The organism is Klebsiella sp. CTHL.F3a, from assembly GCF_019890895.1.
GTDB classification, from domain to species: domain Bacteria; phylum Pseudomonadota; class Gammaproteobacteria; order Enterobacterales; family Enterobacteriaceae; genus Klebsiella; species Klebsiella grimontii.
The window spans coordinates 5,854,443-5,912,113 of sequence record NZ_CP082360.1; the positions used below are offsets into that span (position 1 = coordinate 5,854,443).

Annotated in this window: 54 protein-coding genes and 3 pseudogenes (2 of these 57 cut by a window edge); 30 read left to right on the plus strand and 27 right to left on the minus strand. The window is 54.9% G+C overall.

Annotated features, from left to right (window positions below):
* The 8 genes from rhaA to rhaM form a co-directional block, all read left to right on the plus strand.
* On the plus strand, positions 1–881 hold the 3' portion of the coding sequence (gene rhaA / locus K7H21_RS27395; RefSeq protein ID WP_087828801.1) for an L-rhamnose isomerase. The gene continues 379 nt to the left of window position 1, outside the view; the window shows 881 of its 1,260 coding nt (coding positions 380–1,260); its start codon lies beyond the left edge, outside the window; its stop codon occupies positions 879–881.
* Between the two features lie 136 nt (positions 882–1,017).
* Positions 1,018–1,845 (plus strand): rhamnulose-1-phosphate aldolase, encoded by an 828-nt coding sequence (rhaD, locus tag K7H21_RS27400; protein WP_087828800.1) that lies wholly within the window; start codon positions 1,018–1,020, stop codon positions 1,843–1,845.
* 88 nt (positions 1,846–1,933) lie between these two features.
* Positions 1,934–2,920, plus strand: a complete 987-nt coding sequence (gene rhaS / locus K7H21_RS27405; RefSeq protein WP_142468861.1) for a rhamnose ABC transporter substrate-binding protein — start codon at positions 1,934–1,936, stop codon at positions 2,918–2,920.
* A gap of 96 nt (positions 2,921–3,016) precedes the next feature.
* The gene (locus tag K7H21_RS27410; RefSeq protein ID WP_004127195.1) at positions 3,017–4,528 is read left to right on the plus strand and encodes a sugar ABC transporter ATP-binding protein; all 1,512 of its coding nucleotides are present in this window, start codon (positions 3,017–3,019) and stop codon (positions 4,526–4,528) included.
* The gene (locus K7H21_RS27415; protein WP_004127193.1) at positions 4,528–5,532 is read left to right on the plus strand and encodes an ABC transporter permease; all 1,005 of its coding nucleotides are present in this window, start codon (positions 4,528–4,530) and stop codon (positions 5,530–5,532) included. Before K7H21_RS27410 ends, K7H21_RS27415 begins: the two co-directional genes overlap by 1 nt.
* Positions 5,529–6,533, plus strand: coding sequence for an ABC transporter permease (locus tag K7H21_RS27420; RefSeq protein WP_004127192.1), 1,005 nt, complete (start codon positions 5,529–5,531; stop codon positions 6,531–6,533). The genes K7H21_RS27415 and K7H21_RS27420 overlap by 4 nt, the downstream gene beginning before the upstream one ends.
* A 115-nt stretch (positions 6,534–6,648) precedes the next feature.
* Positions 6,649–7,797 carry a lactaldehyde reductase gene (gene fucO, locus K7H21_RS27425; RefSeq protein ID WP_004127190.1) on the plus strand — a complete coding sequence of 383 codons (1,149 nt, stop codon included), beginning with the start codon at positions 6,649–6,651 and terminating at the stop codon, positions 7,795–7,797.
* Positions 7,794–8,108, plus strand: a complete 315-nt coding sequence (gene rhaM / locus K7H21_RS27430; RefSeq protein ID WP_142447086.1) for an L-rhamnose mutarotase — start codon at positions 7,794–7,796, stop codon at positions 8,106–8,108. The genes fucO and rhaM overlap by 4 nt, the downstream gene beginning before the upstream one ends.
* A 54-nt stretch (positions 8,109–8,162) precedes the next feature.
* On the opposite strand, the gene K7H21_RS27435 is transcribed toward rhaM, so the two are convergent.
* The 11 genes and pseudogenes from K7H21_RS27435 to K7H21_RS27480 form a co-directional block, all read right to left on the minus strand.
* Positions 8,163–9,527: a NosD domain-containing protein gene (locus tag K7H21_RS27435; protein WP_112167258.1), complete on the minus strand. Its 1,365-nt coding sequence runs from the start codon at positions 9,525–9,527 to the stop codon at positions 8,163–8,165.
* A gap of 97 nt (positions 9,528–9,624) precedes the next feature.
* Complete coding sequence (locus tag K7H21_RS27440) at positions 9,625–11,013, minus strand: glycoside-pentoside-hexuronide (GPH):cation symporter (protein WP_004127186.1); 1,389 nt, start codon at positions 11,011–11,013, stop codon at positions 9,625–9,627.
* Positions 11,014–11,082: 69 nt separating this feature from the next.
* Positions 11,083–12,093 carry a LacI family DNA-binding transcriptional regulator gene (locus K7H21_RS27445; RefSeq protein WP_223035485.1) on the minus strand — a complete coding sequence of 337 codons (1,011 nt, stop codon included), beginning with the start codon at positions 12,091–12,093 and terminating at the stop codon, positions 11,083–11,085.
* A 471-nt stretch (positions 12,094–12,564) separates the two neighbouring features.
* Positions 12,565–13,350: pseudogene (locus tag K7H21_RS27450) on the minus strand (carbohydrate porin); the annotation flags it as partial.
* A 94-nt stretch (positions 13,351–13,444) separates the two neighbouring features.
* Positions 13,445–14,035, minus strand: a complete 591-nt coding sequence (locus K7H21_RS27455; RefSeq protein ID WP_004127181.1) for a DapH/DapD/GlmU-related protein — start codon at positions 14,033–14,035, stop codon at positions 13,445–13,447.
* A gap of 55 nt (positions 14,036–14,090) precedes the next feature.
* Complete coding sequence (locus K7H21_RS27460; RefSeq protein ID WP_139529967.1) at positions 14,091–15,356, minus strand: MFS transporter; 1,266 nt, start codon at positions 15,354–15,356, stop codon at positions 14,091–14,093.
* A 41-nt stretch (positions 15,357–15,397) separates the two neighbouring features.
* Positions 15,398–17,521: an alpha-galactosidase gene (locus tag K7H21_RS27465; protein WP_004127175.1), complete on the minus strand. Its 2,124-nt coding sequence runs from the start codon at positions 17,519–17,521 to the stop codon at positions 15,398–15,400.
* A gap of 114 nt (positions 17,522–17,635) precedes the next feature.
* Positions 17,636–18,631, minus strand: a complete 996-nt coding sequence (locus tag K7H21_RS27470) for a substrate-binding domain-containing protein (RefSeq protein WP_004127172.1) — start codon at positions 18,629–18,631, stop codon at positions 17,636–17,638.
* Positions 18,622–18,837, minus strand: a pseudogene (locus K7H21_RS29115) (hypothetical protein); the annotation flags it as partial. The gene K7H21_RS27470 and the pseudogene K7H21_RS29115, both read right to left, overlap by 10 nt.
* Positions 18,833–19,246, minus strand: a pseudogene (locus K7H21_RS27475) (DeoR family transcriptional regulator); the annotation flags it as partial. The pseudogenes K7H21_RS27475 and K7H21_RS29115, both read right to left, overlap by 5 nt.
* Before the next feature lie 229 nt (positions 19,247–19,475).
* Positions 19,476–20,024 carry a helix-turn-helix domain-containing protein gene (locus K7H21_RS27480; RefSeq protein WP_004127167.1) on the minus strand — a complete coding sequence of 183 codons (549 nt, stop codon included), beginning with the start codon at positions 20,022–20,024 and terminating at the stop codon, positions 19,476–19,478.
* Positions 20,025–20,124: 100 nt separating this feature from the next.
* Between K7H21_RS27480 and K7H21_RS27485 the strand changes: the two genes are divergently transcribed.
* Positions 20,125–20,784 carry an AzlC family ABC transporter permease gene (locus tag K7H21_RS27485; protein WP_004127164.1) on the plus strand — a complete coding sequence of 220 codons (660 nt, stop codon included), beginning with the start codon at positions 20,125–20,127 and terminating at the stop codon, positions 20,782–20,784.
* The gene (locus K7H21_RS27490) at positions 20,784–21,107 is read left to right on the plus strand and encodes an AzlD domain-containing protein (RefSeq protein WP_223035486.1); all 324 of its coding nucleotides are present in this window, start codon (positions 20,784–20,786) and stop codon (positions 21,105–21,107) included. Before K7H21_RS27485 ends, K7H21_RS27490 begins: the two co-directional genes overlap by 1 nt.
* Positions 21,108–21,197: 90 nt before the next feature.
* On the opposite strand, the gene K7H21_RS27495 is transcribed toward K7H21_RS27490, so the two are convergent.
* From K7H21_RS27495 to K7H21_RS27525, 7 genes are read right to left on the minus strand one after another with little or no spacing between them, the layout of a single operon-like run.
* Positions 21,198–21,752 (minus strand): P-loop nucleotide/nucleoside kinase family protein, encoded by a 555-nt coding sequence (locus K7H21_RS27495; protein WP_004127162.1) that lies wholly within the window; start codon positions 21,750–21,752, stop codon positions 21,198–21,200.
* Positions 21,749–22,186, minus strand: a complete 438-nt coding sequence (locus tag K7H21_RS27500; protein ID WP_004127161.1) for a PTS sugar transporter subunit IIA — start codon at positions 22,184–22,186, stop codon at positions 21,749–21,751. The genes K7H21_RS27495 and K7H21_RS27500 overlap by 4 nt, the downstream gene beginning before the upstream one ends.
* A 9-nt stretch (positions 22,187–22,195) precedes the next feature.
* Positions 22,196–22,465 carry a hypothetical protein gene (locus K7H21_RS27505; protein ID WP_004127160.1) on the minus strand — a complete coding sequence of 90 codons (270 nt, stop codon included), beginning with the start codon at positions 22,463–22,465 and terminating at the stop codon, positions 22,196–22,198.
* Between the two features lie 56 nt (positions 22,466–22,521).
* A complete protein-coding gene (locus K7H21_RS27510) occupies positions 22,522–23,364 on the minus strand; it encodes a class II fructose-bisphosphate aldolase (RefSeq protein WP_032741988.1) in 843 nt (280 codons plus the stop codon).
* A complete protein-coding gene (locus K7H21_RS27515) occupies positions 23,351–24,718 on the minus strand; it encodes a PTS sugar transporter subunit IIC (RefSeq protein WP_004127157.1) in 1,368 nt (455 codons plus the stop codon). Before K7H21_RS27515 ends, K7H21_RS27510 begins: the two co-directional genes overlap by 14 nt.
* Positions 24,711–25,025 (minus strand): PTS sugar transporter subunit IIB, encoded by a 315-nt coding sequence (locus K7H21_RS27520; RefSeq protein ID WP_004127154.1) that lies wholly within the window; start codon positions 25,023–25,025, stop codon positions 24,711–24,713. Before K7H21_RS27520 ends, K7H21_RS27515 begins: the two co-directional genes overlap by 8 nt.
* Before the next feature lie 11 nt (positions 25,026–25,036).
* On the minus strand, positions 25,037–26,017 hold the full coding sequence (locus K7H21_RS27525) for a 6-phosphofructokinase (protein WP_049113461.1): 981 nt from the start codon (positions 26,015–26,017) through the stop codon (positions 25,037–25,039).
* Positions 26,018–26,565: 548 nt separating this feature from the next.
* Between K7H21_RS27525 and K7H21_RS27530 the strand changes: the two genes are divergently transcribed.
* From K7H21_RS27530 to K7H21_RS27565, 8 genes are all read left to right on the plus strand, one after another.
* On the plus strand, positions 26,566–29,169 hold the full coding sequence (locus K7H21_RS27530) for a sigma 54-interacting transcriptional regulator (protein WP_195729362.1): 2,604 nt from the start codon (positions 26,566–26,568) through the stop codon (positions 29,167–29,169).
* A 173-nt stretch (positions 29,170–29,342) separates the two neighbouring features.
* Positions 29,343–29,825, plus strand: coding sequence for a PTS sugar transporter subunit IIA (locus K7H21_RS27535; protein ID WP_004127145.1), 483 nt, complete (start codon positions 29,343–29,345; stop codon positions 29,823–29,825).
* Positions 29,822–31,000 carry a glycoside hydrolase family 88 protein gene (locus K7H21_RS27540; protein WP_142481251.1) on the plus strand — a complete coding sequence of 393 codons (1,179 nt, stop codon included), beginning with the start codon at positions 29,822–29,824 and terminating at the stop codon, positions 30,998–31,000. The genes K7H21_RS27535 and K7H21_RS27540 overlap by 4 nt, the downstream gene beginning before the upstream one ends.
* Before the next feature lie 13 nt (positions 31,001–31,013).
* Positions 31,014–31,511 (plus strand): PTS sugar transporter subunit IIB, encoded by a 498-nt coding sequence (locus K7H21_RS27545; RefSeq protein WP_004127139.1) that lies wholly within the window; start codon positions 31,014–31,016, stop codon positions 31,509–31,511.
* Positions 31,512–31,522: 11 nt separating this feature from the next.
* Entirely contained in the window at positions 31,523–32,326 is an 804-nt protein-coding gene (locus K7H21_RS27550) for a PTS mannose/fructose/sorbose/N-acetylgalactosamine transporter subunit IIC (RefSeq protein ID WP_004127136.1), read from the plus strand.
* On the plus strand, positions 32,319–33,161 hold the full coding sequence (locus tag K7H21_RS27555; RefSeq protein WP_223035487.1) for a PTS system mannose/fructose/sorbose family transporter subunit IID: 843 nt from the start codon (positions 32,319–32,321) through the stop codon (positions 33,159–33,161). Before K7H21_RS27550 ends, K7H21_RS27555 begins: the two co-directional genes overlap by 8 nt.
* A gap of 52 nt (positions 33,162–33,213) precedes the next feature.
* Positions 33,214–34,179 carry a hydroxyacid dehydrogenase gene (locus tag K7H21_RS27560; RefSeq protein WP_004127131.1) on the plus strand — a complete coding sequence of 322 codons (966 nt, stop codon included), beginning with the start codon at positions 33,214–33,216 and terminating at the stop codon, positions 34,177–34,179.
* 197 nt (positions 34,180–34,376) lie between these two features.
* Positions 34,377–35,075 (plus strand): oligogalacturonate-specific porin KdgM family protein, encoded by a 699-nt coding sequence (locus K7H21_RS27565; protein ID WP_049114737.1) that lies wholly within the window; start codon positions 34,377–34,379, stop codon positions 35,073–35,075.
* Between the two features lie 48 nt (positions 35,076–35,123).
* On the opposite strand, the gene K7H21_RS27570 is transcribed toward K7H21_RS27565, so the two are convergent.
* The 3 genes from K7H21_RS27570 to fdhD all read right to left on the minus strand — a co-directional run bounded on the left by K7H21_RS27570 (position 35,124) and on the right by fdhD (position 37,957).
* The gene (locus tag K7H21_RS27570; protein WP_004127127.1) at positions 35,124–36,635 is read right to left on the minus strand and encodes a glycoside hydrolase family 43 protein; all 1,512 of its coding nucleotides are present in this window, start codon (positions 36,633–36,635) and stop codon (positions 35,124–35,126) included.
* A 144-nt stretch (positions 36,636–36,779) separates the two neighbouring features.
* Positions 36,780–36,992, minus strand: a complete 213-nt coding sequence (locus tag K7H21_RS27575) for a YdgH/BhsA/McbA-like domain containing protein (RefSeq protein WP_004127125.1) — start codon at positions 36,990–36,992, stop codon at positions 36,780–36,782.
* 128 nt (positions 36,993–37,120) lie between these two features.
* Positions 37,121–37,957 carry a formate dehydrogenase accessory sulfurtransferase FdhD gene (gene fdhD, locus K7H21_RS27580; RefSeq protein WP_004127123.1) on the minus strand — a complete coding sequence of 279 codons (837 nt, stop codon included), beginning with the start codon at positions 37,955–37,957 and terminating at the stop codon, positions 37,121–37,123.
* Positions 37,958–38,113: 156 nt separating this feature from the next.
* Here fdhD and fdnG point away from each other — a divergent pair, with 156 nt between their 5' ends.
* The 5 genes from fdnG (at position 38,114) to K7H21_RS27605 (ending at position 45,096) form a co-directional block, all read left to right on the plus strand.
* Positions 38,114–41,164: a formate dehydrogenase-N subunit alpha gene (gene fdnG, locus K7H21_RS27585; protein WP_120787575.1), complete on the plus strand. Its 3,051-nt coding sequence runs from the start codon at positions 38,114–38,116 to the stop codon at positions 41,162–41,164.
* A 12-nt stretch (positions 41,165–41,176) separates the two neighbouring features.
* A complete protein-coding gene (gene fdxH / locus K7H21_RS27590) occupies positions 41,177–42,079 on the plus strand; it encodes a formate dehydrogenase subunit beta (RefSeq protein WP_004122548.1) in 903 nt (300 codons plus the stop codon).
* Entirely contained in the window at positions 42,076–42,711 is a 636-nt protein-coding gene (gene fdoI, locus K7H21_RS27595; RefSeq protein WP_004127119.1) for a formate dehydrogenase cytochrome b556 subunit, read from the plus strand. The genes fdxH and fdoI overlap by 4 nt, the downstream gene beginning before the upstream one ends.
* Before the next feature lie 342 nt (positions 42,712–43,053).
* The gene (gene fdhE / locus K7H21_RS27600; RefSeq protein WP_004127117.1) at positions 43,054–43,983 is read left to right on the plus strand and encodes a formate dehydrogenase accessory protein FdhE; all 930 of its coding nucleotides are present in this window, start codon (positions 43,054–43,056) and stop codon (positions 43,981–43,983) included.
* 195 nt (positions 43,984–44,178) lie between these two features.
* A complete protein-coding gene (locus K7H21_RS27605; RefSeq protein ID WP_223035488.1) occupies positions 44,179–45,096 on the plus strand; it encodes an alpha/beta hydrolase in 918 nt (305 codons plus the stop codon).
* Between the two features lie 17 nt (positions 45,097–45,113).
* On the opposite strand, the gene fabY is transcribed toward K7H21_RS27605, so the two are convergent.
* The 6 genes from fabY to K7H21_RS27635 form a co-directional block, all read right to left on the minus strand.
* Positions 45,114–46,055 carry a fatty acid biosynthesis protein FabY gene (gene fabY / locus K7H21_RS27610; protein ID WP_004127112.1) on the minus strand — a complete coding sequence of 314 codons (942 nt, stop codon included), beginning with the start codon at positions 46,053–46,055 and terminating at the stop codon, positions 45,114–45,116.
* A gap of 44 nt (positions 46,056–46,099) precedes the next feature.
* Positions 46,100–46,537, minus strand: coding sequence for a D-aminoacyl-tRNA deacylase (gene dtd, locus K7H21_RS27615; protein ID WP_004127110.1), 438 nt, complete (start codon positions 46,535–46,537; stop codon positions 46,100–46,102).
* Entirely contained in the window at positions 46,534–47,394 is an 861-nt protein-coding gene (locus K7H21_RS27620) for a virulence factor BrkB family protein (RefSeq protein ID WP_004127107.1), read from the minus strand. The genes dtd and K7H21_RS27620 overlap by 4 nt, the downstream gene beginning before the upstream one ends.
* A complete protein-coding gene (yihX, locus tag K7H21_RS27625; protein ID WP_004127106.1) occupies positions 47,388–47,987 on the minus strand; it encodes a glucose-1-phosphatase in 600 nt (199 codons plus the stop codon). Before yihX ends, K7H21_RS27620 begins: the two co-directional genes overlap by 7 nt.
* A gap of 129 nt (positions 47,988–48,116) precedes the next feature.
* Entirely contained in the window at positions 48,117–48,902 is a 786-nt protein-coding gene (locus tag K7H21_RS27630) for a DeoR/GlpR family DNA-binding transcription regulator (RefSeq protein WP_004855858.1), read from the minus strand.
* A 33-nt stretch (positions 48,903–48,935) separates the two neighbouring features.
* The gene (locus K7H21_RS27635) at positions 48,936–49,832 is read right to left on the minus strand and encodes a sugar kinase (RefSeq protein ID WP_223035489.1); all 897 of its coding nucleotides are present in this window, start codon (positions 49,830–49,832) and stop codon (positions 48,936–48,938) included.
* A 165-nt stretch (positions 49,833–49,997) separates the two neighbouring features.
* On the opposite strand from K7H21_RS27635, the gene yihU reads away from it, so the two are divergent.
* The 7 genes in view from yihU to K7H21_RS27670 are tightly spaced (at most 52 nt apart) and all read left to right on the plus strand, a layout consistent with a single transcriptional unit that may run on beyond the window.
* The gene (yihU, locus tag K7H21_RS27640) at positions 49,998–50,888 is read left to right on the plus strand and encodes a sulfolactaldehyde 3-reductase (protein WP_223035490.1); all 891 of its coding nucleotides are present in this window, start codon (positions 49,998–50,000) and stop codon (positions 50,886–50,888) included.
* 19 nt (positions 50,889–50,907) lie between these two features.
* Positions 50,908–51,786, plus strand: a complete 879-nt coding sequence (yihT, locus tag K7H21_RS27645; protein WP_004855851.1) for a sulfofructosephosphate aldolase — start codon at positions 50,908–50,910, stop codon at positions 51,784–51,786.
* 15 nt (positions 51,787–51,801) lie between these two features.
* The gene (yihS, locus tag K7H21_RS27650) at positions 51,802–53,043 is read left to right on the plus strand and encodes a sulfoquinovose isomerase (RefSeq protein WP_223035491.1); all 1,242 of its coding nucleotides are present in this window, start codon (positions 51,802–51,804) and stop codon (positions 53,041–53,043) included.
* 3 nt (positions 53,044–53,046) lie between these two features.
* Entirely contained in the window at positions 53,047–53,937 is an 891-nt protein-coding gene (locus tag K7H21_RS27655) for an aldose-1-epimerase (RefSeq protein WP_370512283.1), read from the plus strand.
* Between the two features lie 52 nt (positions 53,938–53,989).
* The gene (locus K7H21_RS27660) at positions 53,990–56,023 is read left to right on the plus strand and encodes an alpha-glucosidase (RefSeq protein ID WP_223035492.1); all 2,034 of its coding nucleotides are present in this window, start codon (positions 53,990–53,992) and stop codon (positions 56,021–56,023) included.
* A 45-nt stretch (positions 56,024–56,068) separates the two neighbouring features.
* Positions 56,069–57,451 carry an MFS transporter gene (locus K7H21_RS27665; RefSeq protein ID WP_142983293.1) on the plus strand — a complete coding sequence of 461 codons (1,383 nt, stop codon included), beginning with the start codon at positions 56,069–56,071 and terminating at the stop codon, positions 57,449–57,451.
* 43 nt (positions 57,452–57,494) lie between these two features.
* A protein-coding gene (locus K7H21_RS27670; protein ID WP_142481703.1) for an MFS transporter crosses the window boundary here: on the plus strand, positions 57,495–57,671 show its 5' end (the start). 1,215 nt of this gene lie beyond the right edge of the window; the window shows 177 of its 1,392 coding nt (coding positions 1–177); the start codon lies at positions 57,495–57,497; the stop codon falls past the right edge of the window.

Here is a 57,671-nt window from a genome sequence, read left to right on the forward strand (position 1 = left end):
TGGGGCTGGATTTTAACCCCTCCTGCTTCTCGCATCCGCTGAGCGCCGACGGCTTTACGCTGTCGCACGCCAACGATGAAATCCGTCAGTTCTGGATCGATCACTGCAAGGCCAGCCGCCGTATTTCCGCTTACTTCGGCGAGCAGCTGGGCACGCCGTCAGTGATGAATATTTGGATCCCGGACGGCATGAAGGATATTACCGTCGACCGCTTCGCGCCGCGCCAGCGTCTGCTGAACGCGCTCGATGAAGTGATTAGCGAAAAGCTCGACCCGGCGCACCACATTGACGCCGTGGAGAGCAAGCTGTTCGGTATCGGCGCGGAAAGCTACACCGTCGGCTCCAACGAGTTCTACATGGGTTACGCCACCAGCCGCCAGACCGCCCTGTGCCTGGATGCAGGCCACTTCCATCCGACGGAGGTCATCTCCGACAAGATCTCCGCCGCGATGCTCTATATCCCGCGCCTGCTGCTGCACGTTAGCCGCCCGGTACGCTGGGACAGCGACCACGTGGTACTGCTGGATGACGAAACCCAGGCCATCGCCAGCGAAATCATCCGTCACGATCTGTTCGACCGCGTGCATATCGGCCTCGATTTCTTCGACGCTTCGATTAACCGCATCGCGGCGTGGGTGATTGGCACGCGCAATATGAAAAAAGCGCTGCTGCGCGCCCTGCTGGAACCGACCGCCCAGCTGCGTCAGCTGGAAGTCGACGGCGACTACACCGCCCGTCTGGCGCTGCTGGAAGAGCAGAAGTGCCTGCCGTGGCAGGCCATCTGGGAGATGTACTGTCAGCGTCACGATACGCCGGCGGGCAGCCAGTGGCTGGATAACGTACGCGCTTATGAAAATGCGGTTCTGAGCCAGCGCGGGTAATGCCTGGACGTTCCCCGGGTCGCGGCCGGGCTACGAACCGGTAGCCCGGAGAAGCCGTTTACGGCGCAATCCGGGGCTCGCACATATTCAGGGCGAGGGGCCAACCCCGCGCCGAATCAACAGGAAAGACAAGACTATGCAGACCATTATCGACGCCTGGTTCGTCCAGGGCATGATTAAAGCCACTTCCGACGCCTGGCTGAAAGGCTGGGACGAACGCAACGGCGGTAACCTGACGCTGCGCCTGGACGAAGCGGATATTGAACCCTACGCCGCGGATTTTCACGCCAAACCGCGCTATATCGCCCTGAGCCAGCCGATGCCGACGCTGGCCAACCAGCCGTTTATCGTTACCGGTTCCGGTAAATTCTTCCGAAACGTCCAGCTCGACCCGGCGGCTAACCTCGGGGTGGTGAAAGTCGACAGCGACGGCGCGGGATACCATATTCTTTGGGGCCTGACCAACGACGCGGTGCCCACTTCCGAGCTGCCGGCGCACTTCCTGTCGCACAGCGAGCGCATCCGGCTGACCAACGGCAAAGACCGGGTGATCATGCACTGTCACGCCACCAACCTGATCGCCCTGACCTACGTGCTGGAGAACAGCAGCGATCTGTTCACCCGCAAGCTGTGGGAAGGAAGTACCGAATGTCTGGTGGTCTTCCCGGACGGCGTCGGCATCCTGCCGTGGATGGTGCCGGGTACCGACGAAATCGGCCAGGCCACCGCCGAGGCGATGCAGAAACATTCGCTGGTGCTGTGGCCGTTCCACGGCGTTTTCGGCAGCGGCCCCAATCTGGACGAAACCTTCGGCCTGATCGATACCGCCGAGAAATCCGCTGAGGTGCTGGTGAAAGTCTATTCAATGGGCGGGATGAAACAAACTATCACCCGCGAAGAGCTGATAGCCCTTGGCAAACGCTTCAACGTTCAACCCCTGCAGTCCGCATTAGACCTTTATTAATAACAACATCGCGCCCCGCTCACCGAGACGGGGCGAAAAAAACACCTGCAAACCCTACAAACTAACTCGATTATGTGGAGTAAAAGCAATGAAAACAAACACAAGCTTGATCCTCACCGTTGCCATCCTGGCGTTGTCCGGTTCCGCTTTAGCCGAAGTCAAAATCGCCCTCGTGGCGAAATCATTGGGAAATGGATTCTTCGAAGCAGCGAACGTCGGCGCGCAGGAAGCGGCCAAAGAGTTAGGCGATGTCAAAGTGATCTATACCGGCCCGACCACCACCACCGCCGAAGCGCAGATCGAAGTGCTGAATGGTTTGATCGCCCAGGGGGTGGATGCGATCGCCATTTCCGCTAACGATCCCGACGCCGTGGTGCCGGTGCTGAAAAAAGCGATGCAGCGCGGTATTAAGGTGGTCTCCTGGGACTCCGGCGTCGCGCCGGCGGGCCGCCAGATCCATCTTAATCCGTCCAATAACGCGCTGATTGGCGAAACCAACGTTAAGCTCGCCGCCGATGCGCTGAAGGCGCTGAACGTGGAAAAAGGCGATGTGGCGATTTTAAGCGCCACCCCAACCTCCACCAACCAGAACATCTGGATTGAGGAGATGAAAAAGGTGCTGCCGCAGTACCCGTCCGTCAATCTGGTGACCGTCGCCTACGGGGACGATCTGTCGGATAAAAGCTACCGCGAAGCGGTGGGCCTACTGAAGTCACACCCTGACCTGAAAGTGATTGTTTCGCCTTCGTCGGTGGGGATCGTGGCCGCCGCGCAAGCGGTAAAAGATCAGGGCAAAATCGGCAAGGTCTACGTTACCGGGCTGGGGCTACCGTCGGAAATGGCTGGGGCGATTAAATCCGGCGCCAGCAAAAGCTTCGCCATCTGGAACCCGATTGACCTCGGCTACGCCGCCACGTATCTGGCCGACGATTTAGTCAAAGGCACGGCGACCAAAACCGAAGCCAATATGGGCAAACTGGGCAAAGTGAAGCTGGACGCCGACGGTAGCGGCGCGATGGCCGAACCGTTCGTCTACGATGCGAGCAACATCGATAAGTTCTCAAAAATCTTCTAATCCCCCTTACCCGACCCTCTCTCCTCAAGGGAGAGGGAACAAACCACTCTCTCGCTCTTTGGGGGAGGGTAAAGGGTAATTTGACGGAGAACTATCATGTCAGCATCCACCCCACTGCTGTCGCTGAAGGGCATCACCAAGGTTTTTCCCGGTGTCCGCGCCCTTGAAAACGTGCAGCTCGATCTCTGGCCCGGTAAAGTGACCGCTTTAATCGGCGAAAACGGCGCGGGGAAATCTACGCTGGTCAAAGTGATGACCGGCATTTATCAGCCCGAAGAGGGCGAGATTCTCTATAAAGCGATCCCTATCCAACTGCCGAACCCGGAGTCGGCGCACAAGGTCGGGATCACCGCGATTCATCAGGAAACCGTGTTGTTCGACGAACTCTCGGTGACCGAAAATATCTTCGTCGGCCAGTATCTGCATCGCGGCCTGCTGAAGAAGCTCGACTGGCCCGCCATGCACCGCAAAGCCAGCGAAATTCTCACCCGCCTCGAGGTACAGATTGACCCGCGCGCGACGCTGAAAACCCTCAGCATCGCCCAACGCCATATGGTAGCCATCGCCCGGGCGCTCTCCTTTGAAGCCCAGGTGGTGATCCTCGATGAGCCGACGGCGGCGCTCTCGCAGCATGAAATTCTGGAGTTTTATCAAATCGTTGAGCGCCTGAAGCAGGACGGTAAAGCGATTCTGTTTATCTCGCATAAGTTCGATGAGATTTTCGAGCTGGCGGACTACTACACCATTCTGCGCGACGGCGTGTACGTCAGCTCCGGCGCGATTAACGACATCACCGAAGAGCGGATGGTGGCGATGATGGTGGGCCGCGCGATTACCCAAACCTACCCGAAAGTCGACTGTATTCCGGGAGAAACGGTGCTGGAGGTGAAAGACCTTTGCCACCCCACCGAGTTCGCCCATATCAGCTTCAGCCTGCGCAAAGGGGAGATTCTTGGCTTTTACGGCCTGGTGGGCGCCGGGCGCACCGAGCTGATGCAGGCGCTCTCCGGAGTCTCACATCCCTCTTCCGGCGATATTGTGCTGAAGGGGAAACCGATGCGCTTTCGCCAGCCGGCCGACGCGATCGGCGCCGGTATCGTCTGCGTGCCGGAAGAGCGGCAGAAGCAGGGAGCGATTATCGCCCTGCCGATCGCCCAGAACATCAGCCTGCCGCAGCTCAGCAAACTGAACCCCGGCGGCGTGCTTAACGACGCCCGCGAATGGCGGCTGGCGGACGAGTACGCTTCGCGCCTGCAGGTTAAGGCCTTTAGCTGGCGGCAGGCGGTGGAAACCCTTTCCGGCGGCAATCAGCAAAAAGTGGTGATCGGCAAATGGCTGGCGACCCATCCCGAGGTGATTATCCTCGACGAACCGACCAAAGGCATCGATATCGGCTCCAAAGCGGCGGTGCACCAGTTTATGTCCGAGCTGGTCAGCCAGGGGCTGGCGGTGATTATGGTCTCTTCGGAGCTGCCGGAAGTGATGGGTATGGCCGACCGGATTATCGTGATGCATGAAGGGCTGATGGTCGCCGAGTACCGCGCCGGTGAAGCGACGGCGGAAACCATCGTTAGCGCCGCCAGCGGCATTGGTCAGGAGGCAGCGTAATGGGCCGACAACTGCTTAAACACCGTGAAGCGCTGCTGGCGGCGGTCGTCATTTTGATGATCGGCGCGATCGGCAGCCGGGCGCCGTCGTTCGTCTCGCCGGGCAATCTGGTGGAGATGTTTAACGACACCGCCATCCTCATCATCCTCGCCCTCGGCCAGATGATGGTACTGCTCACCAAAGGCATCGATCTGTCGATGGCCGCCAACCTGGCGCTGACCGGGATGATCGTCGCCCTGCTCAACGCCCACTATCCGGGTATTCCGGTGGCGGCGCTGCTGGCGCTGGCGACCCTGCTGGGCCTGCTGATGGGGATAATTAACGGCCTGCTGGTCTGGCGGCTCGGCATCCCGGCCATCGTGGTCACGCTGGGCACCATGAGTATTTATCGCGGGATTATCTTCCTGCTCTCCGACGGCGGATGGGTGAACTCGCACCAGATGAGCGCCGATTTTCTCGGCCTGCCGCGCGCCTCGCTGCTGGGGCTGCCGCTGCTGAGCTGGTGCGCCATCGCCGCACTGCTGCTGGTGGGCTATTTCCTGCGCTACAGCCGCACCGGTCGGGCTTTGTACACCGCGGGCGGCAACGCGACGGCGGCGTACTACACCGGGATTAACGCCGGGAAAATGCAGTTTGTCAGCTTCTGCCTCTCCGGCGCGCTGGCCGGGTTCTGCGGCTATCTGTGGATCTCGCGCTTCGCCGTCGCCTATGTCGATGTCGCCAACGGTTTTGAACTGCAGGTAGTCGCCGCCTGCGTCATCGGCGGCATCAGCACCATGGGCGGAACCGGTCGCGTGCTCGGCTGTCTGTGCGGCGCGCTGTTCCTTGGGGTGATTAATAACGCGCTGCCGGTGATTGGCATTTCGCCGTTCTGGCAAATGGCCATTTCCGGCGCGGTGATCGTCATTGCGGTGCTGCTTAACGAACGCGGTAATAAAGGTAGCGGGCGATTAATCCTGCGCAACGCGGCGCTGGCGCGGCAGAAACAGGCGGTGAAATCATGAGCAAAATAATGATGTCTGAAGAGATGAAAAGCGCCCCGGCCGCGCCGTCGCCGCTGCGCCGTCTGCTGTGCTGGGAAGGGTTTCTGCTGGCGGTAACCCTGGCGGTATTCGTGGTTAACGCCCTGGCGTCGCCCTACTTCCTTAATATCTGGAACCTGTCGGACGCCACGTTTAACTTCACCGAAAAAGCGATCATCGTGTTGCCGATGGCGATGCTAATTATCGCCAGAGAGATCGACCTTTCGGTGGCGTCGACGATGGCGCTGAGCTCAACGGCGATGGGCTTCTGCGCGGCGGCGGGTATGGATACGCCGCTGCTGGTGGCCGTCGGGCTGGGCGTGGGGCTGCTGTGCGGCCTGTTCAACGGTATCCTGGTGACGCGCTTTAACCTATCGTCGATCGTCATCACCATCGGTACCATGAGCCTGTATCGCGGGATAACCTACATTCTGCTCGGCGACAAGGCGCTCAATCACTACCCGGAGAGCTTCGCCTGGTTCGGCCAGGGCTACGTGTGGGGGGCGCTCTCTTTTGAGTTCGCGCTGTTTATCCTCCTCGCCGCCGCCTTTACCTTCCTGCTGCATAAAACCAACTTTGGCCGCCGGACCTACGCCATCGGCAATAACCCAACCGGGGCCTGGTTCTCTGGCATCAACGTCAAGCGTCACAATCTGGTGCTGTTCGCGCTGGTCGGGCTGATGGCCGGGCTGGCGGCGGTCCTGCTGACCTCGAGGCTCGGCAGCACCCGCCCGACGCTGGCGATGGGCTGGGAGCTGGCGGTCGTCACGATGGCGGTGCTCGGAGGCATCAATATTCTCGGCGGCTCCGGCAGCATGGTGGGGGTGATTATCGCCGCTTTCCTGATGGGGCTGGTGACGTTTGGCCTGAGCCTGCTCAACGTGCCGGGGATCGTGATGTCGATCATTATCGGCGCGATGCTGATCGTGGTGATCTCGCTGCCGATTATTACCCGGCGGATGATGCAGCGAAGACGAATTTAATTTCCCCTTCACCCTGATCTGACCGGTACGTGTAGCCCGGGTAAGGCGCCAGCCGCGACCCGGGGGCGGGTGAAGGGAAACGGATTACCCAAAATCAACATTAAGGAGAATTATCATGAGTTTTATGTTGGCACTGCCCAAAATCAGCCTCCACGGCGCGGGCGCAATCGGCGATATGGTCAAGCTGGTGGCGGGCAAACAGTGGGGTAAAGCGCTGATCGTCACCGACGGTCATCTGGTTAAAATGGGCCTGCTCGATAGCCTGTTCACCGCCCTGGACGCCCAGCAGATGTCTTACCATCTGTTTGACGAGGTGTTCCCTAACCCAACGGAAGCGCTGGTGCAACAAGGCTACGCGGCGTATCAGGAAGCAAACTGCGACTTTATTATCGCCTTCGGCGGCGGCAGCCCAATTGATACCGCCAAAGCGGTCAAAATCCTCACCGCCAATCCGGGACCGTCCACCGCCTACTCCGGCGTCGGCAAGGTGAAAAACGCCGGCGTGCCGCTGGTGGCGATCAACACCACCGCCGGAACAGCGGCGGAGATGACCAGCAACGCGGTGATCATCGACGCCGAGCGCAAGGTGAAAGAGGTGATTATCGACCCCAATATCATCCCGGATATTGCCGTCGATGACGCCAGCGTGATGCTGGATATCCCGCCATCCATTACCGCCGCCACCGGCATGGACGCGCTGACCCACGCCATTGAAGCCTTCGTGTCCGTTGGCGCGCATCCGCTGACCGACGCCAACGCCCTGGAGGCGATTCGCCTGATCAACCTGTGGCTGCCGAAAGCCGTGGACGACGGACATAACCTTGAAGCCCGCGAGCAGATGGCGTTTGGCCAGTATCTGGCGGGCATGGCGTTTAACAGCGCCGGTCTGGGCCTGGTGCACGCGCTGGCCCATCAGCCGGGCGCCACCCACAACCTGCCGCACGGCGTGTGCAACGCCATCCTGCTGCCGATCATCGAAAACTTTAACCGCCCGAACGCCGTCTCCCGTTTCGCCCGCGTGGCGCAGGCGATGGACGTCGATACCCGCGGCATGAGCGATGAGGCGGCCAGCATGGAGGCAATCAACGCCATCCGCGCGCTGAGCAAACGCGTCGGCATTCCGCAAGGCTTCAGCCAGCTTGGCGTTAGCAAAGCCGATATCGAAGGCTGGCTGGACAAAGCGCTGGCCGACCCGTGCGCGCCGTGCAACCCGCGCGCCGCCAGCCGCGATGAAGTTCGCGAACTCTATCTGGAGGCCTTATGATCCGCAAAGCTTTCGTTATGCAGGTCAACCCGGACGCGCATGAAGAGTATCAGCGCCGCCATAACCCCATTTGGCCGGAGCTGGAAGCGGTGCTGAAAGCCCACGGCGCGCACCATTACGCGATATATCTCGATAAAGCGCGCCATCTGCTGTTCGCCACGGTGGAGATTGAGTCCGAAGCGCGCTGGGACGCCGTCGCCGGGACCGAGGTGTGCCAGCGCTGGTGGCGGCATATGCGCGACGTGATGCCCGCCAACCCGGACAACAGTCCGGTAAGCGCGGAGCTCAAAGAGGTGTTTTATCTCGATTAAATCCCTGACGGCCCCGCTGCGTTTAGCGGGGCCACCGCTTGAGGTTGAAGAGCGTTACATCGTTCCGGGAACAGGCGTGGCCCTGAAGGCGTTTACCGCCCTGTCCATCAGCACCTGATTGTCACTTCCGCTATCCAGGATCGTGTTTTGCGCAGAGCGCTTTTCTACCAGCACGGCGACCGCATCGAGGGCTTTTAATCTGTCCGTGGTGAGCAAGGCGCTGACCTGCGCCGCAAAGCAGGCATCCTCTTCCAAAGTTTGCGCCTGCGACGCCGACGCCTCAGTCGTCGCCACGATATGGTTATTGGCAAGGTAGTTCCCCTTGCCGGCAACAAGACGGATGACGATCGGCTTTATTCCCTGCGGCTTGAGATACTGGACATCGACGGTTTCGGAAATATGATTGGCAATAATCGAGTTATTACTCCCGTCAATATACAGCAGACCATAGGTATCATCTCGCCCATTGTCATAAGCCTGCATCGGCGGCCAGGGCTCACGATCGCGCAAGAAGTGGTTTGCCGAGATCAGATTCTCCGCGCAGTTGTTCTCCATTATCAGCATGCCAGGATAAAACGAATGGAATCGGTTGCTGGTGACGCAGGAGCGTACAACGCCGGATAAGTGGACGCTGCTGGCGCCGCGCGGGAAAATATTGTTGGTAGAAATTAATAACCCGCCGAAGTTTTGCGCGTAAATGGAATAGCCTTTATAACCTGCGCCAATCAAGTTATCGGTTATTTTTGACGCCTGCCCGGCGCCGCGGAGTTCAATACAGTTACCACATTCGGCAATAAAGTTATTATGGATCGCCATCGCATCGCTGTTGTACGCGGTGAGGCCATGCTCGAGGTAGATGAACCCCATCCCGGTGATCCGAAAGGCGTCCTGCGCGCTGGCGATATAAATTCCGGTTTTACCGTTGGTGTAGGTATTTTCCGGATCGTTGTTTCCCAGCCCATCATCCACAAAGTGCAGACCATCAATACAGAAGTTTTCGAACGCCACCGAACTGATACGCGGCGCCCCGCTGCGCTTTACATAAAACGCGGCGCCGGCGTGCTCTTCATCGCCGTCCTGCGGACAAAGATCGACCAGGATACGGCTCCCGCCCGGCCACAGATCGTGCAGGTTCGGCCATTCATCCGCTGGGGTATTAAAGCGAATGCTTGAGGAGACAAAACCATGCCCGGCGCCCATTATTTTTAAATAGCTTATATCAATCAAGACCTGCGTCGTCAGATGATAATCGCCGGGCGGGATAAAGATAGCGGCGCCCGGTTTTCCGCCGTCGTTGATATCGGTTTCGGTTTGCCGGGATTTAATATCGGCGATAATACTATTAATCACTTCGCCAATATCCTGATAGGGATTACCCACCGGCCACCGCGTGACATCATAATAATTTTCAGGCACCATAAAAACCTCCTTTGATATTAAATAGAAATTAATAAGCAATATTTAAATCGTAGTTATTTCATTGTTGAATAAAACCGATACTCTGCGCTCCAGGTCATTAACCGTGGCCTTTTTCCAGCTCGCGCTTTGCCAGATCCGTTTTAATTCTTTCAAGGAAAGCGTTATTCAGCTTAAAATAGCGCACCAGATACGCGCTGATGAAATAACTCACCATCGGCAGCAGTGAAAACATCATGATAATACCTTGAATGGTCTGCGAATTTTGCTGCGGCTCATTCGCGACATAGCCGGTAAACGCCAGAATCCAGGCGACGATCGCGCCGGCGACCGCCAGACCCATTTTGAGCATAAACAGGTTTCCCGCGAAGGAGATGCCGGTCAGGCGTTTACCAAATTTCCAGTCGCCGTAATCGTCGACGTCGGACATCATCGCCCACAGAATAGGGCCAGACTGTATTAAATGCAGAACGTTAATAATGATGAACAGCGTCATCAGCGGGGTCAGGGATTGCGGATCAACAAACCACAGCGCAAATGAGAGAATGCCGAGAATAATATTAATAACGCGGAACAGCGCCAGCTTATCAAAGCGATCGGTAAGCGGTTTGGCAAGCACGCTGCCCAGCATATTACAGGCCACGCCCAGCGCCATAAAGAAGGTAATAAATCCAACCGACTCTTTCATGACGTAAGTAGCATAATAGATAGTGACGCCACCGCGGATAAATGCCGGGAAAACGTTCAGGAAGGTAATAGCGATCATCAGGAGCCACTGATCGTTTTTGATAATATCGCGCAGGTCTTTCTTCAACGACTCGTTTTGCTTCACCGACACCACCCGCTCTTTAATGCTGGAAAAGCAGAACAGGAACATCAGCGTTGCCGCGCCGCCCATAATGATCATGGTCAGTTGGAAACCGGAGGCGCGATCGCCGTTACCCAGCCAGTCCGTTAACGGCAGAATAGAGGAGGAAATAATTAATGTCGCCAGGCCATTAAGGAAAAAACGCCAGGACAGACAGCCCATACGCTCTTTCTGATTGAGGGTAATCACGCCGCCGACCGAGCAATAGGGAATATTAATCGCGGTGTAAATCAGCGACATGACAAGATAGGTGACCCAGGCATAGATAATCTTGCCGTTCATGCTGAGATCGGGGGTAGTAAACATCAGTACCGCGCCCAGGCCAAACGGAAGCGCCATCCATAATAACCATGGACGGAATTTACCCCAGCGCGAGATGGTGCGGTCGCAGATTGCCCCCATTAGCGGATCGCTAAAAGCGTCAAAGATACGGATAACCAGGAATAATGTGCCAACCACCCCGGCATTCAGGCCATAAACATCGGTATAAAACCACGTCAGATATAGCGCCAGGACGCTCCATATCATTCCCGACCCGGCGTCACCCATGCCGTAGCCTATCTTCTCCCTGAGCCCGAGCTTTTCATAAGCGCCTGGCTTTTCCATTGCGGTAGCAGACATAAATACACCTATTTTTGGTTAAAAGGAGCCCATGGCGCAAACGTTGCGCCATTACTAAATACCTATCCTTTACAGGGAGGTAATATTAATCTTTACGCTGCTCTCGCGGATAATTAACCGGGAGACGATTTCATGCATTTCAATACTGTCTGGCTGCTGTTGATGCTTCACCATCTGGAACGCGAGGTGGGCAATCTCATTGACCGGCTGCGCCACGCTGGTGATTTTTTTTGTTTGCGCCAGCAGGGTATTATCAAAACTGGCAATAGCAATATCTTCTGGAACGGAGATACCTTTTTCTTTAAGTCCATCGATAATATAGTTAGCGGCAATATCGTTATACACCAACAGGCATGAACAGGTACGCTCAGGCTCGCTGAGCTTCTCGATAATGACATCAAGAATTTGAATATGCCCGGAAACTCTCTCGCCTTCACCTTTGGCTATCCAGAACAAATTATCTTTGGCGAGCGCTAAGCCGTGGCTCGCTATTTTTTTGCTATACGATGATACCTTGCGATTATCAACACCTTCCTGGGCAACAAAGCCAAATGAAAGATGACCCGTGTGGATAAAATGTTCCGCAATACTTTCCGCCCCGCGATCCTGATTAATCGAAACGGAATTAAAGAACCGGGACACCTGGGTAACAACGGCGACCGGGATTCGGGTAATGGCTAACCATTCGGAAAGGTCGGCCTCCGCTTCCGTCGGTACCCATAACAAACTGTCAATGCCCATCCCCACCAGCGTATGAATAATATGTTTATCCTGCTGCGGCTGATTCTGATGCGTTTTAACGATCACCGATTTTCCAATATACCGGGCCTCTTCCTCCACTGTCGCTAATAGTTCACAGAAGTGAGGATTTACCAGGTTAGGCAACACCACGCCAATTAGCCCTGAACATTTACCGCTAAGCTGAAACGAACTCTTACTGGGGACGTAGCAGAGATAATCCATCGCATCGCGTACCGCCTGCCGGGTTTCCGGCACCACGCTGGGATGATTGTTAAGGACTCGTGATACGGTCGCCGTCGAGACCCCCGCTCTTTTCGCTACGTCTTTGATCGATGCCATGATGATTGAGTACGCCCCCTAACACTGGTGCTCACTATAAATTGTGATCGCGATCGAAAATGTAAGCCAGTTCACATGTTGCTTTGTTACATGGAATCACGTTTAGCCTTCGCATTTTTATTATTCCTTCCATGGCTTAAAGACGGGCCTATACAAAAGCATAAATCAGCGAAAAAGGATAATATATTATGTCAAAAAAATATTGCTGGCGATCGTGTGGGGTTTCACTAAAAGATACATAACGCATGAAGGTCCCTCATCCTTTTTTCGTGTAAACAACAGAATGTCAGATTGCTCCTTCACTCAGGATGAAGCATGAGAAATACTGGCTTAATTATTTATAGCGGCCATCATTCATTAAAATAATGTTCAATTAAAGAGAATACACTCTGCGTATAACTACAATTATTAGAAGAAATACTTAAAACGCACCCGCGCGCCGTAGCGATTGTCATCACCCTGGCTCAGCTTCTCGTTGCTGGCATCCATATAAGCGGTGTTCAGATTCATCACGACCCCGTTATCCGGGTCGCTCTTCAGGCCGTTCCAGGTCATAGTCAGGCCATCACCGGCGCGGTCGTATAGATTTAGCCATGACCGTCGCTATATAGGTCGTTGGCGGTATTGCCGGAGTGCTCGACGAAGGTATCCTGATTCAGTGGGAACATATCTTACGCCTCAAAACACCCTACTTTCACCTGCCAGTCGTTCTCCTGACTAAAGAAGAAAACCGCGTTGTCGAGGTTCATCGAACCGGTTATGTCCGCTAGCGGCTGGACAGAGAACCCGGCTAAATAGCTGTTGTCCGTTTTATGGATACCGTCAAAACCGAGCAGAATACGGCCGTTTAAATCCCACTTATCGTAGGTGGGATCGCTGCCGACGTCGGCATTGGTCATGGCCAGCAGGCCACGTTTGCTTTCCGCATCCATATTGAATTCCACGTCACCGTAGATTTTCAGATCGCCATAGCCGGATAATTTCAGCTCAGGGACTGAAATATTCTTTTTACTCTCAGCAACCGGAGCCACGCTTTTAACCAGCGATGCTGGTTTGCGCCGTCTGCATAGCGGCATTCTGCTTCGCCTGTAAATCCCGCACCTGACCTTCGGCCAACGCCGCCCGGCGTTCAGCGGCGGCAAGCCGCGCTTCAAGCAGCTCCATACGTTGTTCCAGCATCAGGTGATTATTTTTCGCTACCGCTGAACCAGTTATTAAACATAAACCTATGGCTATCGATAATGCTGTTTTATTCATTTTTATTATTCGGAGGTAAAAGAGGGCCAGGTGAGTCATAAACTCACCCGTATATTTTTTATATCACGCACATTTTCTGTTTTATTTTGGATATTCATCCCGCGAACAGCTGATATTTATTTTTATCCTCATCGGTAATTTCTCTTAATACCCGACAGGGGACCCCAACGGCCACCACGTTCGCCGGTATGGAACGGTTCACCACGCTGCCGGCTCCAATGACCGAGTTTTTACCAATTGTGACGCCAGGGTTGATAATCACCCCGGTACCAAGCCATACGCCATCCTCGATGATAACCGGCTGAGAGAACTGCTGCTGGGTGTGGCGCAGATCCGGATGAACCGGATGGCCCGCGGTGGAAATGGTCACATTGGGCGCAAACATCACGTTATTGCCGATGATAATGTCGGCATCATCAACCAGCGTCAGGTTAAAGTTCGCGTAAAAATTATCGCCAATGGTGGTGTGGGTGCCGTAGGCTACGTGAATCGGCGGTTCTATCCAGCACTGCTCGCCCACGGCGGCGAACAGCCGCTGAATAATGTCGTTTCTTAATTCCTGATTAAAGGGGTGCGAGTGGTTGTATTCATAAGCTCGCGCCTTGCCCATCAGCCGCTGTTCCGGTAAACCATATCCTGAATCAAGATAGAGTTCGCCGCTGTTCATTCTTGCTTTCATATCCATAGTGCAAATTTTCCTCATCTCGCCAGCACATCCCAGTGCATTATCGACCTGATTTCTAAACCGTCATCGCGTTATCGCGCATCTTTTCCGACGCGGCTTTGCCCGATAAGGTAAAGGCGGATATCAAGGTGACGGTCAGGGCAATGCCGCCAAGGATCATATAAGTATCCTGGAAGCCGATACGGTCATACATATTTCCGGCAAAAGCGGAGAGAAAAATCGCCGCCACCTGTTTGGAAAACTGGAAGCCGACCAGGTAAATCGTCGCCGACAGGCGAACGTCAAACACGCCGGTAATATATTTAAACGCGCCTACCAGCAAGAACGGGACCTCCAGCGCATGGAGCATTTTCAGCGCCACCACTTCAGCGGCCGTCGTGGCGAACGATGAACCGATCATCCTCGCCGCCATCACCATCCCGGCAATCAGCAGCGTATTCTTCGCCCCGATGCGGTTAATAATCCACGGCGAACTGAACATAATAATCGCGTTGCATATTTCCCCGGCAGTGGTCGCAAAACCAAAGGCGCGGGTGCCCGATTCCGGCGTGGCGAAGAAAGATTTGAAGAAGGTGGCAAACTGCTGGTCAAAGACGTCATATACGCAGGCGACGCCGATAACGTAGAGAATGAACATCCACATTTTGCGCTGACGGAACATGCGCACGGCGGTTTTTAAATCGACCGACGAACGGTTAGCGCCCAGCGAATCCATCACCTGCGCGGTCTGGCTGGCCTGCGGTTTCGCGATAGCCACCAGTACGACCAGCACTAGCGCGGCGGCCGACCCCATCCAGAACACCCACTCGGGATTAACGCTGAACAGCATCCCCGCCGTGGTGGCGCACAGCGCCCAGCCGAGGCAGCCAAAAGTCCGCGCCTTGCCGTATTCAAACCCGCTGTTGCGGCTCACGCGCTCAATATAGGCTTCCATCGCCCCGGCGCCGGCGGAGAAAACAAAACCGATATAGGCCCCGCCGCTCAGCGCCCCGAGCCAGATATTGCTTTTCAGCAGCGGCGCAAAGACATAGAGGAAAAAGGGGGCGATCAGCACCAGCAGCACCGTCACGATCCACATAAGATGCTTTTTCAGCCCCAGCTTATCGGAGATAACGCCCAGTATCGGCTGAAAGCAGATAGCGAACAGCGACAGGCTGGAGAAAACAATACCGGTCTCGGTTTTATTCAGGCCGATGACGTCCGATAGCCAGATTGGCAAAAACGGAAAGCAGGTGGCCATAATGAAAAAGTAGAGAAAGAAGAACAGCCCGAAAATCCAGAAATTGGGGTTGTTTTTATGGGTACAGGCGGTCGGGTTCATTGTGTACTCCTCAAAAAGGGCCGACGCGCGGCCCGTTACCATCACACGCGTTGCAGGCCAATCAAAATGGCGCTTTCCGGGTCGAGGATTGGCAGCGCCAGCCCCGCCAGTTGTAACCACTCGCCGCTGACGGTCTGCGGCGTCGTCATCCATTCCGGCAGCTTACGCATCGTATGGCCGCCCTCTCCCGTAATCTGGATATCAGGATGGTCGAGCAGCGTCACCCGATAGCGGGCTCCCGCTTCCAGCCCCGCCACGCGCAGCGGCGCCATCAGGGTGTAGTCCGGCATCGCCAGTTGACTGACGAGGAAGATTGCCCGGCTCCGATCTTCACTCACTACACCGTGCGCGAGGGTTGTGGTGTCCGGCATATCGATACGCCACTGCACGCCATGATGAATGACATCGCGCCACTGCTTATGCAGCGCCGCGTATTTACGGTAGCCCGCGCGCTCCTGCTCATCGGCGGTCACCGGATCCAGCTCAAGCCCCATATGGCCAAACAGCGCCGTCAGGCCGCGAAACGCAATGCTGTGCTGGCGGAAGGTGGCGTGGCAGTGGCGGTTGCCGATGTGCGCGCCCATCACTTCCGGCGGGAAGAAGTAGCTCATACCGCGCTGGATGGTGTTGCGCTCGAGGGCATCATTATTGTCGGAAGCCCAGAAGCGATGGCTGCGCTTCAGCACTTCATAATCGATACGCCCTCCGCCGGAGGAGCAGGATTCAAATTCAATATGCGGGAAGCGGGCCACCAGCGTATCCAGCAGGCGATAGAACTGGCGAGTTTGCGCATCGGCGGCGGCTTTACCATTATGGGCAGGCTGCACCAGTTCACGGTTCATATCCCACTTCACATAGTCCACGGCGTGCTCGCCCAGCAGCCAGCTCATTCGTTCCAGCAGATAATCAAAGGCTTCCGGGATATTCAGGTTCAGGACAAACTGATGACGTCCGGGGATCGGCGTATAGCCCGGCAGCGCCAGCAACCAGTCAGGATGTGCGCGGTATAAATCGGAGTTCGGATTGATCATCTCTGGCTCAACCCAGATGCCGAACTCCATCCCCAGCGACTTCACATGGTCGATAACCGGGGTCAAACCGTCAGGATATTTTTCCTCATCAAGATACCAGTCGCCGAGCGCCGCCCAGTCGTCATTGCGCCCTTTAAACCAGCCATCATCAATAATAAAGCGCTCCACGCCCAGCCCCGCCGCCTCATCCGCCATGCGCATGATGTACTGCGGGTCGTGGTCGAAATAGATCCCTTCCCAGGTGTTGAGATGCACCGGGCGCGGTTTGTTGTCCGGGAAGCGAATAATCTGTTCGCGCAAATAGCGGTGGAACTGCTGGCTCATGCCGTTCAGCCCTTGTGCTGAATAGCTGGCGTAGAGGTTCGGCGTCCACAGCGTTTCCCCTTCCGCCAGCGCCATTTCGCCCGCCAGATAGAGCGCTTCCGCCTGCAGGTAGCGCCGTCCGTCGGTTTTCACTTCCGCCCGCAGGCGGTGGTTACCGCTCCAGCCCAGATGCACGCCCCACACTTCGCCCTGCATCTCGCTAAAGGCGCGGCTGCCGGTAATCAGCGCCGGGAAATGTTCGTGAGAGGTGCGTCCGCGGCGGTTTTCCAGCACGAAGCTGTCGTGTTCAAGGATCAAACGATGAGGCTGGAATTCGCGGATCCAGCGGCCATGAAAAGCCATCACTTCGCGGGCGCGTTCGGCGACCGGCAGCGTGACTGCCAGACGTTCCACCTGCCACGGCTGCGGGCGCAGGTTGGTTAAGCCATGGCGCACGCTCAGCACGCCGCTGCTATCAAGCTGGATTTCACTGCATAACCGCAGGCCAGCCTGCGCGTCTTCGCTGAAAAGAGTAACCTTCCGCCCGTCCTGCACCACCTCGGTGGTGGTGAAAATAGGCGAGGCATCAAGCCCCTGGCGGTGACCCTCAATGCCCGGCGCGCCAAATAGACCGTGCCCCAATTCAGCCATCAAGGTCACCGGTGAATCCACGTCGAGGCGGCCGTTGGCCACCGGACGGGCGATACTGGCGGCATCCTGAGGCGAAAAGTGGCTTAAATGCGGTCCCCAGTAGATAATTTCGGCGAACGGATGGGTTTTGATCACCACGTCGGCCGCTGCGCTTTGCAGGTGTAAAATCGAATCAGACATTAGACATCTCCACAACAAGGAATGTCTTACTGTTGATCCGAAACGTTTCGGGTGCCAACCAAAACGTTTCGGATCCGTGATCGAGTTCAGGAAATTAATCTGAGGTGCGGGAAATCAGGCGGTTTCGCCGGGGATGAATTCAGGCTGCCAAAGTACCTGGAGCGAGGCCAGATCGTCGCCGGCGATTAAGCGGCGGACCATGCTGGCTATCTGGCGGCCAACGCCCTGACGAGTGGACTGAACCACCGCGCCCACCGGGGTCTCGATGATGCTGTCCTGCGGTAGGCCATCGTAAACCACCAGTGAGACGCGATCGGAACCGGTAAGACGTCCAAGCTGCGACAGGGCCATCGCTGCGCCGTCGCCGTGAGTGTTGCAATCGGTGACAATCGCCGTTGGCGGTTCGGGCAAGCGCAGCAGTTCCATGGTTGCCTGAAACCCGCCGCGGCGGGTGGGCGGCACGCTGCGCAGCCAGGTTTCAGTAAGGCCCGCCTCGCGCAGCGCCTGTAGATAACCGTTGCGGCGCTGGGTAATAAACGCCTGATTGTTATTTTCGCTCAGCAGCGCGATGCGCCGGTGCCCCTGGCTAATCAGGTGGCGGGTGGCGCGATACGTTCCCGCCTGGTTATCGAAATCAAACCAGGCGTAGGGCTGCGGCAGGCGGCTGCGGCCCAGCGCCAGAAAAGGAAAGCCGGCGGAGAGGAGTTGAATCAGACGCGGGTCGTCATCCAGCGTATGCGCGACGATAAGCGCATCGACGCGACGGCTCTGCACCATACGCATATAGCCGTGCTTATCGGCCTGTTCATCATCGGCAATCAGCAATAAATCAATCTCGTAGCGCGCCAGTTCGTGGCTGATTTCGCCCACCATTTCAAGAAAGACGTTGTTATTCAGCGGCGCGGGGCGCACGGGGAAAACGAGGCCGACGGCGTCGATTTTGCCCATCTTCAGGCGACGCGCGAAAGTGTTGGGTCGATATCCGCGGCGCTGGGCTTCCGCTTCCACGCGGGCGCGCGTCTCCTGCGACACGTCGTCATAGCCGTTTAACGCGCGGCTGACGGTTGTTACCGAGATCCCAAGTTCTTTAGCAATGGCTTTCAGCGACATATGTATGCCTGTCTTCGCGGAAGAATGCGGTTAGTGTCCCGCAATACGGGCATGGCGTCCAGCAACAGCAGGCAGCCGCCGAGAATAAAGACATTGGTGAACTGACCGGTAGCATCAAGGATAATCCCGGTGATCACCGGCGCCAGCGCTGCTCCCAGAAAACCGCCAAAGTTCTGGATAGCACCGAGAGAAGCGACCTGCTCTTCCCCCCAGCCCCAGACTGCTACCCAGCACCATCAGCGACTCACCGCCTCGCGGGAAGCGTCCAACCTTAGCCACAATGTCAACGTTGCACGAGCCAAATACACCTACCCTTCCCTGCATAACTTTTCCTTTTTGTCGCTCATCGCCTGGTGATTTACGGTGATTAAGAGGTTGCAGCAGCACCTCGAAACTATCGCCGGTTTCAGAAATAAGTTCCGCCTGCAAACTACGGCGCGAAATAATTGCTCCGCCATAACAGCGCTGCACCAAACCCATCGCTGCAAGAGTATTTAAATCACTGCGAATCGTTTCTTTTGTAACATTAAAATGAGCAGAAAAATAATTAACACAACCACGCTCATGTTTATCTAAATATCGTAAAATAGACATCCTACGTTCTTCAAGAAACATAATTACCCCCAATATCACCGTTGCAGTATACAAACCACCTAAGGGTGGAAGAGTGACATCAATCCCATGTTTCCAGACGAAACAGAAGCAAACAAAAATGAAGAAAAAGAATAAACGGAAAAGCGATATTCCCGGTTCTATAAGGAGTAAAATAATATATGTATCATTAATATATATAACGGTATAACATTCTGCGTATTACGAATAAATGCGCAGAATGTTATTAAGTCTAGTTTTGCTCGGCAATCAGCAGCGCCTGGGTGTCCGGCTCCAGCGCCTGGAAAACGTGCTGCCGATCGGCGGGATAGCAGATGTAATCGCCTTCCCCCAGTTCTTCCGGCGCTTCCGTCAGGCCGACCCGCGCGCGCCCCTGGGTGACAATAATATGCTCCACCGAACCCGGCGGATGGGGGTGGGAAATGCGGTCTGCGCCCGGCTGGGTCAGCAGAAGATAGATATCGCGCCGAGCGCCCGGCGGGCAGGCGGCCAGCAAAATCGCCTGATAGTTTGCCTGCTCGGCGACCACCTTCGTCCCCTCGCCGCGGCGGATCACCTGCGTGGTGTTGGCCTGCGGCTCCAGCAGCCGGGCAAAGGGAATATCAAGGGCCACGCACAGCGCCCAGAGGGTTTCCAGGCTCGGGTTGCCGTTGCCGGACTCCAACTGCGATAACGTTGATTTGGCAATTCCCGCCCGCCGCGCAACTTCAGCAAGGGAAAGGCCAGTGCGCGCGCGTTCACGTACCAGGCTTTTGGCAATCAGGCTAATTGGCTGAGTCATCCAGCCCTCCGTGTTTTTTATAACGAACGTTTCGTTCGTCTTGAAATGCGATTCGGTTGCGTTCATTATAATGGAAAATCGTTCGATATGGCTAAAGAGTATGAAACAGCACTTCGCCAGTCTTAAAGGCGACACCCTCAGAGCAATTGTTTTAGTCTGCCTCGCGGTAGGTATCGTCGGGATGTCCTACGGCTCGCTGGCCGTCGCCTATGGTTTCCCGATTTGGGTCCCCTTTGTGCTTTCGGTTTGCGTCCTGGCGGGGGCTTCAGAGTTTATGTTTATCGGCATTGTCGCCAGCGGCGGCAACCCGCTGGCTGCGGCGGCGGCCGGGCTGCTGGTCAACGCACGGCATATTCCCTTCGGCGTGACGGTTCGCGACCTGGTCGGCCAGCGCGCCGCCAGCTTCCTCGGCTGCCATATTATGAACGATGAAAGCGTAGTGTTTGGTCTGTCGCAGAAAACCCCCGAGCAGCGGCGGGCCGCCTACTGGCTGTGCGGTCTGGGCGTGGCTCTGATCTGGCCGTTGGGGGCGCTCCTGGGCGCGGGGGTCGGCAAACTGCTCCCGGCCCCGGAAACCATTGGCCTCGATGCGGTATTCCCGGCGATTCTGCTGGCGCTGGTTGTGCCAGCCTTTAAAAACCGCACCACGCTGATCCGCGCCTGCAGCGGAGCGGCCCTGTCGCTGGCCGCCGTGCCTTTCGCACCGGTTGGCCTGCCGGTTTTGCTGTCGCTGTTTGGCCTGCTGACGAGGAAAAAATAATGGGCAATATGACGCTATTTATCGCCGGTATTGCGATTCTATCGCTGGGCACCTACTTAATGCGTTTAGGCGGAGCGAAGCTCGGCAGCCGGCTGGAGTTTTCCGAGCGCTCCCAGGCCCTGCTCTCCGATGCGGCAACGGTGCTGCTCTTTTCCGTAGCGCTGGCGACCACCTTTTACGAGGGCGAACATTTTGCCGGGATGGCGCGGGTACTGGGCGTTGGCCTGGCCGTGTTCCTCGCCTGGCGCAAGATGCCGCTGATCGTGGTGATTATCGCCGCCGCCGTGGCGACGGCGCTGCTGCGGATGGCGGGTATCGCCTGACCCGGCCTACGAAACCCGAAATATCAAATAACTACGCAATTCCTGTAGGCCGCGAAAACGAAGCGCCGCCGGGCAGCTGCAGTTAAGGACCTACTGCATTTGTACTTCGAGCCAACGGATAACCGGCGCCATATCCAGCGGTTTTTGCTGATCGACGGTAAACACCGGCCCCAGCCGCATGGGTTCCGCCCGCTGCGCCAGCTGGGCCAGCTCAGGGAGATACTCTTCGCCCGGGTGCCCCGGCCTGCGATCCTGCAACCGGCTGGCATAACGCGACACCGCAAGCTCGGGCGAGATGCGGTTCCAGATCTCCAGAACCTTTTCAACGCCTGCTAGCTGCAGCTGCCGCTGCAACGTTTCGCGCGGCTGAAAACCAAACCAGGCGTCAATTAACCAGATACAGCCTGCCGGAGCGTGGCCGACGATCGACCAGATGACTTCATAAGCGGCGCAGCCCAGCTGCCGGTTGAAAGATCTGTCGATTTCGCTAAAGCACGCCATAAACGGCTCTTTAATACCGTCGATAGTCAGCTGCGGCAGATTGAAGGTTGCCGATAGCTGCCTGGTGACGGTGCTTTTGCCCGAGGCGGGAATGCCGTTAATTAAAATCACCGTTTTGCAGCCGGGTGTGAGATGTCTGTTCATAACAACGCGACGACCTCCTCTCTGCTGCTGGCGGCGCGCAGCTTCGCCATGGTCTCGTTATTATCGAGCAGGGCGATAATCGCCCGAATGCCCTCCTCAATATGGGCATTGCTGTCCCGCGCGCCGAACATAATGACAATATCCGCCTTCTCGCTATTGGCAAAATGAATCGGCTTATCTAACACGACCAGGCTAAAACAGTTGCGCCTGACGCCGCATTCCGGCCTGGCGTGGGGGATGGCGACGCCTTCATCGAAAACGTAATAGGCGCCGTGGTTCAGGGTATTATCGATTACCGCCTGACCGTAATCCGCCGAGATATACCCTTTCGCGACCAGCGGGCTGGCCGCCAGATGGATCACTTTCTGCCAGTCGGACTCGGTGACGCCGACCTGAATCGCATCGGCCTCAATAAGCAGTTCTTTTATCGTCATTATCACTTCCTATATATTACGGCGAATAATGTTACGTAACTCATCAATGCGTATAAAAAGCGCATCGATTTCCTCGCGATGCGTATGACTTTTGGCATAGACCGACAACGCCCGGTTATACATCAGCATTAAGGCTTTCTGTATTTCACCATTAGCCGGGTTGCCCTGTAGTTCCGCTTCCAGTCTGGCTATTTCCCCCGCCAGCTGACGGGACTGTTCGTCATAATCCTGCGGGGGTTGATTCTCTTTTTTCCACAACGTTTTCAAAGATTCAAACATAGCGAGCTCCTCCCTGACGGACAGCAGGGCAACAAAATAAGGTTTAAAATAAGCTTTTATTTAAACAGAGCGATTTTTTCCATTAATACATTGGTGACCGCGTTATTCGCCGGAATTAAAAATTTGCGTACGCTGTCGTTCACTTTGCCTTTTTCAAAGGTGGTTTTACAGCGATCGACCCACTGGACGTTCATTTCAGTGCCGACATTCACTTTGTTAATGCCTTCAGTGACGGCCTGGCGCATATCTTCATCGCTGACGCCGGTACCGCCGTGCAGCACTAACGGCACGCCGGTCGCGGCGCTAATCTCTTTTAGCCGCTGATGCTGGATTTGCGCCTTGCCGGTATACAGGCCGTGCACCGTGCCCACGGAGACCGCCAGCATATCCACCCGGGTCTCCTCCACAAAGCGTTTGGCGTCCTCCACCGTGGTGAAGCAGATATCCTCCGCGGCCACGGCTTTGCCGTCTTCCGATCCGCCGATCGCCCCCAGCTCGCCTTCTACCGTGATATTCCGCGGGCGCGCCATCTCCACCACGATGCGGGTGTTGCCGATATTCTCCTCCAGATCCAGATGGGAGCCGTCGTACATCACTGATGTAAATCCGGCATCCATGGCCGTTTCAATGGCGCTAATATCAGAGCAGTGATCCAGGTGCAGGCAGGTCGGCACGTCTTCACTTTCCGCTAATGAACGAACCGCATCCACCAGTAAACGATAGCCGAGATATTCCGCAGTCCCGGTAGAGATTTGAATCATTAATGGGCTATCGCTTTGTTGCGCCGCTTTAAAAAAGGCGGGCAGCATTTCAATACAGTGCAAATTAAATGAGCCAATGGCTTTAAAATCTCTTTCCTGCGCAATTTTCAGAATAGCGTTGAAGTTATACAGACTCATGAACATTTTCCCCTTTCGGCTTAGCTGATTTACCGTTAACGAACCATGCCAGTGCGGCAACAAAAACAATGAACAGGGCGACAAATAGCCAGTTATTCTGGAAGGCGTGGCCTAATACCAGACCGGAACTAATGACGTCCGAATCGCTGAAGGTGACGCCGGTAAAACCGTAGCTTTCCAGCATCGGTACCAAAATGGCGGGCAGGAAGGTGATAAACAGGCCGTGGATCACGCCGCCAATCATCGCCCCGCGGCGGCCGCCCAGCGCGTTGCCGAAGACGCCCGCCGTCCCCCCGGCAAAGAAGTTGGTTAACAGGCCGGGCAGGATCATCGCCAGGCCAAACATGGGAAACACCAGCATGCCGATGATGGAACCGACGGTGGTCGCCAGGAAGCCGACGATCACCGCGTTAGGCGCATAGGGGAACAGCACTGGGCAATCCAGCGCAGGCTTAGCGTCCGGGACAATGCGCATCGCAATCCCGCGAAATGCCGGCACCAGCTCGTTGAGCAACAGACGCACGCCGCTGTAGAGAACGAATACCCCCGCCACAAACTGAATGGACTGCATAAAGGCGTACATCAGGTAGTTAATGCCGTTGGAGAACTGCGCGATATATTCCGGACCCGCCGCAACCGCGGGAATGAGGTACATCGGCACCATCACTACCGCCATCGCGAGATAGGTATCCTGAAGAAACTTAAAGTTATCCGGTAATTCAAGATCTTCCGTTGAGCGGGATCCTTTACCCACCACTTTAGCAACCGCCGCCTGCACCAGATAGCCGATAGTGCAGAAGTGCCCCAGCGCCACGTCATCGGAACCGGTGATGCGCCTGACCACCGGTTGCGCCAGGGCAGGCATCAGTACCGCCATCACGCCGCCGAAAATACCGCCGGTTAAAATCAGCGGAAGCCCGGTCAGCCCGGCTTTATAGCCAATCACCGCGCCGATAGTCGCCATCCACAGCAGCGCCTGGCCGGTCAGAAAAATATATTTAAGCGGCGTCAGGCGGGCGATAATGATATTGACGGCAAAAATCACCATCAGGGTCAACGCAACTTCGGAACCTAATTCACGGTTGGCTAATCCGGCAATAGCGGCGACATCGGTAATGTAGCCTTTCATGCCAAATCCCTGCGTGAAAATATCGTTAAGGAACGTTAGCGTGGCGACAATAATGTTGATCCCGGCCATCATAATTAAGAAACCGAGCAGCGTTTTAAACGTTCCTTCCGCCGTTTTACCCGCTGATTTTTTTTGCAAAATTAGGCCCAACATCGCAATAAATGCAATTAATATCGATGCCTGGCCGAGTAAATCTTTGACAATAAACTCTACAAAGCTATTCATAGTCCGCTACCTTCAGATTACGTTCTTTTAAGAATGCGACGATCTTTGCCTCAATTTCGTCTTTATCCGTCAGCTTATGCAGTACCACTACGCGTTTAATTTCCTCCTCACTGGCATCCGCCGTTAATATATCGGCAAAGGTTTTTTGCGTCAGAATCATATCTGATTTAAACGCCCCGGCTTCAGAAATAGTGGTATGTTCAATCTGTGCTGGAATCTCCAGCTTCTTTAAAACCGCCTTCGCCGTCATTTCAATGGCAAAGCTTGAACCGAGGCCGCAGCCACATACGCATAGAATTTTCAGCATGTAGGGTCTCCTCAAATTATATTGAGTTGTTTGGCAAGTTTATAATGATGTCCTTCAGTATCGACCAGACGTTTTTTCATACTAATTAAATCAATCGGAATAGGTTTGTTACTTGAATTAATTATAATGGCTTTATTTTTCATCCCTGACTGAATGCAACGAACCACTTCACTGGCCATAATCGTGCCCTGGTAAATCTCTTCGCAGGTCGGATCGCCATTGCGCAAACCGTAGCCAACGATAGTTTTACGAATACGCACGCCAATTTGCGGTTCGAGCTGCTTAATCATGGTATCAATGGCTCCCTGAAATCCGGGAGAGTATTCCCTGGTGTAGCCTTCAGAGCACAGGATCACCACGCTGTTCTGCTGTGTCAGCTTATGCTTCACCCGCTCGGCCAGCGTTTCCAACGGCAGCTGCGATTCCGGGATCAGGGCGACATCGGCGTTACTTTTTATCGCGGATTGCAACGTTAGCTCTCCACAATACCCGCCCAGAATTTCAACCATAAAGACGCGGCCCGGTAATGCTCTTCCGGTATTTCTTAAGCGGGAAACCTCTTTAATAATCTGCTCGCAGGCGGTGGAGAAACCAATCGTATAATCACTGCCGTATACATCATTATCGATAGTCATCCCGACGCCAAAGCAATTAATATCAAATTCACTCAGCGTATTGAGAAACTGCAGGCTACCGTCGCCGCCAGCCATAATCAGCACATCAATGCGCAGTGATTTAATTTTTTTGGCTATTGTTTCATATTCACTACGCAACAATCGACGGCTGGTGCGCCCGGAGGTAATGATCGGAATTGAGGCAATGGAGAAATCGACCAGATCCCGCCAGGCCACCTCCTGATGGTTTTTATCCAACAGCCCAGGAATTCCACCATTAAAAATAGTGATATCGGCATTCGCCAGTCTGGCGATCTGGAATATAAAATTATTAATTCCTGAAACATCGCCGCCGCTAATAACAATGCCAATTTTCATTGCCCATCTCCGCTGTTTTGCTTGCCCACATTTTTCCCTGAGTTCAAGGGCATTATTTGCAAGGGAGATCACAATATGCTGATAAATCTCTGCCAGCCTAATATTGACAGTGGTTTTATTTGCCTGACTTTTGTGATCAAAATCTCTTTTATAAAATGAGATCGCCTTAACAGTTCTCTTTTTATTTTCTTTTAGATCATCAGGTTACTTGAGGAGATAATTTCGCCGGCGGGCTGCCCCTTTTCACCTTTAAGCCCAGCGATAATGAAAAGGCGGAAATGTGATAAATAGCGCATTTTTTTGCGTCAGGAAGGTTCACGGCGCGTTTATCGCCCCGCTCAGGCAGTCCGGTTCTTCGGCCGCTTGCGCGCGGGGCGCCAGCTTCTACACCCCATCAAATCGGTGGCGATCTTCATCACAATCTAATCAAAACGTAGTTTCATTTTTATCTAATAGCGTAGAAAGTACTCAGTGTCTAATAAAAATAGTAGTGTCTAGTGTCTAAATAGAATCGACGCTATTTTCTACTCTACCCGGGACATTGAAAAATGGCGCTGTCGGCAAAAGAAAAGTTATTCCAGAAAATAGTTACTCATTATGCGCAGAAACCCGCGGGGTTCACGGCTCAGGACTGTGCGGACTTTATGCAGGTTAACCGCAGCGTTATCAGCCATTACCTTAACAGGCTGTGCGATGACGGCCATCTGAGTAAAGAAAATACCCGGCCGGTGCGCTTCTTTGTACAGACCAACGGTAAGGAAAGCGTTCAGGCATCACTCATAGTGTCGAAAAAGCACGACGCCTTTCAGCCGTTGATTGGCGCGCACGGCAGCCTGGCCGAAGCCGTCGCGCTGTGCCGCTCGGCGGTAGATTATCCCGGTGACGGTTTGCCTATCCTGCTCTCCGGGGAGAGCGGCGTCGGCAAAAGCCATCTGGCGACGCTGATTTATCAGTATGCCCTCGATCGCGGCGTTATCGCAGCAGACAAACCCTTCGTTGAGCTTAACTGCGCCGACTATGCCAATAACCCGGAGCTGCTTTCGGCGACCCTTTTCGGCTATATCCGGGGCGCTTTCACCGGAGCCGACCGCGAAAAACGCGGCGCTTTTGATGATGCCGATGGTGGGTTTCTATTTCTCGACGAAGTTCATCGCCTCTCGGCAGAGAACCAGGAAAAGTTATTTCTGTTTATGGACAAGGGGTATTTCTACCGCCTTGGCGATAACCGTACGCGCCATCCGGCGTCGCTGCGCTTTATCTTCGCCACTACGGAAAATATCGATACCGTCCTGCTCAACACCTTCCGTCGCCGTATTCCGGTGCGCGTTACGCTGCCAAACTATATTTCTCGCCCTCTTACCGAGCGCGTCGCGCAGGTCAGCCACTTTTTGCATCAAGAAGCGCGCAGCCTGCGTCGGGATATCCATCTCGATAATCAGCTGATGCATCAGCTGGTTACCTGCCCCGTGCGCGGCAATATCGGGGAGTTAAAAAACCAGATCAAAGTGATGTGCGCCAGCGCCTGGAGCGATAATCGCGAAGCCGAGGTTATTACGCTACGCGGCCCAGCGTCCGGCGGCGAAATAATCCGTATTGCCGCTAATGCGGATAATGGCGCGCTGAGCGCCAGCCAGCTTCTGCCAAAGGCGATGCGCGATGAGGTGATTTTTCGCGACTTTTGCCACAGCGGTAATGTTCTGCTGCTGAATCGCAAAATGGAACAGCTGCTGACCACCGTCAGCGGCGCGATTGCCGCCGAGGCACTGTACCGCGGCTATATCTGGCAGAACACCGTTCACGCTCTCGACGAACTGGAGAGTTTGACCGGTATCTCCTGTAGCCAGGAGATCCGCAAGGCTGTCTGGCTCTGCGTTAGCTATGCGCTACATGACGCTGAGGAGACGGTCAACGCAGGCGAACTGCAAACCATTTCCGACTATGTTTCCGCGAAGGCGCGGCTGCTGGCCGAGGAGTGTCTCGCTTTGCTGAGCAAACATGTCACCCAGCAGCCGCTGCCCCTGCTGCTGCCGCTGCTAAGCTGCGCTTTTCATACTCTCGCCGGCGAAGACGATCCGATTCAGGGGATTATCGTTTCCCACGGCCGCGCCACCGCGTCGAGCATTGCCGGTATCGCCAACCAGCTGACCGGGGGTTACTACTTTAAAGCCTTCGACATGGCGAACGCGACGTCGACCAGGGAGATTATCGACCTGCTGATCGCCCATGTTTCCCGTCTTAGGCAGGGGGCGGGGCTGATTATTCTGGTGGATATGGGGTCGCTAAAAGAGATTTACGAAGAGATTAAGCTCCATCTTCATGGTGAGCTGTTGGTTATCAACAACGTCAGCACGGCCATGGCGCTGGATATTGCGGCCAAAATCCAGGACAAGCTGCCGATGGAGGCGATTATTGAGAGCGCAAAAGGGGCGTATGAGGTGGAAACGCGCTACTACGCGGGCGTGTTGCCGGGCAATAAAATCATTATCTCCTGCATCTCCGGCGAAGGGATCTCCCGCAAGCTGAAAGATATCGTCCAGCGTTTCCTGGCCCAGGAGGAGATCGATATCATTACGATGGAGTATGACGATTTGAAATGGAAAATAGCCCACGCCGATCCGGCGCTTAATGGTACACGGCTGATCATTACGACTACCGATCTGGAAGCCGGGTATATTCCGCTACTTAGCGTAGAGCAGCTGATAAAAGAAAAGACACAGGTGTTAAAACGCGATTATTTCAACGGGTTGCTAATGGAAGGCGGTCTGGAGCCCATGATTGATGAAGTGGTCAAGCTGTTTACCGTCGAAGGCGTCGCCAGCCGCCTCAACTTCCTCAATCCGGTGGTGATTATTGATGAAGTCGAAGCGGTCATTAAGCAGTATGAAGCCTTCTATAAAATCCATTTTGAAAGCTATCTGCGCATCAATCTGTTTATGCATATCGCCCTGATGATCGAGCGGGTAATGGTCAACAACGGCGTGCGCCACCGGGAAGAGGCGGAGCTTACGCTGGCGCAGCAGACGTTTGTCGCCGTCCACGACACCTTTTTCCAGGCCCTGAACCGCAAATACAATATCACCCTGCCGCTTACCGAAGTGCTGATGATTTATGAAATCATGGAGCCGTGGATCGGCTTTAACCCCGACCATTAACCCCCGTTGCCAGCGTCGGCTGGCAAACCTGTCGACACTGAATAAATTGCCCATTCAACACTGCAAAAAGCGTCCAAAAAACCTTTTTTATCCTTTAAAAACATACAAATAAAAATCTGGCACGCTGATTGCTATTTCTTTTTCAGATACCTGAAAAGATGAAGGAATAAGCAATGCGAGAGATGTACATCGCAACCCATGGCCGCTACGCAGAAGGGATAGTGTCGGCATTAAATCTGCTGATTGGCGACGACCATGGCGTCACGCCCGTCTGCGCCTACTGCGGTGAAATTGAGTCAACGGCTGAACTGGCCATCCGCTTTGACGCTATCGCCCGGCAGGCGGCCGGTCGCGGCAATGAGCTGGTGCTCTTTACCGATATGCCCGGCGGGAGCGTCAACAATACCGCCGTACAGATGATGGTCAAATATCCCCACGCGCACGTCATCAGCGGCGCCAGCCTGATTATGTTGATGGAGTTTTGCATGTCGGGACACACCGATACCGCCCTGCGGCTCCAGGACGCATTTGCCGCCGCCAGCGGAGCAATGCAGTACATGAATCTGCTGCCGGAAATTATGGCGGCGCGCCAGGCGACACAGCATAAAACGCAGGACAATATTGATGATTTCTTTGCCGGGGAGGACACCCTGTGACTATCGCACTTGAAGCGCTTGATAGCCGCTACTTCTTACCGCAGCCGGGGCTGGATCGCGCCTGGCTTGACGGGGCCATCGGCGACGTTCTGACCCGGCTCGACGCCATTCTGCCGCGCTTTACGGCAACCTTTCCTGCGGCCAGCGCCAGCTATGGCCGCTACGAAAGGGTGGAAAGAGTCGACTGGACCGAGGGATTCTGGACCGGCATGCTGTGGCTCGCCTGGGAGGTTACCGGCGATGATAAATATCGGGCGGTGGCGGAAAGCCTGCTCGATAGCTTTGAAGAACGTCTCGATAAGCAGATTAAAGTGGATACCCACGACCTGGGCTTTCTCTATCTCCTCTCCTGCGTTAACGCCTGGAAGCTCACCGGCAACCTGCGCGCACGCGAACTCGCCCTGCGCGCGGCCGAGCTGCTCTATCGCCGCTTTAACGCCACGGCGGGCGTCATTCAGGCGTGGGGAGATTTAAATGACCCGGCGCGTCAGGGGCGAATGATCATCGACTGCAACCTCAATGTTCCGCTGCTTTTTTGGGCCGCCAACGAAACCGGTAACCAACGGTGGCGCGATGCGGCCTGCTGTCATCTGGCGCAGGCCGCACGCTATCTGGTGCGTGGAGACGCCTCTACTTTTCATACATTCTATATGGATGTTCATAATGGCAAGCCGCTACGCGGGGATACGCACCAGGGGTTCAGCGATAGCTCCTGCTGGTCGCGCGGTCAGGCATGGGGAATTTACGGTTTTGCGCTGGGATATGCCCACACCGGCGATGCCTGGCAGCCCGAGCTCTCTCGCCGCCTGACGCACTATTTTCTTAACCGCCTGCCGGAAGACTTTGTCTGCTATTGGGATCTGATTTTTACTGCCGAAAATAACCAGTATCGGGACACTTCCGCCGCGGCGATAGCCGTCTGCGGTCTGGCGGAACTGCTGAAGCTGTTACCGCTCACCGACCCGCTGCGCCCGGCCTACGGCAACGCCATCGAACTGATAATGCGCAATTTACGCGAGCGTTACTTTGCCCACGCGCAGGACGGCCTGCTGCGCGAAGGCGTGTATAACTTTGGCCGCAATATGGGCATTAACGAACCTAACCTCTGGGGCGATTACTTCTATTTCGAAGCCCTGGTTCGCCTTTCCCGCGTCTGGACACCCTACTTTTGCTAACTGGAGCTACACCATGATTTCTTTAGTACGTATTGATGATCGTTTAATCCACGGACAGGTTGCCGTGGTCTGGACCAAGCATCTGGGCGTGAACCGCATCCTGGTCGCCAATGACCAGATCGTGAATAACGAAGTGCAGAAAATGTCGCTGCGCATGGCGGCTCCCGATACTGCAAAGTGCGCCATCATGGCGGTAAAGGATGCAGGCGATGTGCTTAACGACCCGCGTTCGGAAGCCATGAAAATTATGGTGATCGTTAACAACGCCACCGACGCCCGTCGGCTGGTCGAGCAGGTGCCGGGAATTAAAACGCTAAACGTCGCTAACTTCGGGCGCATTACCGACAATCTGGCGGCAAAAAAGCGCATTAGCGATACCGTCTATGTGACGCCGGAAGATGTGGCGGATTTCCACGCCATCGCCAACCGCGGCGTTGCCGTTGAATACCAGGTCCTGCCTTCTCATCCGGTAAAAAACCTGATTGAGATGCTGGGCAACGCCGCCAGCTAAACGAGGTCGCTATGTTAACTTCCGCAATTCTTGTTGCTGTCATTATGTTTCTGGTGAAAACCGCCGACCATACTCTGGGGCAACCGCTGATCGAACGCCCGCTCATTTGCGGCGCGCTGGTGGGTCTGGTGCTGGGAGATTTGCAGCAGGGGATTATCATCGGCGCCACGCTGGAGCTGATTTTCCTTGGCACCATCACCATCGGCGGCTCGGTTCCTGCCGATCTGGCGGTGGGTTCAGTGCTGGCAACCGCTTTTACGATCCTGACCCACGCCGAACCGCCGGTGGCCGTTGCGCTGGCGCTGCCGATCAGCCTGCTGGCGGTGTTTGTTTATCAGGTGCTGAAGCTGGTCTATACCGCCCTGGTTGAAAAATACGATGCGCTACTGGAACAGGGACGTGACCGCGCGGCGCTGGGTCTGACACTCGGTATGACCTTTTTTTACGGCGTCCCCTTCGCCCTGATCGCCTTTTTTGGCGTGCTCTTTGGCACCGAGGTCATCCGCAGCCTGGTCGAGAGCATTCCGGGTACGGTCATGCGCGGCATGACGGCGGTTGGCGGCATTCTCCCGGCTCTCGGGTTCGCCATTCTGCTGAAGGCATTGTGGAACCGTAATATTGCCGCCTTCTTTTTTATCGGTTTTGCGATGGCGGCTTATTTGCAGCTGCCGATTATGGGGATCGCAATTATCGCGGCCTCGGTAGCGGTCTATCTGTGCTTTAACGAATTCAATCAACTTAAAGCGAATAAACAAACGGCAACGGCGGCTGCGCCCGCTTCAGTCGACGATAAGGATGGGTTCTTCAATGACTGATATCCAGACACCAGGCGTTAGCGCTTACGCCGATGATAAAAGCGAGAAAAAGCTTTTCCGTCAGCTTTTTATCCGCCAGTTTCCGCTGCTGGGGTCGATGAACTTCACCCGTATGGAGGGATTAAGCTACGGCTGGGCGCTGGCGCCGATGCTGAAGAAAATCTACTCCAACGACCCGCACCGTTATCTTGAATCGCTTAAGCGAAACAGCCAGTTCTTCAATACCAACCAGCATCTGGCGCCGTTTATTATGGGCCTGACGCTGTCTATGGAAAAAGAGAACGCCGCCAACCCGAACTTTGATACCTCGAGTATTAACGGCATCAAAGTGGCCTTAATGGGGCCATTTGCCGGGGTAGGCGATTCATTTTTCTATGGCGTGCTGCGTATTATCGCCACCGGGATCGCTATTGGCCTGGCGTCGCAGGGCAATCCGCTTGGACCGCTGCTGTTCCTGCTGATTTACAATATTCCCAGCTATCTGCTGCGCTATTACGGCGGCGTGATGGGCTACCGCTTAGGCTCGAAATATATCGCCGAAGCGACGCAGTCGGGACTGCTGAGCTGTATAACGAAAGCGTCGTCGATTATGGGATTGATGATGGTGGGGGCGATGAGCGCCAGCATGGTGAAGTTCACCACTACCTTTAAAACCACCATCGCCGGGCAGCCCTTTGTGCTGCAGGAGATCCTCGACAAAATTTGCGTTGGCTTAATTCCTCTGCTTTTAGTCCTGGGCTGCCTGAAACTACTGAATAAAAAGGTTAGCCCGAATAAGGTATTAATTATGCTGATTGTCTTTGGCTTTGCGGCCGCAGGCGTTGGGATTATTTAATGCTTCACCCGGCTCCCTTTAATGAAAGGGAGCCATTTTTTCCGGAGTCTCTATGACCTGGCACGCCGCTCTATTCTCTGGTCACCCGGAGAAGTTTCATCAGGTTTATCAGCCGCTCTTTGTTGCCGACATATCGTCACGCATCAGCCTTTACCCTGAATTAATTACGCCAGACAATATCGACGCCCATCTTGCACACTTAAAAAACATCGAGGTTATATTTTCCACATGGGGAATGTTCACCCTGACTGAAACACAGCTTGATAAGCTCCCTAACTTAAAGGTTATCTTTTATGCGGCCGGAGCGACTGAGTATTTTTCCACGCCGTTACTCGCACGCGGGATAAAAGTGGTCAGCGCCTGGCAGGCAAACGCCATTCCCGTCGCGGAGTTTTGCCTCGCACAGATCCTGCTGGGCTGTAAAGGCTATTTCCGTAATCAGCGAGAATATACTGGCCCAGAATTTTTTTCAGCATTGGCAAATAATCATACGGCGCCGGGAAACTATCAGGAGCGCGTAGCACTCATCGGTGCTGGTGCAATATCGCAGACCCTACAGCGATTATTGCAGCCATTTTATCTTGAAGTCCTGATGATTCCATCACGGCCTGAAAAGCGGGTTTGCTCCCTTGAGCAGGCCTTTTCCAGCGCAATGGTCATCAGCAACCACCTTCCCAATCGGGAAGATAATATTGGCGTACTTAACGGTGATCTCTTCTCCCTTATGCGCCCTGGCGCCGTATTTATCAATACCGGCCGCGGACTTCAGGTTAACGAACAGGAGCTGATTAGCGTTTTGCAGCAACGGCCTGACCTGACGGCTTTGCTGGACGTCACCAAACCGGAACCGCCGCAAGCAGGTTCTCTCCTCTATTCGCTACCGAATGTGCAATTAACCAGCCATATTGCCGGAGCATTAAATAATGAAACTCGCCGTCTGGTTCAGTGTGTACTGGATGAATTTCAACGCTGGCTACAGCATCAGCCACTCCGGTACGCTATTACAAAACCGTTATGATAAGTACCTAGTTTACTATATTAGATCCTCGACGCAAATACACAAACAGAGTCAGTGTCGAATAGCGGTTAAACACATTAAACTCAACACCATGTATTTTAAGAACTTTATTTTATGGCACAGCAATTGCTATTTAATAAATGTCTTTTATTGTTTCATCGAAATAACGAAATTCTATAAATCCTACAGGAATAAAAATGAAAACATTAAACACGCTTTTAATCGGCATACCGCTATCTTGCTTTACGCTAAATACGTTTGCCGCGGCAACCTGGGTTGATAATCGCTACGCACATACTACAGCTTCGGAGAAAAATCAGTATAAAATTGGCCTTGGTCATATATTTGATAATGGCGCAGGCGTGCTGGCCTCAGCAATGTACGACCTCGGACAAGATTTTAATCAAATGAAAAGCTCGTTCCAGGAGTTTGAAGGCTGGTATCCGATCCCGCTTAATGAAAAATGGACGCTGACGCCGGGCGGATTAACCGATATTGATAATAAAGGAACAAAACTGGCTCCTTATATCAGTCTCGATTATAAAATCAGTAAAACCTTAAGTTTTAGCAGCCGCTATCGCTATAACCATATGACCCATAAAGACCGAGATTACAACGGCTATATGGATTATAACGACAGCCATCAGTTTGACCTGTACCTTAACTACCAGGCGACCGAGAAACTGTGGCTCCAGCTGAACCCGGAGTTCTTCGTCAACACAAACGACTTCAATGCCTCAAATGGGCAGAAAACCCACTGGGAGCCAAGTATTGTGGCGCGCTACCGGGTCGATAAACACTGGCTCCCCTATGCGGAAGTCGCCTGGCTCGATCAGGATCAGAATCACGACGATCAGGTGCGATTCCGCCTCGGCATTCGCTATTACTTCGATTAAACGCCGTAAAGGGCAGCTTCGCTGCCCTTCTGGTGTCGCCCGCAGGGCTTACTGCAAACGCACGATAAACGGTGAGAATATGGCGCTGCCTTTGACGTTTTCACGCTCACTACGGGCATAAATACCCATACGCGCGCCGATCCATTTTCCCGCTCCGGCGGAAAACTGCGGTGTCACCTGCCGCCATTCACGCTGCGCAAGCCGATAACGAAAATGGACCACCCCGTCATAGTCCACCTGAAACCCTAGCTCAATCTCCTTGCAACCGGTGACCTCCTCAAGTCCAATGGATTGTTGATGCGTTTCACCGCGATCGTCTATCCATCCGTGGCATAGCGCGAGCTGCAAATTCGCCGTGCGGTACGTCACGCACAGTGCGGCAAAGCGCTGACCGTAAATCGCGATCCCCGCTTCATCGCCATCCTGAAAAAACATCGGTTCAACCGCGGTCTGCACATCAAAACGTTCAGCGGGAAACTTTTGCAGCAGCAGTTGAGGTAAGCGATAGAGGCTGATATCGCCAGAGGTTAGCGCGCAGCGCAAGCGTAACCCTTGCTGATGAGGCGTGAGCCAGTGGCGCTGGGGGTTTGCCTGCCATTGCCACTGAAGACCGGGTTGGCCGTGCCGGAAATCGTCGCTGGTCTGTAAACAGCACGGCGCAACGGGCAATGCGGGTAAACGATGCAGGCTGACGGGCTGACCTTTACCGGTGTCATTAAGCCTCTCGCCAATTTGCGGCCAACCGTCAGCGCCCCAGCAAAGCGGCTGAAGATGCACTATCCGGCCATACACGCCTTTGTCCTGAAAGTGGAAAAACCAGTTTTCACCGTTCTCCAGTTCAACCCATGCCCCCTGATGAGGACCATTTATCGGCGAATTCCCCTGATGCAGGACATCGCGACTTTGCCATGGACCACATAGCGTCGGGGCACGCATGACCGTTTGCCAGCCTCGCTTGACGCCGCCGGCCGGGGCGAATATCCAGTATTCGCCATTGCGCTTATATAATTTGGGGCCTTCCAGAGTGGGATGCGAGGGCGTTCCGTCAACAACGATCCGGCCGTTATCCAGCAACCGGGATGCATCCGGCGCCATTTCAAAAAGCTGGAGCTTATTTTTCACCCCGCTGCGGCTAAAAGCAAAAGCGTGAATCAGCCAGGCTCGTCCATCATCGTCCCAGAACGGGCAAGGGTCTATCCAGCCGGGGGAAGCTTTCAGACAATAGGGTTCGCTCCACTCGCCTAACGGATCCCGGGCGTGGGAAACAAAAATACCCTCGTCGGGCAAACTGTAGAAAACCCAGAACAGGCCCCCATGAAAACGTATGGAAGGCGCCCAAATCCCCTTTCCCGGCTGAACGCTGTCATATTCCGGCGATGGCAGACGTTTAACAATATGATTAACGATTTGCCAGTGGATGAGATCGCGTGAGTGGAGAAGCGGTAAGCCGGGTAATTGATGGAAACTGGAAGCCACCATCCAGAAATCATCGCCTGTGCGAATAACATCGGGATCGGCGTAATCGGCATGAATCACGGGGTTTTTATAGAACAGCGGCATAGCGGGAACCTTTTATTGTCGACTGTTCATCGTGTTGCAATAAGCGGACCACCGAATAAAAAGACTTAATTAACAATAAAATAAACATGCCTTCAGACACAAAAAAAGCGCCCCTTGGGCGCTCTTTCGACAGTAGCTTTACGCTTATTTATTCAGTTCCGCAGTCATGTGCACGCGGTTACCGGTAAACGCTTCGGTAATTTTGTAAGACGATGCGCCTGCGGCCTGGGCCTGAGCGGCGATTTTCGCTTCCGCACCGTCCATCGTTGCGGCGGTTGCGGTTACGGTTTCCGCAGCGAAGGAACCAAAAGAAGCGGCCAGAGCGATAACTGCGACAAAAGTTTTGATGCTTTTCATGATATAAACCCTTTACGTTAGTTGTTTGAATAAGGCGCCGTGCCTTGATGTGATAAATAGTAGCTCGCACATCGTCAAACAAAAAGCGGAAGGATTTGTTGTCATCATTCAAAAAAATTGACTTAAATTTAACCCGCGATTAACCGCTGCGGATGCGTGTAAACGGTCGCCCTGCCCGGCTTGCAGAATCCCACCAGCGTCAGGTTACAGCGCTCGGCAACGTCAACCGCCAGCGTGGTCGCGGCAGAGACCGCAAAGAGGATTTCCACCCCGCACATAGCTGCCTTCTGCACCATCTCATAGCTGGCGCGGCTGGAGACCAGTGCCGCGCCGTTCTGCCAGGCGCCTTCTGACTCCGCGCGGTGTCCCAGGAGTTTGTCCAGCGCCACGTGGCGACCAACATCTTCATGGCCGCCCGCGAGCTCGCCGGAAGGACTAACCCAGGCCGCGGCATGAGTACAGCCGGTAAGGCGGCCTATCGGCTGAAAATCATGCAGGTGCGCCAACGCGCGATCGAGATTCGCCAGATCGAACGCTTGGGTAAAGGGTAGCGGCTGTACGGGCTTGCCGATATCGTTGAGCTGCTCAACGCCGCATACGCCACAGCCGGTGCGCCCGGCTAGCGCGCGACGGCGCTCTTTCAGCCCCATAAAGCGGCGGCTGGAAAGCTCGATTTGCACTTCCAGGCCGTTACAGGCCTGAATGACGTCCATACCATAAATCTCGCCCCGGTTTTCGATAATCCCTTCGGATAAGGAAAAGCCGACGGCGAACTGCGCCAGGTCTTTCGGCGTCGCCATCATCACCACGTGCGAGATGCCGTTATAGACCAGCGCAACGGGTACCTCTTCAGCTAACTCGTCTGGCTGAGGATGTTGCAAATTTTGGCGCTTCCAGAGCGATACCTGGCGATAACCTGTGATATCAATCACATTTTCGATTTGTTCAAGAGGCTTCTTGTTCACTTTGTCTTAACCGTATTGGAACAGGCATACACACAATGTGGTATTCTGTTTATATCCCTTCGGGAACGAGGGAAATTACCCCTAATTCTGAACCTTTGCGGCTCTTACCGCAAAACAAATAACTATACGTGACAATGTCGAAACAAGGAGCGAACCATGCAGGTCAGCAGAAGGCAGTTCTTTAAGATCTGCGCTGGCGGTATGGCAGGAACCACGGCGGCGGCGCTGGGCTTTGCGCCCGGTTTAGCGCTCGCGGAAACACGGCAGTACAAGCTGCTGCGCACCCGCGAAACCCGTAACACCTGCACTTACTGTTCCGTTGGCTGTGGGCTGTTAATGTACAGCCTCGGCGACGGCGCAAAAAATGCCAAAGCGTCTATCTTCCATATCGAAGGTGACCCGGACCATCCGGTCAACCGTGGCGCGCTCTGCCCTAAAGGGGCCGGACTGGTGGACTTTATCCACTCCGAAAGTCGCCTGAAATTTCCAGAATACCGTGCGCCAGGCTCCGATAAATGGCAGCAAATCAGCTGGGATGAAGCGTTCGACCGCATCGCTAAGCTGATGAAAGAGGACCGCGACGCCAACTTTGTCGCGCAGAATAGCGAAGGCACCACCGTCAACCGCTGGCTGACCACCGGTATGCTGTGCGCCTCCGCCTCCAGTAACGAAACCGGTTATTTAACCCAGAAATTTACCCGCGCGCTCGGTATGCTCGCGGTCGACAACCAGGCGCGCGTCTGACACGGACCAACGGTAGCAAGTCTTGCTCCAACATTTGGTCGCGGTGCGATGACCAACCACTGGGTCGACATCAAAAACGCCAATCTCGTGGTGGTGATGGGCGGCAACGCCGCTGAAGCACACCCGGTTGGATTCCGCTGGGCGATGGAAGCCAAGATTCACAACGGCGCGAAGCTGATTGTGATCGATCCGCGCTTTACGCGTACCGCGGCGGTGGCTGATTTCTATACCCCAATTCGTTCCGGTACTGACATTACCTTCCTGTCAGGCGTCATCCTGTACCTGCTGAACAATGAAAAAATCAACCGTGAATATACCGAAGCCTATACCAACGCCAGCCTGATCGTGCGTGAAGATTACAGCTTTGAAGACGGTTTGTTCAGCGGCTACGACGCCGAAGCCCGCAAGTACGATAAAACGTCCTGGAACTATGAGCTGGATGAAAACGGCTTTGCCAAACGCGATACCACGCTGCAGCATCCGCGCTGCGTATGGAACCTGCTGAAGCAGCACGTTTCCCGCTATACGCCGGAAGTTGTCGAAAACATCTGCGGAACGCCAAAAGCTGACTTCCTCAAAGTCTGCGAGTACATCGCGGAAACCAGCGCGCACGATAAAACCGCGTCATTCCTGTACGCGCTGGGCTGGACGCAGCACTCCATCGGCGCGCAGAACATTCGCACCATGGCGATGATCCAGCTGCTGCTCGGCAATATGGGCATGGCGGGCGGTGGCGTAAACGCCCTGCGCGGCCACTCCAATATTCAGGGTCTCACCGACCTGGGGCTGCTGTCGCAGAGCCTGCCTGGCTATATGACGCTGCCGAGCGAGAAACAGACTGACCTGCAAACCTACCTCGCCGCCAACACGCCGAAACCGCTGTTGAAGGACCAGGTGAACTACTGGGGTAATTACCCGAAATTCTTCGTCTCCATGATGAAGGCCTTCTTTGGCGATAAAGCCACGGCGGAAAACAGCTGGGGCTTTGACTGGCTGCCGAAGTGGGATAAGGGCTACGACGTCCTGCAATACTTCGAGATGATGAACCAGGGCAAAGTGAACGGCTATATCTGCCAGGGCTTTAACCCGGTAGCCTCGTTCCCGAACAAAAACAAGGTTGTCGCGTCGCTGTCGAAGCTGAAGTTCCTGGTGACCATCGACCCGCTCAACACCGAAACATCCACCTTCTGGCAAAACCACGGGGAGTCGAACGACGTCGATCCGACGAAAATCCAGACCGAAGTGTTCCGCCTGCCGTCCACCTGCTTCGCCGAAGAGAACGGTTCTATCGTCAACTCCGGCCGCTGGCTGCAGTGGCACTGGAAAGGCGCGGACGCCCCGGGGATTGCGACCACCGACGGTGAGATCCTCGCCGGTATCTTCTTACGGCTGCGCAAGATGTACGCCGAACAGGGCGGACCGGCGCCGGAACCGGTGCTGAACATGACGTGGAACTACGCCACGCCGCATGAACCAGCGTCGGAAGAAGTGGCGATGGAGAGCAACGGCAAGGCGCTGGCAGACATTATCGACCCGGCAACCGGGGCGGTGATTGTCAAGAAGGGCCAGCAGCTCAGCTCATTTGCGCAGCTGCGCGATGACGGCACCACCTCCAGCGGCTGCTGGATCTTCGCCGGTAGCTGGACGCCTGACGGCAACCAGATGGCGCGTCGCGATAACGCCGATCCGTCTGGCCTCGGCAATACGCTGGGCTGGGCATGGGCGTGGCCGCTCAACCGCCGCATTCTGTATAACCGCGCCTCCGCGGACCCGCAGGGTAAACCGTGGGATCCGAAGCGCCAGCTCCTGAAATGGGATGGCGCGAAGTGGGGCGGCGTGGACATTCCAGACTACAGCGCCGCAGCGCCGGACAGCGATGTCGGACCGTTCATCATGCAGCCGGAAGGGATGGGGCGTCTGTTCGCTATCGATAAGATGGCGGAAGGGCCGTTCCCGGAACACTACGAGCCGTTTGAAACGCCGCTGGGCACTAACCCGCTGCACCCGAACGTGGTCTCGAACCCGGCCGCGCGCGTCTTTAAAGGCGACCTTGAGCAGATGGGCAAAGCGGATAAATTCCCTTACGTCGGCACCACTTACCGCCTGACCGAGCACTTCCACTACTGGACCAAGCACGCGCTGCTTAACGCCATCGCGCAGCCGGAACAATTCGTGGAGATCGGAGAGAAGCTGGCGAACAAGCTGGGCATCGCTCATGGCGATACCGTGAAGGTCTCCTCTAACCGCGGCTATATCAAAGCCAAGGCGGTGGTGACCAAGCGTATTCGCACGCTGAAAGCGGACGGTAAGGATATCGATACTATCGGTATTCCGATTCACTGGGGCTACGAAGGCGTGGCGAAGAAAGGGTTTATCGCCAATACCCTGACGCCGTTTGTCGGTGATGCGAACACGCAGACGCCGGAGTTCAAGGCTTTCCTCGTGAACGTGGAAAAGGCGTAACGGAGACGAATTATGGCTTATCAATCGCAAGACATTATCCGTCGTTCCGCGACTAACGGCTTCACCCCCGCGCCCCGCGCGCGGGACCACCAGGAAGAGGTGGCGAAGCTTATCGACGTCACCACCTGTATCGGCTGTAAAGCCTGCCAGGTGGCCTGTTCCGAGTGGAACGACATCCGGGATGAAGTCGGTCACAACGTCGGGGTATACGATAACCCCGCCGACCTGACCGCCAAATCCTGGACCGTGATGCGCTTCTCGGAAGTGGAGCAGAACGATAAACTGGAGTGGCTCATCCGTAAGGATGGCTGTATGCACTGCGCCGACCCGGGCTGCCTGAAGGCCTGCCCGGCGGAAGGGGCGATCATTCAGTACGCCAACGGCATCGTCGACTTCCAGTCCGAGCAGTGCATCGGCTGTGGTTACTGCATCGCCGGCTGTCCGTTCAACGTGCCGCGCCTGAATCCGGAAGACAACCGCGTCTACAAATGCACGCTGTGCGTCGACCGCGTTAACGTTGGCCAGGAGCCGGCGTGCGTGAAAACCTGCCCGACCGGCGCTATCCACTTTGGCTCCAAAGAGGAGATGAAAACGCTGGCGGGCGAGCGCGTCGCCGAGCTGAAAACCCGCGGCTATGACAACGCGGGGCTGTACGATCCGGCCGGCGTTGGCGGCACGCACGTGATGTATGTGCTGCACCACGCCGACAAGCCGAACCTGTACCACGGCCTGCCGGAGAACCCGGAAATCAGCGCCACGGTTAAGTTCTGGAAAGGGATCTGGAAGCCTCTCGCGGCGGTCGGCTTTGCGGCCACCTTCGCCGCCAGCATCTTCCACTACGTCGGCGTCGGTCCGAACCGCGCGGAAGAGGAAGAGGACAATCTGGATGAAGAGAAAGACGAGGTGCGCAAATGAAAAGACGTGACACCATCGTGCGCTACACCGCGCCGGAGCGAATCAACCACTGGGTCACCGCCTTCTGCTTCGTGCTGGCGGCAGTGAGCGGACTGGGCTTTTTCTTCCCGTCCTTCAACTGGCTGATGCACATCATGGGCACCCCGCAGCTGGCGCGTATTCTGCACCCGTTCGTGGGCGTGATTATGTTTGCTTCGTTCATCATCATGTTCTTCCGCTACTGGCACCACAACCTGATCAACCGGGACGATATTTTCTGGGCGAAAAATATTCGCAAGATTGTCGTCAACGAGGAAGTGGGCGACACCGGGCGCTATAACTTCGGCCAGAAATGCGTGTTCTGGGCGGCGATTATCTTCCTGGTGCTGCTGCTGGTGAGCGGCGTGATCATCTGGCGTCCGTACTTTGCGCCGGCCTTCTCCATCCCGGTTATCCGCTTCGCGCTGATGCTGCACTCCTTCTCTGCGGTGGCGCTGATTGTGGTGATCATGGTGCATATTTACGCTGCGCTGTGGGTGAAGGGCACGATAACCGCGATGGTAGAAGGCTGGGTGACGAAGACCTGGGCGAAGAAACATCACCCGCGCTGGTATCGTGAAGTCCGCGAAAAGCAGGATAAGCGCCAGTCGTAGACCCGAGCGCGTTGTTCGTCTCTGAAATGGCGTCGTATATCGACGCCATTTTTTTGCGGATAACGTGCTGTTTTGACAACGTTAACCATAGTGCGCCGCAGGCCGGAGCGGCACGTTTCCCGGTTCGCTCAAGCCATGGCGCAGGGTGGCTAACCCCAACGGTGCATAGTCGGGGTTATCGATATCAGGTATCGTAACGCACACATTGCGATGTCGTGGGTATATCCCGTATACCAATTGCGGTTATCATTAATGACATCACCAGAGCGGGCGCGTGATGCCCGCCAAATCGCAGAGCGGACGCGACCATCGCCGAATCTGCTGAAACCAGGAAGTGACTGAATGAGCATTCGTATCATCCCGCAAGATGAGCTGGAAAAGAGCGAGAAACGCGCGACGGATATGATCCCGCCGTTGTTGTTTCCCCGGCTCAAAAATTTATATAACCGTCGCGCCGAACGCCTGCGCGAACTGGCTGAAAATAACCCGCTGGGCGATTACCTGCGCTTTGCCGCGCTTATCGCCCACGCGCAGGAAGTGGTGCTGTACGACCATCCGCTGCAGATGGATCTCACCGCGCGCATCAAAGAAGCGAACGACCAGGGTAAACCGCCGCTGGATATCCACGTTTTGCCGCGCGATAAGCACTGGCACAAGCTGCTGCATTCGCTGATTGCCGAACTGAAGCCGGAGATGAGCGGCCCGGCGCTGGCGGTCATTGAGAATCTGGAAAAAGCCTCCGAACAGGAGCTGGAACTGATGGCAAGCGCGCTATTTGCGTCCGATTTTGCCTCTGTCAGCAGCGATAAAGCGCCGTTTATCTGGGCCGCGCTCTCGCTCTATTGGGCGCAGATGGCCAGCTTGATCCCCGGAAAAGCCCGCGCTGAATATGGTGAACAGCGTCAGTTCTGCCCGGTTTGCGGCTCGATGCCGGTCTCCAGCATAGTGCAAATTGGTACCACACAGGGGCTGCGTTATCTGCACTGCAACCTGTGCGAAACCGAGTGGCACGTGGTGCGCGTGAAGTGCAGCAACTGCGAACAGACGCGCGATCTGCACTACTGGTCATTAGATAACGAGCAGTCGGCGATTAAGGCCGAAACCTGCGGCGACTGCGGTACCTACCTGAAGATTCTCTATCAGGAAAAAGACCCTAAAGTGGAAGCCGTCGCCGACGACCTCGCCTCGCTGGTACTGGATGCACGAATGGAACAAGAGGGCTTCGCCCGCAGCTCCATCAACCCGTTCCTGTTCCCTGGCGAAGGGGAATAACGACAGGCATCATGCCGGGTGGCGCCTGTCGCCCGGCTTACCATTGACAAGGCGTAATCGCTCCCGGTATGCCGGCAAACATTTTGAGTTTGCGAGCCGCTTTCCAGAATCACTTCTCAACGAAAATCCCCGGTTTTCTTTTGCTCACAATCAGGCTATAACCCTGTATATCCAAACAGGTTAAGGGAATAAAAAATGGCGCTTGAAAAGGGTATCGCAGAGCTGGTGCGGGAATTTATCGATGCGGGCTGCCCCTCATCACGCGAACAGAATATTGATGACCGGAGACGCGGCTATATCGCCAGCACAGTACTAGCTGGGGAACAGGAAAAGCGCGTTCAGGTAGAAGACATCGAGCTTGAGGGCATGATATTTCGCGTTGTCTCTCCCCTTAACGCTTCTGGCGCACTACCTGCCGTTATCTATTTCCACGGTGGCTGCTTTATCAGCGGCGGTTTCGCCACGCATGACCATCAGCTCCGCCAGCTGGCATATCACAGCGGCTGCCGCGTTATCGCCATGCAATACCGGCTGGCGCCGGAGCATACTTTCCCTGCCGCCCATGACGATGCGGAGAGAGGCGCGCTGATTATTCACCGCCACGCCGGGCAGCTGGGCATCGACGCTTCCCGTATTACGCTGGCTGGCGACAGCGCCGGGGGACATCTGGCATTAGTGACCGCACTGCGGCTCAAAACCGCGCAGGTCTGGCAGCCCGCGCAGCTGGTTTTGATTTACCCGATGCTGGACGCCACCGCCAGCATGAAGAGCTATATCGATAACGGTAAAGATTACATCATCACCGAAGATACGCTGCTCAGTGGCTATGAAATGTACCTTTCAGCGACGGAGCTCCATCACCCGGAAGCCAGCCCGCTGTGGCGTAAAGACTTTCACGGCTTACCGCCAGTACATATTCTGACGGCGGAATATGACCCTTTGCGTGATGAAGGCGAAACGCTTTACCAGCGCCTGCTTGAGCAGGGCGTTGACTGTACCTGTCAGCGTTATCTCGGGGTGATCCACGGCTTCTTTCAGCTGGGCGGCATCAGCCCGGCGGCCGGAAGCGCGATGAGGGATATCGCCTGGCGGGTGAAGTCACCAGAGCAATAGACCGGTATAAACGGAGACTACTCCTCTTCGTTACCGCCCTCTTCATACGGGCCAAACGGCTTCGCAGGAAGAACAATATAGATACCCTCAAAAACCGCGCCGAGCCGATCGTCACCAAACAGTTCAACCTGCAGTTGAACGCGCGCTTTGCGGCCTCGCGCCAGCCGGTCAAGATCGCCGCTTAACGAACCGAGATCGGCAACGGCGCTGGGGCGTCCGCTAATGGGCTGGCTGTAGCGGATATGCGCATCGGCAAGGATAATCGTGCCGCCAAGATGCCGCTCGCGCAGCATCAGCCAGATAAGCCCCCAGCCGGTTAACGTTGCCTGAGAAAACAGGCTGCCGGCAAACAGCGTATGGTGTGGGTTCTGGTTACCGGCTTCCGGCATGGTGGTTATGAATTTTTGCCCGGTATACTGCTGGATGCGCACGCCCATTTTCTCGCTGAGAGGGATGTGCTGATACCAGGCCTGCTGCAGCTGAGCGCACCAGTCGCCGCGATGTAAAATATCGTCCAGCGAGGCTATCGGCTTAATCATCAGAAAATGACGGATCGGCGTGGTGGTCGGCGTGGTGATTTCGCCCTGATTCACAAAACCGAGCTTAGCGAAGAACTCCACCGCATCTTCGCGGGCGCTACAGGTCACGCGCTTAACGCCTTCCTGACGGGCGACGGACTCCAGCGTCATCGCCATCAGGGTTCCCAGCCCTTTATCCTGTACTGACGGATGCACGGCCATAAAACGAATAGAAGCTTCGTTTTCCGCATTCACATACAGCCGCCCGACGGCAACCAGATTGCCCTCTTCATCGACCACCATTTGATGGTGCGCCATCGCATCCCACGCATCGCGCTCGGACCCTTTCGGCTGATGCAGCGGCTTACGCAGCATCTCCCAGCGGAACTGGTAGTAGCTCTCTAACTCTTCTTCTGTTTGCGGTACACGAAGGTGATACATAGCTGTACTCTCTTTTGTTACCCGCAGCCTGCCCGGAAGCTGGCTCATACCTGCAACCAAAAGGTCACGGGACCATCATTTACCAGAGAAACCTGCATATCGGCAGCAAATCTCCCGGTCTGCGTATTCATTTGCTGCTGGCGGCAGCGCTCAACGAAATACTGGTACAGCGCTTCCGCTTTATCCGGCGCGGCCCCTTTAGAAAATCCAGGGCGCATCCCGCGCTCAGTATCCGCTGCCAGCGTAAACTGTGAAACCACCAGCACACTGCCGCCAGCCTGCTGCACGTTAAGATTCATTTTGCCTTCAGCATCGCTAAAAATACGGTATCCCAGCACGCGCTCGCACAGGCGGTTCGCCTTTTGCTCATCATCGTCTCTCTCGACGCCTAACAGCACCAGAAGCCCGGGGCCGATTTCGCCCGTCACTTCACCCTCCACGGTAACGCTAGCTCGGGATACGCGTTGAATTAATGCAATCATGATTGTTCTGTTTCTTCTTTTTTCAGTTTGCGGTATTCACCGAGAGTGACAGTAATTTCAGCGCCAAGCAAGACGATACACCACGTCCAGTACACCCAGACAAACAAAATAGGCACCACGGCGAGCACGCCATATATCAGCTGATATGACGGGAACGCGGTGATATATAAAGCAAAAGCTTTCTTACCCGCTTCAAAGAGCAGCGCAGCGACCAGGGAGCCGATTATCGCATCGCGGTTACGCACCTCGGCCGTCGGCACGATGCTGTAAAGCAGCCAGAATGCCACCCAGGATAAAATGAGCGGAAAAATACGCAGCACATCGTCAATTACGCTATTCAGGTCGCTGGCCCAGCGTAACGACAGAAGATAGGAGCTGATCGCAAGGCTGGCGCCCGCCAGCAGCGGCCCCAGGGTGAGGATCATCCAGTAAACGGCAAAGGAGTAGGTTTTGGGCCGGGTTCGGGTACTGCGCCAGATGGTGTTCAACGCGCTATCAATGGAGTACATCAACAGCAGCGATGTCACAATCAAACCGAAAGCGCCCACGGCGGTCATTCGGCTGGAGTTAGCGACAAACTGCTCAATGTAGCCCTGAATGACATCCCCGGTTGCCGGGATGAAATTGGCGAAGATAAAGTGGCGAATCTGGATACTGACATCAGAAAACATCGGAAATGCCGCGAACAGCGCGAAAACGACGGCAATAAGCGGCACAAGGGAGAGTAACGACACATAGGCAAGATTCCCCGCCAGTGTCGTCATATTATCTTCATCAATACGCCGCCATAGCAGCTTGAGCCAGGCCACCAGCGGTCGCAGATGGCGCGTGGTTTTTTGATGAACGGTTTTTAGCATAGCTGTTTAGCAAAATAGTTGGGGATGGTTTCCTTCCCGGTCACCAGAATGCTGGTTATGCCCAGCTGGTTAGCCCCGGCGATATTGTCCGCGTTATCATCGAAGAAGACCGTATCGTCAGCGGCGAAACCTTCAGCGTCGAGGACGCTCTGATAGATCCGCGCTTCCGGTTTACGCATCCCCATCTCTTGAGAAAGATAGATATGATCAGCAACGGCGCGTATCTCAGGGTACTCATCCGGCCAGAAAGTCGTATGCAAACGGTTCGTGTTGGACAGAACCACAACGCGATGCCCCTGCTCGCGTAATTTTTGCATAATCGCGATAACCTCCGGGCGCAGGGCAACAAAAACCGCCTGCCAGCCGTGGGAGAACTGCTCGTAGCTAAGCGACATGTTCATTTCATGGCACATCGCCGCCGCAAAATCTTCATCGCTGATTTCACCGCGCTCGTGCTGGTGGAACGCTTCGCCCATGGTGAAATGCTGCTGCAGCGTCGCAAGGGGAATCCGCGTTAAATCACTCCACGTCCCGAGCACCCGGTTGAAGTCAATATCGACAATCACATTACCTAAATCAAAGATATAGAGCATGGTCCTCTCCTTTTGCACCGTGGAAAATTAACTGTAGCGGGAAAGGAGAGGTTTGACTATTCAAGAGTACGAACTGAATACTCCCCAGCGCCGTGGAACTGGGGAATATCGCTCATCAACATGGCGATGCTACACCTCTTCCTGAGCCAGAATGATTTCCGTTTGATTCTCATCTAACCATGATTTTAACTGTCCTGACGGACACTCATCGGTAAACAAGGCTGTGGCCTGGGCCACGTTACCAATCTCAACGGCGGCCGATGCGTGATATTTAGTATGATCGGCGGCGAGAAGAATTTGCCGAGAGTGGGCCATCATCGTTTTGGCCACGCTGGCTTCGTTGACGTCAAACTCCAGCAGCGCGCCATCGCTTTCAATAGCTCCGACGCTGGTCACCAGATAATCGGCCCGGAATCCCGCGACAAATTCCGTCGCGGAAGGGCCAATAATGCCGCTATTGTGCGGGCGCAGGGTACCGCCAGGCACCATCACTTCAAATCGCGGATTGTTATAGAGAATATGCGCCACACGCAGACTGTTAGTGATAATCCGTAGATGATTGTGATTTAACAGCGCGCGCGCAACCTGCTCAACGGTGGTGCCAATGGTGATAAACACCGTCGAGCCATCCGGGATGTAGTCAGCCACTGCTTCCGCGATGGCCTTTTTCTCTTCGGTCAAGGAGACTTCACGCTGCTCAAATGCCGTATTGACCACGCTGGACGCTCTGCCCGCTCCGCCGTGATGGCGGGTGATTAATCCCTGCTCGCTGAGTTTACGAATATCACGCCGCACGGTCTGCGTGGAAACGTCCAGCAGGCTAGCCAGTTCATCAATATTCATATAACCGCGCTCGCTAATCAGCATTAGCAGCTGATCGTGCCGCGGGTTACCGGTCAGTTCGGTAAGACTCATGAAATTTCCTCGAAAAACCATTGCCCTGGCATTTTATACAAAAAGTGACAGAAAAGATCGGGTTTGATCACAGTCGGGAATACCCGCGCGCCCTCCTGGGCGCGTACATTTCAGCGCAGCCACTCCGCTGGCAAACCTGACCGCTTCTACCGACGCACTCCCGGAAGCCAGACTGAAGGCCAGCGCACCGTGAAAAACGTCTCCAGCCCCTGTGGTATCAACAACGTCGACTGAAAATCCTGGCTGATGCTGCAGCGCGCCATGCGATATCCAGTAGCATCCCTCACTCCCCCGCGTGACGTAAACATGACCATTTGTGAGCGTTTGTGCTTGTCTCAGTCCTGTTTCAGGTTCTTGAAGTCCTGTTAAACGCGCCAGACCCGGTTCGGAAAAAGCGGCATGATCGCTCAGCGCTACCAGCTCGCTGATATCCTGCGGGGTGACGTCACCATCCAGTACGGTCATAACCCCTGCCCGGCGCGCCAGCGTGAACGCCTGCTTTGCGCCCTCATGCCAGCGTACGTCCGCGAGTATCACGTCCCACTGAGAAAAATCGATCGTGTTGAGCCAGTCGGCATCGGGCAGTAAATCCGGGCTGGGATAGTTCACAATAATCCGCTCCCCCTTCGCATCAACCATAATCGCCGATTGCGAAGAGTTTGCCCGCACATAGCGCCGGGTATAACGGGTATTTACCCCCAGGGATTCCAGCTCCGCCAGCAGCTTTTTTCCAGTGTCGTCATCGCCCACGCGGCCAATAAAGTCCACCTGCGCGCCCAGCTTTGCCGCAGCCACCGCGGCAGTCGCCGCCGGGCCTCCGCCCACTTCTGTATAGCGCTTCGCCACATATTTACCTCCTTCAGTCGGCAAATCTTCTACGTAATAGATGCGATCCATCACGGTGATACCCACACAAGCAATACGAATCATGGTCATTCCTTAGGCGTCTCAAGATGAGAACATTTTAATTTCACGAAATGTTTAAAAAGTGACGGCTGTCAATTTTTTGACTATAAATTACAAATACGATCAAAAACAGACATGAAATAAAACTTTAAGTGACAAAAAATGACAGCCACCACTCAGGAGAACGTTATGCCAGTGATTGCCTTTATCGGATTAGGTCAGATGGGATCACCTATGGCGAGCAATTTGCTCAAACAGGGCCATCAACTCAGCGTCTTTGACGTTAACCCAGATGCCGTTCAGCGCCTGGTGGAAGAAGGGGCACAGCCTGCCAGTAGTCCTGCTCAGGCAGCAAAAGGCGCTGAATTTGTTATCACCATGCTCCCTAATGGCGATCTGGTGCACAGCGTCATGTTCGGCCCAGAAGGTGTCTGTGAGAGCTTGTCACCACAGGGGCTGGTGATTGATATGTCCACGATTCACCCACTGCAAACCGACAAGCTGATGCGCGACATGAGCGCCAAAGGCTTCAGCATGATGGATTGCCCGGTTGGGCGTACCTCCGATCATGTCATCGCAGGCACGCTGCTGTTGCTGGCGGGCGGAACGGCAGAACAGGTTGAGCGGGCGACACCGGTGTTAATGGCGATGGGCAATGAACTGGTCAATGCCGGCGGACCGGGTATGGGCATCCGCGTGAAGCTGATCAACAACTACATGAGCATCGCGCTGAATGCGCTTTCCGCTGAAGCTGCCGTGTTATGCGAAGCCCTGGGCCTATCCTTCGACGTGGCGTTAAAAGTCATGAATGGCACTCCCGCCGGAAAAGGCCATTTCACCACCTCCTGGCCGAATAAAGTGCTGAAAGGCGATCTTTCTCCGGCCTTCATGATCGATTTAGCCCACAAAGATCTGGGTATCGCGCTGGATGTTGCGAATCAACTGCACGTACCAATGCCGCTCGGCGCCGCTTCCCGCGAAGTTTACAACCAGGCCCGAGCCGCAGGTCGTGGTCGGGAAGACTGGACCGCCATTCTTGAGCAGGTTCGCACGTCTGCCGGACTGAACAAAACACATTGATAAGTAAAAGGACTGAACAATGACCAAGTACACCCTGAAAGATATCACGCGCGCTTCCGGCGGTTTTGCCATGCTGGCCGTCGATCAGCGCGAAGCCATGCGCTTAATGTTTACCACGGCGGGTGCGAAATCCCCGGTAACCAACAGCGTGCTGACCGACTTTAAAGTGAATGCGGCGAAAATTCTCTCCCCCTATGCCTCCGCCATTCTGCTGGATCAGCAATTTTGTTACCGCCAGGTGGTGGAACAAAACGCCGTTTCCCCAGGCTGCGCCATGATTGTGGCCGCCGATGAGTTTATTCCGGGCAACGGTATTCCGGTTGATAGCGTGGTGATTGATAAAAAAGTCAATGCACAGACCGTAAAACAGGACGGCGCCAAAGCCCTTAAGCTGCTGGTGCTGTGGCGCAGCGATGAAGATGCCCAGCAACGTCTGGGCATGGTGAAAGAGTTCAACGAGCTATGCCACTCCAGTGGCCTGCTGAGCATTATCGAACCAGTCGTTCGTCCGCCGCGTCGTGGCGATAACTTCGATCGCGAGCAGGCCATTATCGATGCCGCGAAAGAGCTGGGCGACAGCGGCGCCGATCTCTACAAAGTCGAAATGCCGCTGTACGGCAAAGGCTCTCAGCAGGAGCTACTCACCGCCTCCCAACGCCTGAATGAAAACATCAACATGCCGTGGGTCATTCTCTCCTCTGGTGTCGATGAAAAACTGTTTCCTCGCGCGGTCAGCGTTGCAATGACCGCTGGCGCATCAGGCTTCCTGGCCGGGCGTGCAGTCTGGTCATCGGTGATTGGTTTGCCGGATACCGAACTGATGCTGCGCGATGTTTCTGCGCCGAAGCTGCAACGTCTAAGCGATATCGTCGATGAAATGATGGCCCGTCGCCGCTAATACGAGGATCAAATAATGAAATGGTTTAACACCCTGAGCCACAACCGCTGGCTGGAGCAGGAAACCGACCGCATCTTTAACTTTGGTAAGAACGCGGCGGTGCCGACCGGATTTGGCTGGCTGGGAAATAGTGGTCAGGTCAGAACGGATATGGGGACGCATCTGTGGATCACTGCTCGAATGCTGCACGTTTATTCCGTTGCCGCATCTATGGGTCGCCCTGGTGCGTATCAGTTAGTCAGTCACGGTATTAATGCCCTGAACGGCACATTGCGCGACAAACGCTACGGTGGCTGGTACGCCTGCGTGAATGACGAAGGTGTGATGGATGCCTCCAAGCAGGGCTATCAGCATTTCTTTGTGTTGCTTGGCGCGGCAAGCGCGGTCACGACCGGTCATCCACAGGCCAGGAAATTGCTCGATGACGCCATCGAAGTGATTGAAAAATACTTCTGGAGTGAAGATGAGCAGATGTGCCTGGAGTCCTGGGACGAAGCCTTCAGCCAGACGGAAGATTATCGCGGCGGCAACGCTAACATGCACGCAGTTGAAGCCTTCCTGATCGTCTACGATGTCACTCATGACCGTAAATGGCTGGATCGGGCGCTACGCATCGCGTCGGTGATTATTCACGACGTGGCCCGCAGCGGCGAGTATCGCGTTAACGAGTACTTCGATTCGCAGTGGAATCCAATTCGCGATTACAACAAAGACAATCCAGCGCATCGCTTTCGCGCTTACGGCGGTACCCCGGGCCACTGGATCGAGTGGGGCAGATTGATGCTGCATCTGCACGCCGCGCTGGAAGCTCGCTTCGAAACGCCCCCCGCCTGGCTGCTGGAAGATGCTAAAGGTCTGTTCCACGCCACCATCCGCGATGCCTGGGCACCGGATGGCACGGACGGCTTTGTCTACTCAGTGGACTGGGACGGTAAACCTATCGTCCGCGAAAGAGTGCGCTGGCCAATAGTCGAGGCGATGGGCACCGCCTACGCCCTGTATACCCTCACCGGCGATAGCCAGTACGAAACCTGGTATCAGACGTGGTGGGATTACTGCATCACCTATCTGATGGATTACGAGACCGGTTCATGGTGGCAGGAGCTGGACACCAATAACAAGGTGACCACCAAAGTCTGGGACGGCAAGCAGGATATTTACCATCTGCTGCACTGCCTGGTCATCCCGCGTCTACCTCTGGCGCCTGGGCTGGCTCCTGCGGTTGCCGCAGGTCTGCTGGACGTCAATGCAAAATAAGTCATGAGGATAGCAGCCATGCACAGCGGTGGAAAAACCATTCAACTTCAGGCCGGACACTACCGGGCAAAAATCGTAACGGTTGGCGCGGGACTGGCGGAACTGACGCACCATGGGCGTCACGTCGTTATTCCACACAAACCTGAAGAGATGCCGCTGGCGCATCTGGGGAAAATATTGGTTCCCTGGCCAAATCGCATAGCAAACGGCTGCTATCAGCATAACGGCAAGGCATTTCAGCTTGCCGTTAACGACCTTGCTTCGCAGAGCGCAATTCATGGCCTTTTAGCCTGGCAAGATTGGCAGATTAACCAGCAGTCGGCATCGGAAGCGTCGCTGATGATTTTTCTGCCGCCCTCATATGGCTATCCCTTTTCGCTGCTTGTCGAAGTCATATACCGCCTGGACGCCATAGGCGGTCTACATGTTTATATCAGCGCGCTCAATATCGGCGATCAACCAGCCCCTTACGGTTCCGGCGCGCATCCCTATTTAACCTGCGATCTTGAGAAAATAGATAGCTGTACGCTAATCCTTCCGGCAGACGAGGTATTGAGCATTGATACCCAGGAGTTGCATCGCGTTGAGCACACAGAGCTAAATTTCACCACGCCACGCCCTATCGCGGCGACGCAGATCGATCACACCTTTAAAACGACAGCGCCGGGCGATGAGTGGGAAGTCAGAATGTTCAGCGCAGCAAAAAATATGACGACGTTTCTGCGCTGCGACCAGCCCTGGCTGCAGGTTTACAGCGGCGAAAAGTTACATCGACAAGGACTTGCCGTCGAGCCCATGACCTGTCCGCCTGATGCCTTTAATTCCGGAATTGGCCTTATTTCTCTTACCCCAGGCGAGATGCACCGGATGCGCTTTTTGATCGGCGCTGAATAGCCCCATTCCGACGCAAAAATTACCGAATTACCCTATATCTACGGAGACGAAAATGAATTCGTTACAACAACGGTCAAGCGCATTAGAACTCACAAACCTACAGGATGGCTTTACGCTAACGTATCAACAGCGCCTGATTCTGCGCCATACCTCGCAAACACCTTGCCTGTGGATTGGCAACGGCGTCGCGGATATTGATATGTTTCGTGGCAACTTCAGCATTAAAGACAAACTGAATGAAAAAATTGCCCTCACGAGTGCCACGGTCAGTGAATCATCAGACGGCTGGCGGGTCGATTTCAGCCGCGGCACCATCAACGCCACGCTGCAAATCTCCACCGATGAACAGGGCCGCCTGAAGCTGGATCTGCAAAACGACGATCTGAGCCACAATCGCATCTGGCTGCGGCTGGCCGCTAACCCAGCCGATCATATCTACGGCTGCGGTGAACAGTTCTCTTACTTTGATTTACGCGGCAAGCCGTTCCCACTGTGGACCAGCGAACAGGGCGTGGGTCGTAATAAAACTAGCTATGTCACCTGGCAGGCGGACTGCAAAGAGAACGCGGGCGGCGACTATTATTGGACCTTCTTCCCGCAACCAACCTTTGTCAGCACGCAAAAATACTACTGCCATGTTGATAACAGCTGCTACATGAATTTCGACTTTAGCGCACCGGAGTATCACGAGCTGGCGCTGTGGGAAGACAAAACCACCCTGCGCCTTGAATGTGCCGACAGCTATATCTCCCTGTTGGAAAAACTCACCGCGCTGCTGGGCCGCCAACCTGAACTGCCGGACTGGGTTTACGATGGCGTCACGCTCGGTATTCAGGGCGGCACCGAGGTGTGCCAGAACAAGCTGGACACCATGCGTAATGCGGGCGTGAAGGTGAACGGTATCTGGGCGCAGGACTGGTCCGGCATCCGCATGACCTCTTTCGGTAAACGCGTGATGTGGAACTGGAGGTGGAACAGCGACAACTATCCACAGCTGGATAGCCGTATTCAGCTGTGGAAAGAGGAGGGCGTGCAGTTCCTCTCTTATATCAACCCGTACGTTGCCAGCGATAAAGATCTTTGTGCCGAAGCGGCAAAGCACGGTTATCTGGCAAAAGATGCCTCTGGCGATGACTATCTGGTGGAGTTTGGCGAGTTCTACGGCGGCGTGGTTGACCTGACCAACCCCGAAGCCTACGACTGGTTCAAAGAAGTGATTAAAAGGAACATGATTGCGCTGGGCTGCGGCGGCTGGATGGCGGACTTTGGCGAATATCTACCCACCGATACGTACCTGCACAACGGCGTCAGCGCCGAAATTATGCATAATGCCTGGCCCGCGCTGTGGGCGAAGTGTAACTACGAGGCATTACAGGAGACCGGCAAACTCGGCGAGATCCTATTCTTTATGCGCGCAGGCTACACTGGCAGCCAGAAGTACTCCACGATGATGTGGGCGGGCGATCAGAACGTGGACTGGAGCCTCGACGATGGCCTGGCTTCCGTCGTGCCTGCAGCGCTGTCGCTAGCGATGACCGGACATGGCCTGCACCACAGTGATATCGGCGGCTACACCACACTGTTTGATATGAAACGTAGCAAAGAGCTGCTGCTTCGCTGGTGCGACTTTAGCGCCTTCACCCCGATGATGCGTACCCACGAAGGCAATCGCCCAGGCGATAACTGGCAGTTTGATGGCGACGACCAAACGATCGCCCACTTTGCCCGTATGACCACCGTCTTTACCACCCTGAAACCGTATCTCAAGCAGGCGGTCGCGCAAAACAGCGCCACCGGGCTACCGGTCATGCGTCCGCTATTCCTGCACTACGAAGATGATGCGGCAACCTACAGCCTGAAATACCAGTACCTGCTGGGACAAGATCTGCTTGTTGCTCCGGTTCACGAAGAGGGAAGACACGACTGGACGCTGTATCTGCCAGAAGATAGCTGGGTCAACGTCTGGACTGGAGAAAACTACCAGGGCGGTGAAATCACCGTTGACGCGCCCATAGGCAAGCCTCCGGTATTTTATCGTGCGAAGAGTGAGTGGGCATCACTGTTTGCCGCTTTGCGCAATATCTAATACGGCTCGCCCGTAGGGACACCTGCGGGCAAATGGAGAATAACAATGAGTCAAATTACAGCCAATCCGGCAACCCAGCACTTACCTTTTAAAGAAAAACTGGCCTATGGGATGGGTGATTTAGGCTCCAATATCCTGCTGGACATTGGAACGCTCTATTTACTCAAGTTTTATACCGATGTCCTCGGTTTACCCGGTACCTACGGTGGCATCATTTTCCTTATCGCTAAATTTTTTACCGCGTTTACCGATATGGGAACCGGGATAATGCTCGACTCCCGGCGAAAAATCGGTCAAAAAGGCAAATTCCGCCCATTTGTTCTCTATGCGGCTTTCCCGGTCACTTTACTGGCTATCGCTAACTTTGTTGGTACACCGTTTGAGGTCACCGGCAAAACGGTAATGGCAACGGTACTGTTTATGCTGTACGGACTGTTCTTTAGCATGATGAACTGCTCTTACGGCGCGATGGTACCCGCTATTACCAAAAACCCTGATGAACGAGCTTCACTTGCCGCCTGGCGACAAGGCGGCGCAACCCTCGGGCTGTTGCTGTGCACCGTGGGTTTTGTACCGGTAATGAATCTGATCGAAGGCAACTCGCAGCTGAGCTACATCTTCGCAGCCACCCTATTCTCGCTGTTTGGCCTGTTCTTTATGTGGTGGTGCTACTCGGGAGTAAAAGAGCGCTATGTCGAGGTGAACCCCCTCAATAACGCGCAAAAACCGGGGCTACTGCAATCCTTTCGCGCCATCGCTGGTAACCGTCCGCTGTTTGTTTTATGCATTGCCAACCTTTGCACGCTCGGCGCGTTTAACGTCAAGCTGGCGATACAGGTTTATTACACCCAGTACGTATTAAACGATCCCATCCTGCTCTCCTGGATGGGCTTCTTTAGCATGGGCTGTATCTTCATTGGCGTGTTTTTAATGCCGGGAATGGTCAGACGCTTTGGTAAGAAAAAAGTCTATATCGGCGGCCTACTGATTTGGGTCGCGGGCGATCTACTCAACTACTTCTTCGGCGGTGGTTCGGTCAGCTTTGTGGCGTTCTCTTGCCTGGCATTCTTCGGTTCAGCGTTCGTGAATAGTCTGAACTGGGCGCTGGTTTCCGACACGGTAGAATATGGTGAATGGCGCACTGGCGTGCGCTCGGAAGGTACGGTGTACACCGGTTTCACTTTCTTCCGTAAAGTGTCGCAGGCGCTGGCGGGCTTCTTCCCGGGCTGGATGTTGACGCAAATTGGTTATATCCCAAACGTGGTGCAATCGACTGATACCGTCGAGGGGCTTCGCCAGCTGATCTTTATTTATCCTTGCGCGCTGGCCGTGATTACCATCGTCGCAATGGGCTGTTTCTACAACCTCAACGAGAAGATGTATGTCCGTATTGTTGAAGAGATAGAAGCCCGTAAACAACCCGTTTGATAATAATAGATAACGCCCTACGGGGCGTTATTGAGGAGCGATTATGTCTGACCATGATCCGCTAACGCTAAAACTCAGCCTGCGGGAAAAATGCGCCTACGGGATGGGTGATTTTGGTTCAAATTTGATGCTGTGTATCGGCACACTGTATCTGCTCAAATTTTATACCGATGAACTAGGAATGCCAGCATACTACGGCGGGATTATCTTTCTGGTGGCG

Bases quoted from the DNA above. Each gene is read 5' to 3' on its own strand.
- K7H21_RS27510 (WP_032741988.1), bottom strand. From the start codon at position 23,364: ATGAGTCTGTATAACTTCAACGCTATTCTGAAAATTGCGCAGGAAAGA.
- K7H21_RS27495 (WP_004127162.1), bottom strand. From the start codon at position 21,752: ATGAACAGACATCTCACACCCGGCTGCAAAACGGTGATTTTAATTAAC.
- fdxH (WP_004122548.1), top strand. From the start codon at position 41,177: ATGGCTTATCAATCGCAAGACATTATCCGTCGTTCCGCGACTAACGGC.
- K7H21_RS27605 (WP_223035488.1), top strand. From the start codon at position 44,179: ATGGCGCTTGAAAAGGGTATCGCAGAGCTGGTGCGGGAATTTATCGAT.
- K7H21_RS27470 (WP_004127172.1), bottom strand. From the start codon at position 18,631: ATGTCGCTGAAAGCCATTGCTAAAGAACTTGGGATCTCGGTAACAACC.
- fdoI (WP_004127119.1), top strand. From the start codon at position 42,076: ATGAAAAGACGTGACACCATCGTGCGCTACACCGCGCCGGAGCGAATC.
- K7H21_RS27575 (WP_004127125.1), bottom strand. From the start codon at position 36,992: ATGAAAAGCATCAAAACTTTTGTCGCAGTTATCGCTCTGGCCGCTTCT.
- K7H21_RS27565 (WP_049114737.1), top strand. From the start codon at position 34,377: ATGAAAACATTAAACACGCTTTTAATCGGCATACCGCTATCTTGCTTT.
- K7H21_RS27415 (WP_004127193.1), top strand. From the start codon at position 4,528: ATGGGCCGACAACTGCTTAAACACCGTGAAGCGCTGCTGGCGGCGGTC.
- K7H21_RS27630 (WP_004855858.1), bottom strand. From the start codon at position 48,902: ATGAGTCTTACCGAACTGACCGGTAACCCGCGGCACGATCAGCTGCTA.
- K7H21_RS27545 (WP_004127139.1), top strand. From the start codon at position 31,014: ATGATTTCTTTAGTACGTATTGATGATCGTTTAATCCACGGACAGGTT.
- K7H21_RS27525 (WP_049113461.1), bottom strand. From the start codon at position 26,017: ATGAAAATTGGCATTGTTATTAGCGGCGGCGATGTTTCAGGAATTAAT.
- yihU (WP_223035490.1), top strand. From the start codon at position 49,998: ATGCCAGTGATTGCCTTTATCGGATTAGGTCAGATGGGATCACCTATG.
- K7H21_RS27535 (WP_004127145.1), top strand. From the start codon at position 29,343: ATGCGAGAGATGTACATCGCAACCCATGGCCGCTACGCAGAAGGGATA.
- K7H21_RS27410 (WP_004127195.1), top strand. From the start codon at position 3,017: ATGTCAGCATCCACCCCACTGCTGTCGCTGAAGGGCATCACCAAGGTT.
- K7H21_RS27485 (WP_004127164.1), top strand. From the start codon at position 20,125: ATGAAACAGCACTTCGCCAGTCTTAAAGGCGACACCCTCAGAGCAATT.
- K7H21_RS27555 (WP_223035487.1), top strand. From the start codon at position 32,319: ATGACTGATATCCAGACACCAGGCGTTAGCGCTTACGCCGATGATAAA.
- yihT (WP_004855851.1), top strand. From the start codon at position 50,908: ATGACCAAGTACACCCTGAAAGATATCACGCGCGCTTCCGGCGGTTTT.
- K7H21_RS27530 (WP_195729362.1), top strand. From the start codon at position 26,566: ATGGCGCTGTCGGCAAAAGAAAAGTTATTCCAGAAAATAGTTACTCAT.
- K7H21_RS27560 (WP_004127131.1), top strand. From the start codon at position 33,214: ATGACCTGGCACGCCGCTCTATTCTCTGGTCACCCGGAGAAGTTTCAT.
- K7H21_RS27505 (WP_004127160.1), bottom strand. From the start codon at position 22,465: ATGTTTGAATCTTTGAAAACGTTGTGGAAAAAAGAGAATCAACCCCCG.
- dtd (WP_004127110.1), bottom strand. From the start codon at position 46,537: ATGATTGCATTAATTCAACGCGTATCCCGAGCTAGCGTTACCGTGGAG.
- yihX (WP_004127106.1), bottom strand. From the start codon at position 47,987: ATGCTCTATATCTTTGATTTAGGTAATGTGATTGTCGATATTGACTTC.
- K7H21_RS27455 (WP_004127181.1), bottom strand. From the start codon at position 14,035: ATGGATATGAAAGCAAGAATGAACAGCGGCGAACTCTATCTTGATTCA.
- K7H21_RS27420 (WP_004127192.1), top strand. From the start codon at position 5,529: ATGAGCAAAATAATGATGTCTGAAGAGATGAAAAGCGCCCCGGCCGCG.
- K7H21_RS27460 (WP_139529967.1), bottom strand. From the start codon at position 15,356: ATGAACCCGACCGCCTGTACCCATAAAAACAACCCCAATTTCTGGATT.
- K7H21_RS27550 (WP_004127136.1), top strand. From the start codon at position 31,523: ATGTTAACTTCCGCAATTCTTGTTGCTGTCATTATGTTTCTGGTGAAA.
- yihS (WP_223035491.1), top strand. From the start codon at position 51,802: ATGAAATGGTTTAACACCCTGAGCCACAACCGCTGGCTGGAGCAGGAA.
- K7H21_RS27500 (WP_004127161.1), bottom strand. From the start codon at position 22,186: ATGACGATAAAAGAACTGCTTATTGAGGCCGATGCGATTCAGGTCGGC.
- K7H21_RS27620 (WP_004127107.1), bottom strand. From the start codon at position 47,394: ATGCTAAAAACCGTTCATCAAAAAACCACGCGCCATCTGCGACCGCTG.
- K7H21_RS27465 (WP_004127175.1), bottom strand. From the start codon at position 17,521: ATGTCTGATTCGATTTTACACCTGCAAAGCGCAGCGGCCGACGTGGTG.
- rhaM (WP_142447086.1), top strand. From the start codon at position 7,794: ATGATCCGCAAAGCTTTCGTTATGCAGGTCAACCCGGACGCGCATGAA.
- rhaS (WP_142468861.1), top strand. From the start codon at position 1,934: ATGAAAACAAACACAAGCTTGATCCTCACCGTTGCCATCCTGGCGTTG.
- K7H21_RS27440 (WP_004127186.1), bottom strand. From the start codon at position 11,013: ATGTCTGCTACCGCAATGGAAAAGCCAGGCGCTTATGAAAAGCTCGGG.
- K7H21_RS27520 (WP_004127154.1), bottom strand. From the start codon at position 25,025: ATGCTGAAAATTCTATGCGTATGTGGCTGCGGCCTCGGTTCAAGCTTT.
- fucO (WP_004127190.1), top strand. From the start codon at position 6,649: ATGAGTTTTATGTTGGCACTGCCCAAAATCAGCCTCCACGGCGCGGGC.
- K7H21_RS27655 (WP_370512283.1), top strand. From the start codon at position 53,047: ATGAGGATAGCAGCCATGCACAGCGGTGGAAAAACCATTCAACTTCAG.
- K7H21_RS27445 (WP_223035485.1), bottom strand. From the start codon at position 12,093: ATGGCATCGATCAAAGACGTAGCGAAAAGAGCGGGGGTCTCGACGGCG.
- K7H21_RS27665 (WP_142983293.1), top strand. From the start codon at position 56,069: ATGAGTCAAATTACAGCCAATCCGGCAACCCAGCACTTACCTTTTAAA.
- rhaD (WP_087828800.1), top strand. From the start codon at position 1,018: ATGCAGACCATTATCGACGCCTGGTTCGTCCAGGGCATGATTAAAGCC.
- K7H21_RS27635 (WP_223035489.1), bottom strand. From the start codon at position 49,832: ATGATTCGTATTGCTTGTGTGGGTATCACCGTGATGGATCGCATCTAT.
- K7H21_RS27570 (WP_004127127.1), bottom strand. From the start codon at position 36,635: ATGCCGCTGTTCTATAAAAACCCCGTGATTCATGCCGATTACGCCGAT.
- K7H21_RS27435 (WP_112167258.1), bottom strand. From the start codon at position 9,527: ATGGTGCCTGAAAATTATTATGATGTCACGCGGTGGCCGGTGGGTAAT.
- K7H21_RS27480 (WP_004127167.1), bottom strand. From the start codon at position 20,024: ATGACTCAGCCAATTAGCCTGATTGCCAAAAGCCTGGTACGTGAACGC.
- K7H21_RS27515 (WP_004127157.1), bottom strand. From the start codon at position 24,718: ATGAATAGCTTTGTAGAGTTTATTGTCAAAGATTTACTCGGCCAGGCA.
- fabY (WP_004127112.1), bottom strand. From the start codon at position 46,055: ATGTATCACCTTCGTGTACCGCAAACAGAAGAAGAGTTAGAGAGCTAC.
- K7H21_RS27490 (WP_223035486.1), top strand. From the start codon at position 20,784: ATGGGCAATATGACGCTATTTATCGCCGGTATTGCGATTCTATCGCTG.
- K7H21_RS27660 (WP_223035492.1), top strand. From the start codon at position 53,990: ATGAATTCGTTACAACAACGGTCAAGCGCATTAGAACTCACAAACCTA.
- fdhE (WP_004127117.1), top strand. From the start codon at position 43,054: ATGAGCATTCGTATCATCCCGCAAGATGAGCTGGAAAAGAGCGAGAAA.